At 66.3% G+C, this 57,671-nt stretch carries 43 protein-coding genes and 1 pseudogene (1 of these 44 running past the window's edge); 16 read left to right on the top strand and 28 right to left on the bottom strand.

The window, feature by feature from the left end:
* A protein-coding gene (locus EBN03_RS20815) for an AraC family transcriptional regulator (RefSeq protein ID WP_122189921.1) crosses the window boundary here: on the top strand, nt 1–436 show its end. Its footprint begins 536 nt before the window's first position; 436 of the gene's 972 nt are visible here — the last part of the coding sequence; its start codon lies beyond the left edge, outside the window; its stop codon occupies nt 434–436.
* 70 nt (nt 437–506) lie between these two features.
* On the opposite strand, the gene asnB is transcribed toward EBN03_RS20815, so the two are convergent.
* Together asnB and EBN03_RS20805 are read right to left on the bottom strand one after the other, a co-directional pair.
* On the bottom strand, nt 507–2,348 hold the full coding sequence (gene asnB, locus EBN03_RS20810) for an asparagine synthase (glutamine-hydrolyzing) (RefSeq protein ID WP_122189766.1): 1,842 nt from the start codon (nt 2,346–2,348) through the stop codon (nt 507–509).
* Between the two features lie 379 nt (nt 2,349–2,727).
* Nucleotides 2,728–3,726 (bottom strand): helix-turn-helix transcriptional regulator, encoded by a 999-nt coding sequence (locus EBN03_RS20805; protein ID WP_122189765.1) that lies wholly within the window; start codon nt 3,724–3,726, stop codon nt 2,728–2,730.
* Between the two features lie 110 nt (nt 3,727–3,836).
* Between EBN03_RS20805 and EBN03_RS20800 the strand changes: the two genes are divergently transcribed.
* Nucleotides 3,837–4,304, top strand: coding sequence for a VOC family protein (locus EBN03_RS20800; RefSeq protein WP_122189764.1), 468 nt, complete (start codon nt 3,837–3,839; stop codon nt 4,302–4,304).
* A gap of 159 nt (nt 4,305–4,463) precedes the next feature.
* Here EBN03_RS20800 and EBN03_RS20795 read toward each other — a convergent pair whose 3' ends face one another.
* Together EBN03_RS20795 and EBN03_RS20790 are read right to left on the bottom strand one after the other, a co-directional pair.
* Nucleotides 4,464–6,149, bottom strand: coding sequence for a GMC oxidoreductase (locus EBN03_RS20795; RefSeq protein ID WP_122189763.1), 1,686 nt, complete (start codon nt 6,147–6,149; stop codon nt 4,464–4,466).
* Nucleotides 6,150–6,290: 141 nt separating this feature from the next.
* Nucleotides 6,291–9,209: a beta strand repeat-containing protein gene (locus tag EBN03_RS20790; RefSeq protein WP_122189762.1), complete on the bottom strand. Its 2,919-nt coding sequence runs from the start codon at nt 9,207–9,209 to the stop codon at nt 6,291–6,293.
* Nucleotides 9,210–9,614: 405 nt separating this feature from the next.
* Here EBN03_RS20790 and EBN03_RS33800 point away from each other — a divergent pair, with 405 nt between their 5' ends.
* Nucleotides 9,615–9,845 carry a hypothetical protein gene (locus tag EBN03_RS33800; RefSeq protein WP_147471654.1) on the top strand — a complete coding sequence of 77 codons (231 nt, stop codon included), beginning with the start codon at nt 9,615–9,617 and terminating at the stop codon, nt 9,843–9,845.
* A gap of 41 nt (nt 9,846–9,886) precedes the next feature.
* Here EBN03_RS33800 and EBN03_RS20785 read toward each other — a convergent pair whose 3' ends face one another.
* Entirely contained in the window at nt 9,887–12,319 is a 2,433-nt protein-coding gene (locus EBN03_RS20785; protein WP_158675696.1) for an Ig-like domain-containing protein, read from the bottom strand.
* Nucleotides 12,320–13,025: 706 nt separating this feature from the next.
* On the opposite strand from EBN03_RS20785, the gene EBN03_RS20775 reads away from it, so the two are divergent.
* Nucleotides 13,026–16,955: an nSTAND1 domain-containing NTPase gene (locus tag EBN03_RS20775; RefSeq protein ID WP_147471653.1), complete on the top strand. Its 3,930-nt coding sequence runs from the start codon at nt 13,026–13,028 to the stop codon at nt 16,953–16,955.
* Between the two features lie 59 nt (nt 16,956–17,014).
* On the opposite strand, the gene EBN03_RS20770 is transcribed toward EBN03_RS20775, so the two are convergent.
* Nucleotides 17,015–17,683: a class I SAM-dependent methyltransferase gene (locus tag EBN03_RS20770; RefSeq protein WP_233608493.1), complete on the bottom strand. Its 669-nt coding sequence runs from the start codon at nt 17,681–17,683 to the stop codon at nt 17,015–17,017.
* A gap of 143 nt (nt 17,684–17,826) precedes the next feature.
* Between EBN03_RS20770 and EBN03_RS20765 the strand changes: the two genes are divergently transcribed.
* Nucleotides 17,827–18,681 carry a helical backbone metal receptor gene (locus EBN03_RS20765; protein WP_233608492.1) on the top strand — a complete coding sequence of 285 codons (855 nt, stop codon included), beginning with the start codon at nt 17,827–17,829 and terminating at the stop codon, nt 18,679–18,681.
* A gap of 271 nt (nt 18,682–18,952) precedes the next feature.
* The gene (locus EBN03_RS20755; protein ID WP_233608491.1) at nt 18,953–20,296 is read left to right on the top strand and encodes a cytochrome P450; all 1,344 of its coding nucleotides are present in this window, start codon (nt 18,953–18,955) and stop codon (nt 20,294–20,296) included.
* A gap of 50 nt (nt 20,297–20,346) precedes the next feature.
* Here the strand turns inward: EBN03_RS20755 and EBN03_RS20750 are convergent, their stop codons facing one another.
* Nucleotides 20,347–21,627: a hypothetical protein gene (locus tag EBN03_RS20750; RefSeq protein WP_122189758.1), complete on the bottom strand. Its 1,281-nt coding sequence runs from the start codon at nt 21,625–21,627 to the stop codon at nt 20,347–20,349.
* An 80-nt stretch (nt 21,628–21,707) separates the two neighbouring features.
* On the opposite strand from EBN03_RS20750, the gene EBN03_RS20745 reads away from it, so the two are divergent.
* Entirely contained in the window at nt 21,708–21,965 is a 258-nt protein-coding gene (locus tag EBN03_RS20745) for an acyl carrier protein (protein WP_147471652.1), read from the top strand.
* Nucleotides 21,966–22,290: 325 nt separating this feature from the next.
* On the opposite strand, the gene EBN03_RS20735 is transcribed toward EBN03_RS20745, so the two are convergent.
* From EBN03_RS20735 to EBN03_RS20665, 13 genes are all read right to left on the bottom strand, one after another.
* Nucleotides 22,291–22,863: a methyltransferase family protein gene (locus tag EBN03_RS20735; RefSeq protein WP_122189756.1), complete on the bottom strand. Its 573-nt coding sequence runs from the start codon at nt 22,861–22,863 to the stop codon at nt 22,291–22,293.
* Between the two features lie 404 nt (nt 22,864–23,267).
* On the bottom strand, nt 23,268–23,867 hold the full coding sequence (locus EBN03_RS20725) for a TetR/AcrR family transcriptional regulator (RefSeq protein WP_122189755.1): 600 nt from the start codon (nt 23,865–23,867) through the stop codon (nt 23,268–23,270).
* A 276-nt stretch (nt 23,868–24,143) separates the two neighbouring features.
* Nucleotides 24,144–25,145: an NADP-dependent oxidoreductase gene (locus tag EBN03_RS20720; protein WP_122189754.1), complete on the bottom strand. Its 1,002-nt coding sequence runs from the start codon at nt 25,143–25,145 to the stop codon at nt 24,144–24,146.
* A 22-nt stretch (nt 25,146–25,167) separates the two neighbouring features.
* Nucleotides 25,168–25,491, bottom strand: coding sequence for a putative quinol monooxygenase (locus EBN03_RS20715; protein WP_122189753.1), 324 nt, complete (start codon nt 25,489–25,491; stop codon nt 25,168–25,170).
* 56 nt (nt 25,492–25,547) lie between these two features.
* On the bottom strand, nt 25,548–26,771 hold the full coding sequence (locus EBN03_RS20710; RefSeq protein WP_122189752.1) for an acyl-CoA dehydrogenase family protein: 1,224 nt from the start codon (nt 26,769–26,771) through the stop codon (nt 25,548–25,550).
* 68 nt (nt 26,772–26,839) lie between these two features.
* A complete protein-coding gene (locus tag EBN03_RS20705; RefSeq protein WP_122189751.1) occupies nt 26,840–27,754 on the bottom strand; it encodes a phosphotransferase in 915 nt (304 codons plus the stop codon).
* Nucleotides 27,754–28,206, bottom strand: coding sequence for a MaoC family dehydratase (locus EBN03_RS20700; protein WP_122189750.1), 453 nt, complete (start codon nt 28,204–28,206; stop codon nt 27,754–27,756). The genes EBN03_RS20705 and EBN03_RS20700 overlap by 1 nt, the downstream gene beginning before the upstream one ends.
* Nucleotides 28,207–28,237: 31 nt before the next feature.
* Nucleotides 28,238–28,999 carry a 3-oxoacyl-ACP reductase FabG gene (fabG, locus tag EBN03_RS20695; RefSeq protein WP_122189749.1) on the bottom strand — a complete coding sequence of 254 codons (762 nt, stop codon included), beginning with the start codon at nt 28,997–28,999 and terminating at the stop codon, nt 28,238–28,240.
* A 24-nt stretch (nt 29,000–29,023) separates the two neighbouring features.
* Nucleotides 29,024–30,013, bottom strand: a complete 990-nt coding sequence (locus tag EBN03_RS20690; RefSeq protein ID WP_122189748.1) for an NADPH:quinone oxidoreductase family protein — start codon at nt 30,011–30,013, stop codon at nt 29,024–29,026.
* A gap of 10 nt (nt 30,014–30,023) precedes the next feature.
* Complete coding sequence (locus tag EBN03_RS20685) at nt 30,024–30,776, bottom strand: SDR family oxidoreductase (RefSeq protein ID WP_122189747.1); 753 nt, start codon at nt 30,774–30,776, stop codon at nt 30,024–30,026.
* A gap of 27 nt (nt 30,777–30,803) precedes the next feature.
* On the bottom strand, nt 30,804–32,021 hold the full coding sequence (locus EBN03_RS20680; protein ID WP_122189746.1) for an acetyl-CoA C-acetyltransferase: 1,218 nt from the start codon (nt 32,019–32,021) through the stop codon (nt 30,804–30,806).
* Nucleotides 32,022–32,560: 539 nt separating this feature from the next.
* On the bottom strand, nt 32,561–33,241 hold the full coding sequence (locus EBN03_RS20670; protein WP_122189744.1) for a TetR/AcrR family transcriptional regulator: 681 nt from the start codon (nt 33,239–33,241) through the stop codon (nt 32,561–32,563).
* Nucleotides 33,242–33,244: 3 nt separating this feature from the next.
* Complete coding sequence (locus EBN03_RS20665; protein ID WP_122189743.1) at nt 33,245–34,057, bottom strand: SDR family oxidoreductase; 813 nt, start codon at nt 34,055–34,057, stop codon at nt 33,245–33,247.
* Nucleotides 34,058–34,423: 366 nt separating this feature from the next.
* Here EBN03_RS20665 and EBN03_RS20660 point away from each other — a divergent pair, with 366 nt between their 5' ends.
* Both EBN03_RS20660 and EBN03_RS20655 read left to right on the top strand, forming a co-directional pair.
* Nucleotides 34,424–35,926 carry a long-chain-fatty-acid--CoA ligase gene (locus EBN03_RS20660; protein ID WP_122189742.1) on the top strand — a complete coding sequence of 501 codons (1,503 nt, stop codon included), beginning with the start codon at nt 34,424–34,426 and terminating at the stop codon, nt 35,924–35,926.
* Nucleotides 35,927–36,435: 509 nt separating this feature from the next.
* Complete coding sequence (locus EBN03_RS20655; RefSeq protein WP_122189741.1) at nt 36,436–38,247, top strand: MFS transporter; 1,812 nt, start codon at nt 36,436–36,438, stop codon at nt 38,245–38,247.
* A gap of 114 nt (nt 38,248–38,361) precedes the next feature.
* On the opposite strand, the gene EBN03_RS20650 is transcribed toward EBN03_RS20655, so the two are convergent.
* Nucleotides 38,362–38,997: a TetR/AcrR family transcriptional regulator gene (locus EBN03_RS20650; protein ID WP_122189740.1), complete on the bottom strand. Its 636-nt coding sequence runs from the start codon at nt 38,995–38,997 to the stop codon at nt 38,362–38,364.
* 228 nt (nt 38,998–39,225) lie between these two features.
* On the opposite strand from EBN03_RS20650, the gene EBN03_RS20645 reads away from it, so the two are divergent.
* The gene (locus EBN03_RS20645; RefSeq protein WP_122189739.1) at nt 39,226–40,920 is read left to right on the top strand and encodes an SMP-30/gluconolactonase/LRE family protein; all 1,695 of its coding nucleotides are present in this window, start codon (nt 39,226–39,228) and stop codon (nt 40,918–40,920) included.
* Between the two features lie 264 nt (nt 40,921–41,184).
* Here EBN03_RS20645 and EBN03_RS20640 read toward each other — a convergent pair.
* The 3 genes and pseudogenes from EBN03_RS20640 to EBN03_RS20630 all read right to left on the bottom strand — a co-directional run.
* Nucleotides 41,185–41,664: pseudogene (locus EBN03_RS20640) on the bottom strand (IS3-like element ISMysp3 family transposase); the annotation flags it as partial.
* A 164-nt stretch (nt 41,665–41,828) separates the two neighbouring features.
* Nucleotides 41,829–42,614, bottom strand: a complete 786-nt coding sequence (locus tag EBN03_RS20635) for a YdcF family protein (protein ID WP_233608490.1) — start codon at nt 42,612–42,614, stop codon at nt 41,829–41,831.
* Between the two features lie 836 nt (nt 42,615–43,450).
* Nucleotides 43,451–43,891 carry an MFS transporter gene (locus tag EBN03_RS20630; RefSeq protein WP_147471651.1) on the bottom strand — a complete coding sequence of 147 codons (441 nt, stop codon included), beginning with the start codon at nt 43,889–43,891 and terminating at the stop codon, nt 43,451–43,453.
* A 214-nt stretch (nt 43,892–44,105) separates the two neighbouring features.
* On the opposite strand from EBN03_RS20630, the gene EBN03_RS20625 reads away from it, so the two are divergent.
* From EBN03_RS20625 to EBN03_RS20610, 4 genes are all read left to right on the top strand, one after another.
* A complete protein-coding gene (locus EBN03_RS20625) occupies nt 44,106–46,451 on the top strand; it encodes an ATP-binding protein (RefSeq protein WP_122189736.1) in 2,346 nt (781 codons plus the stop codon).
* Nucleotides 46,452–47,891: 1,440 nt separating this feature from the next.
* A complete protein-coding gene (locus tag EBN03_RS20620) occupies nt 47,892–48,221 on the top strand; it encodes a hypothetical protein (RefSeq protein ID WP_122189735.1) in 330 nt (109 codons plus the stop codon).
* A gap of 37 nt (nt 48,222–48,258) precedes the next feature.
* Entirely contained in the window at nt 48,259–49,398 is a 1,140-nt protein-coding gene (locus EBN03_RS20615) for a GGDEF domain-containing protein (protein ID WP_122189917.1), read from the top strand.
* Between the two features lie 56 nt (nt 49,399–49,454).
* Nucleotides 49,455–50,405 carry a LysR family transcriptional regulator gene (locus EBN03_RS20610; RefSeq protein WP_158675694.1) on the top strand — a complete coding sequence of 317 codons (951 nt, stop codon included), beginning with the start codon at nt 49,455–49,457 and terminating at the stop codon, nt 50,403–50,405.
* A gap of 129 nt (nt 50,406–50,534) precedes the next feature.
* On the opposite strand, the gene EBN03_RS34260 is transcribed toward EBN03_RS20610, so the two are convergent.
* The 4 genes from EBN03_RS34260 to EBN03_RS20590 form a co-directional block, all read right to left on the bottom strand.
* On the bottom strand, nt 50,535–50,816 hold the full coding sequence (locus tag EBN03_RS34260; RefSeq protein ID WP_158675693.1) for a hypothetical protein: 282 nt from the start codon (nt 50,814–50,816) through the stop codon (nt 50,535–50,537).
* A 93-nt stretch (nt 50,817–50,909) separates the two neighbouring features.
* Entirely contained in the window at nt 50,910–52,238 is a 1,329-nt protein-coding gene (locus tag EBN03_RS20600) for an alpha/beta fold hydrolase (RefSeq protein ID WP_147471650.1), read from the bottom strand.
* Between the two features lie 429 nt (nt 52,239–52,667).
* Complete coding sequence (locus EBN03_RS20595; RefSeq protein ID WP_122189732.1) at nt 52,668–53,618, bottom strand: LysR family transcriptional regulator; 951 nt, start codon at nt 53,616–53,618, stop codon at nt 52,668–52,670.
* A 69-nt stretch (nt 53,619–53,687) separates the two neighbouring features.
* On the bottom strand, nt 53,688–54,611 hold the full coding sequence (locus EBN03_RS20590; protein WP_122189731.1) for a tyrosine-protein phosphatase: 924 nt from the start codon (nt 54,609–54,611) through the stop codon (nt 53,688–53,690).
* A gap of 268 nt (nt 54,612–54,879) precedes the next feature.
* Here EBN03_RS20590 and EBN03_RS20585 point away from each other — a divergent pair, with 268 nt between their 5' ends.
* Together EBN03_RS20585 and EBN03_RS20580 are read left to right on the top strand one after the other, a co-directional pair.
* Nucleotides 54,880–55,608, top strand: a complete 729-nt coding sequence (locus EBN03_RS20585) for a hypothetical protein (protein ID WP_122189730.1) — start codon at nt 54,880–54,882, stop codon at nt 55,606–55,608.
* Between the two features lie 350 nt (nt 55,609–55,958).
* Nucleotides 55,959–57,548: a glycoside hydrolase family 5 protein gene (locus tag EBN03_RS20580; protein WP_407671193.1), complete on the top strand. Its 1,590-nt coding sequence runs from the start codon at nt 55,959–55,961 to the stop codon at nt 57,546–57,548.
* The last annotated feature ends 123 nt before the right edge of the window (nt 57,549–57,671 follow it).

Here is a 57,671-nt window from a genome sequence, read left to right as displayed (position 1 = left end):
GGATCTGCTGCTCATCGCCGCGTTGCGGGCCTGGTTCGACCGAACCGACGCCCCCGCCTGGTACCACGCCTACAGCGACCCGCTGGTCGGCAAGGCGCTGCGCCTGCTCCAGCACAATCCCGCCCACGCGTGGACCGTGGCCGCACTGGCCGAGGCGGTCGGCATGTCCCGCGCCGCCCTGGCCCGCCGTTTCACCGACCTGGTCGGCGAAGCGCCGATGACCTTCCTGACCGACTGGCGGTTGTCGCTGGCCGCGGATCTGCTCGCCGAATCCGATGCCACCGTCGAATCCATCGCCCGCCGAGTCGGATACGGCACGGCCTTCGCCCTGAGTTCGGCCTTCAAACGCCACTTCGGCATCAGTCCACGCGACCACCGCCTCGGCATCAGCGTCTCCGATTCCGATGCCCGGCAAGTGGATTCGCTGCCGAGCTAGGATCTCGGCGTTCGGCCCGCCGGCGTTCCTCGAAGCCTCGGGTGGCAGTAGCCGCAGGGGCACCGAGCCCTCAGTCCAGCCGCAGTGACGGCGCGTACATCTCGACCCAGGTGTAGAGGTCGATGACGTGATCCAGTCCGGTGCGCACGGCCGGGTCCAGGCCCACGGGGTCGAGGGCGGCCGCCCGAGTCACCCAGTCCCGGTCCACCAGATCGAACACCAGTGAATTCCGTTGGTCCAGGATCTCTTTCGCCTGGCGTTGCAGGTTGGCGGCGTAGCCGGGGTCCTGGGTGGACGGGTAGGGGCTCTTGACCCGTTCCACCACCGAGCGCGGCAGCACGTGCGCGGTGGCGTGCCGCAGCAGACTCTTCTCCCGCCCGTCGAAGGTCTTCAGCGACCAGGGCGTGTTGTAGACGTATTCGACCAGCCGGTGATCACAGAACGGCACCCGCACCTCCAGGCCGACCGCCATCGACATACGGTCCTTGCGGTCCAACAACATTCGCACGAACCGGGTCAGATGCAGATGGCAGATCGTCCGCATCCGGTACTCCAGCTCGTCTTCACCGCCGAGATGTTCCACCTCACCGACCGCGGTCGCATACTGATCGGCCGCGTATTCGGGCAACCGAAGCCGCGGCAGCAGATCGGGATTCACGAAAGTGCGCTGGGCGTCGGACAACGGGTTGTCGAACGCCATCCAAGGGAAGGTGTCCGCCTTGCGGACCACGTCGTCGTGGAACCAGCTGTAACCACCGAACACCTCGTCCGCCGACTCCCCGGACAGCGCCACCGTCGATTCGGCCCGAATCGCGCTGAACAACAAGAACAGCGAGTTGTCCAGATCGCCCAGCCCGGCCGGAATGTCGCGCGCCCCGATCACCCGCCGCCGCACCTCGGGATCGGCCAAGTGCTCCGGATTCAGTATCACGTCCTGGTGTTTCGAGCCGACCAGCTGGGCCACCTCGCGGACGAACGGCGAATCAGGGGTTCCGCGGAAGTCGTCCGGGACGAAATTCCGCTCCTGATCGACGAAATCGACCGAGAAGGTGCGCACCCGCTCACCGTCCTGCTGCAGTCGCGCGGCCGCCAGACCCGTGATCGCGCTGGAATCCAGTCCGCCGGAGAGCAACACGCAGCGTGGCACATCGGCGACCAGCTGCCGGTCCACGATGTCGGTGAGCAGTTCGCGTACTCGCGCGACGGTGTCGTCCCGCCCGTCGGTGTGTTCCACGGCCCGTAGCCGCCAGTAGGTCCGTGATCGGATTCCGTTGCGGTCCACGGTCATCAGCGTCCCCGGCAATACCTCGGACATCCCCTGCCACAACGCCCAGCCGGGCGCCTTGGTGAAGCAGAACAGCTCGCGCAGCCCGTCCAGATCGACCGTGCGACTCGCGAGCGGGTTCGCCAGGATCGCCTTCGGTTCGGAGCCGAACAGCACCCCGTCCGGAGTCGGAAAGTAGTAGAAGGGCTTGATACCCATGCGATCCCGCACCATCAGCAGTTGCTCGGTGCGCTGATCCCAGATGGCGAAGGCGTACATGCCGTTGAGCCGGTCGACCAGCGCCTCACCCCACTCCAGATAGGCGCGCAGCACCACCTCGGTATCGCTGTCGGTCCGGAACCGATGCCCACGTCCGGCCAGTTCCGCGCGCAGTTCGGCGTAGTTGTAGGTCTCACCGGAATAGACGATGGTGATCGCACCGCCAGGCGTGTCCACGCTCATCGGCTGGCGCCCGCCGGGCAGGTCGATGATCGCCAGTCGCCGGTGCCCCAGCGCCGCATGCGGCCACAGCCGAACCCCGACGTCGTCGGGACCGCGGCACGACATCGTCTCCGTCATGGCGTCGACGACCTGTTGCCGCCCGGTCAGATCGGACTCGAAGGATACCCAGCCGGTGATACCGCACATCTCACAGCCTCCGAAAATGGTTAGCTACAGCAACTATGCGTAATTCCGTTGTAACACAGAGGAGTTGAGAGGTAAACAGGTGAAATCTATTGCGACACAAGCGAATACACTGCAATCACGCAGTAGAGCCGCTGACCACCGGTGCGAAGCGACAGACGCGGGCCGTACCGGATCGAAGCAAATACACCGAGGCGGCGACATCCCGCGAGGCTCGACGAATGGCCCGCAGGGACCATCGGCGCATCGAGCGGCCGAGCCGCACAGACAGCAGGCCGCACACCCCGGGCACACGATCCGGCAGCGCGCCGACGCTTTCTAGAAATCAGCGATGCGGCAATCGCATCGGCCGCCGGATGAGCAGTTCCGCTGCTGCCCGAATTCAGCTGAGTCCGGCGGCGCGGCCGGCGCGCCCCGACAAGCGGGCGAACGCGTCGCGCAGGGCCTGCGGGCCGACAACCTCGATCTCGGCGTCGAACCGCGCCAAGGTTGCGGCGAGGGCTGCCCAGGACCAAGAACCGGACGCGAGCCTGGTTCGGGTGGGGGCGAGTTCTTCGACGATTCCGTCGCCGGCGAACGGGATCACTTGTGCGACAGGGATATCCAGGATCACCTCACCGCGGCACGGCCAGACGTTCACCGTGTCCGAACCCTTGAACCGGGCCGAGAGGAAGGCGGCGACGTCCCCGCCCGGCACCGCCCGGGCCGTGAAGCGCGGTCCGTTGGGGACGCGGAGGATCATGCGATCGGCGCGGTAGATCCGCCAGTCCCCGCGCACGGGATCCCATCCGATCAGGTACCAGCTTCCGTTCCGGGCGACGAGGTGGTGAGGCTGCACCCGCCGTGGCGGCCGGAGACCGGCGTCGTCCGGCCGCATCGGGGACTCGTAATCGAATCGCACCTCCTCGCCGGCTCGGATGGCCGCGCTGAGAGCGACCAGCAGGTGGGTGTCGGCTTGGGGATCGGGGCCTCGCTCGGCGGATTCGACTGCACTGATCTCGAGGGAGTCGACGCGCTGCCGCAGCCGTGCGGGCAGGACCTGCCGGACCGTAGCGAGGGCCCGCGCGGCGGACTCTTCGATACCCGCACCCGCCCCGGCCGCGGTCCGCAACGCCACTGCCAGCGCGACCACCTGCTCGTCGTCGAACAGCAACGGCGGCAGTTCGCTGCCCGCCTCGAGTCGATAACCACCCTCCGGTCCCTTGACCGCCCGGACCGGGTACCCGAGCTCGCGGAGTCGATCGACGTCGCGGCGCACCGTGCGTTCACTGACACCGAGCCGCCGGGCGAGCAGAGCCCCCGACCAGTCGCGGCGGACCTGGAGCAGCGAGAGCAGCCGGAGCAGGCGGCGGGAGGTCACCGCCGAAGAAGCGGTCGGCATGTCGCCCACACTGCCACAAGAAGCGGACATTCCCTGACCGCTACCGCTGTCAGAGTCGCACTCGTCGCCGGAATCCTCCGGCGCGCACCATTCGAAGGGACCGGATCACCATGTCGGTAAACGCTGTTGCCCATCTGAACTTCCACGGCCAGGCCCGCGCGGCCCTGGAGTTCTACCGGTCGGTGTTCGGCGGCCGGATCACCCTCGCCACCTACCGCGACTTCGGGATGCCCGCCGGGTGGCCCGACGCCGCGAAAGTGGTGTTCGGACAGGTCATCGCGGACAACGGCTTCCGGGTCATGGCCTACGACGTGCCCGGTGCGGGCGCACCGGCCGCAGCGGCCGCTCCGACGACCCGCCGCGAGAACGGAGCCACCCTCACCGAAGAGCCGTTCTTCCTCTCGGTTCGCGGCGAGACCGTCGACGAGGTCGGCGCGCTGTGGGAGGGCCTCGCGGACGGTGCGACGGTCATCGAGGAACTCGGCCCGGCGCAGTGGGCGCCCGCGTTCGGGATGCTGTGCGATCGCTTCGGCATCACCTGGATCCTCGACGTCGCGGCCGAGTACACCCCGGCCTGAGCGTCCACGCCGCTGTAGGGGTACGACCGGATTCCGGTCGTACCCCTGTTCCCCGGCTGGTGCCAGGGCATCGACTCGATTCGCCGACCTCCTGGAAATCACCGTGAACGAGGCTTGTGACCAGTGGCTCACCGGTCGCCGGGGAATTCGGCTGCGCGGCTACTTCATGTCGTTGGCGATGATGTTCTCGATATTGCGCTCAGCCAGGGCGGTGATCGTGACGAACGGGTTCACCGTGGTACAGCCCGGGATCAGCGAACCGTCGATCACGTACAGACCCGGATACGACTGCAGGCGACCGTAATTGTCCGTGGACTGATTGAGCACGCAACCACCCAGCGGGTGGTACGCGAAGTCGTCACCCCAGGTCTTGAAGAAACCGAAGAGGTCGGTCCGGTAAATGGTGCCCTGCTTGACGTTGATCGGGTCGAAGATGCGGCTGGCCGCATCGATGCTCACCTGGTTCCACGCCTGCTGCCAGTTCAGGTCCACACCACCGGTGGACGAGTTGTAGGAGAAGGTCCCGCGGTTGGGGTTCTCGGTGATCGCCAGGTACAAGCTGGCGAAGGTCTCGATACCCGTCGGGAACGGCGAGATCTCGGCGAAAGCCCGGCCACCGACACTGGACCAGTTGTCGATCCCCATGACCGGAATGCAGGACTGCAGGCTGCCGGTGGGCAATGCGGGCTGGTTCGCCCGGGCCACCATCACGTTGCCGTTGTTGCCCCAGCCGGTGCCGATCGAGGTGGGCAGGTTCGGCAACGCGCCGGTTGCCTTCTGGGTGACCAGTAGCTTGCTGGTGCCGACACTGCCCGCCGCGAAGAAGACCTTCTGCGCCGTCACGGTTTTGGTGGCAATGGTGTTGCCGCTGGTGTCGATCTGGTTCATGGTCACCGCGTAGCCGGTGCCCGCCGCGGGGGTCACCTTGGTGACCACGTGTTGCGGGGTGATGCTGACCTTGCCGGTCGCGACCGCGGCCGCCAGATAAGTCTTGTCCAGCGACTGCTTACCGTAGTTGTTGCCGTAGATGACCTCGGAGTTCAGCGCGGAACGCGGCACCGCGCTGCCGCCGCCGATGCTGCCGAAACCGGGCGTCGTGATGTCTTCCTGCTTCATGTAATTGAAGTCGTACACGTTCGGCACGAACGGGGTGTTGAAGCCTGAGGCCTGGGCGGTCTCGCGACCGACCCGCGCGAACTGGTAGCAGTCCGCGGTCTCGAACCAGGCCTGGTCGATGTTGTTGACCTTCAAACCGGCATTGGCCCGTGGGTAATACGTGGCGTACATCTCGGCCGGGTCCACCGACGGCAGGATGCTCGGAAAGTATTGCTGCTGCGGGGTTACGGCCATGCCGCCGTTGACCAGCGAGCCACCACCGACACCACGCCCCTGGTAGACCCGGATCTGGCTGAACTGCTCGGCATCCAGCACACCGGTGTACTTGGGGATCGTCTTGTCGAACGCGGCGCCGAGGAAGTAGCTGACCGGCTGAGCGGTCTGGGTGCGCAACCAGTAGGAGCGGCCGTCCGGGCTCAGCATGTTGCAGAAGATTTTGCCGTCGGGAGCCGGCTGGCTCCACGACATGCCCATCTCGACGATGGCGACGCTCTGCCCGGCCTGCGCCAACCGCAGCGCGGCGACCGCGCCACCGTAGCCGGAGCCGATCACGAGGATCGGCAGCTGCGCACCGTCGGTGATCGTCCCGACCGGTAGCGCGTTGGCGGGCGACGCCTTCTTGGCCAGCACAGCCGACCCGAGAATGACACCTGTTGCAGCAAGGAATCCGCGGCGTCCGAAGGTGTTGATACCGCCGTTACCTGGGGTTTCAGCTTCTGTTCCACTCACTGAAAGCTCCTAATGAGTCATAGATTAGAACTTGTTATAGCTTGTTTGACGCGTCAGGTAAGACGCATTGGAAATATTGATGTTTCAGATTGATCCGCTGCCGTCCGTGAACGTTCGACCTCTCGATGCCGGATTCGACGATCAGCGTGGGCCGAATGCGGCCGACAGACCCGCCAGGATGTCGCTGTTGCTGCTGCCGAACCCGCCACTGGGGGCGGCGGTGGTGGTCGCCGGAACCGTGGTGGTGACCGGAACGGTCGTGGTCACCGGTGTCGTCGTGGTGGCTGCCGCGACGGTGACGGTGACGTTGGTGGTGGACGCGCTGACGGTGCCGTTCCCGGAGTAGTCGGCGGTGAGGGTGTGCGCGCCGGGGGTGGCGGGGGTCCACATGACGGTGGCGGTGCCGTCGGCGCCGACCTGGGCGGCGGTGCCGATGACGGTGCCACCGTCTTTGAAGGTGACGGTGCCGCCGGCCGCGGCGGGGTCGACCGTCACCGTCAGGGGGATCGCCGTACCGACGGCGGCTCCGGTGACCGGGTTGAGGGTGGTGGTGGAAGCGACATCGGCCGGCGCGACCGACACCTGTGCGGTGGTGTTGGACCCCGTGACGCCGTCCCGTCCGGAGAAGGTCGCGGTCAGCGTATGCGCGCCGGACGCCCCGGGGGTCCACTGGTAGGTGGCGGTACCCGTCGCATCGACCTGACCGGTCCCCAATACGGTTGTGCCGTCGGCGAACTCGACCGTGCCACCGGCTGCGGCGGGAGTGACCGTGGCGGTGAGGGTGGTCGCGGTGCCCACCTTCGCGCCCGTCACCGGGTTGAGGGTGGTGGTCGAGGCGACATCAGCCGCAGCGACCGACACCTGCCCGGTAGCATTGGATCCCGTGACACCGTCCCGTCCGGAGAAGGTCGCGGTCAGCGTGTGGGCCCCGGCAGCCGCGGGAGTCCACTGATAGGTGGCGGTACCCGTGGCATCGACCTGCCCGGTACCGAGAACGGTTGTGCCATCGGCGAACTGGACCGTGCCACCGGCAGCGGCAGGTGTGACCGTGGCCGTGAGGGTGGTGGCGGTGCCCACCTTCGCGCCGGTCACCGGGTTGAGGGTGGTGGTGGAGGCGACATCAGCCGCCGCGACCGATACCTGTGCGGTGGTGTTGGATCCGGTGACACCGTCACGCCCAGAGAACGTCGCGGTGAGCGCGTGCGCCCCGGCAGCGGCAGGAGTCCACTGGTAAGTCGCGGTGCCGGTCGTGTCGACCTGCCCGGTCCCCAGCACGGTAGCGCCGTCAGCGAACTCGACCGTGCCACCGGCCGCGGCAGGCGTGACCGTCGCGGTCAGAGTTGTCGCGGTGCCGACCTTCGCGCCCGTCACCGTGTTGAGGGTGATGGTGGAGGCGACATCAGCCGCCACGACCGACACCTGTGCGGTGGTGTTGGATCCCGTGACACCGTCACGCCCGGAGAACGTCGCGGTCAGCGTGTGCGCCCCGGACGCCGAGGGAGTCCACTGGTAGGTGGCAGTTCCTATCGCATCGACCTGCCCGGTACCGAGAACGGTTGTGCCGTCGGCGAACTGGACCGTGCCACCGGCCGCCGCGGGAGTGACCGTGGCCGTCAGCGTGGTTGCGGTGCCGACCTTCGCACCCGCCACCGGGTTGAGAGTGGTGGTCGAGGCGACATCAGCCGCGGCGACCGACACCTGCCCGGTGGTGTTGGACCCGGTGACACCGTCCCGCCCGGAGAACGTCGCGGTCACCGTGTGCGGGCCGGACGCTGCGGGAGTCCACTGATAGGTGGCAGTACCCGTCGCGTCGACCTGACCGGTACCGAGAACCGTAGCGCCGTCAGCGAACTGGACGGTACCGCCGGCGGCCGCCGGGGTCACCTTCGCGGTCAGGGTAGTCGCGGTGCCGACCTTCGCACCGGTCACGGGAGCGAGAGTGGTGGTCGAGGCCACATCAGCCGCGGCGACCGACACCTGCCCGGTGGTACTGGATCCCGTGACACCGTCACGGCCCGAGAACGTCGCGGTCAGCGTATGCGCCCCGGCAGCCGCGGGAGTCCACTGATAGGTGGCAGTACCCGTGGCATCGACCTGCCCGGTACCGAGAACGGTTGTGCCATCGGCGAACTGGACCGTGCCACCGGCCGCGGCGGGTGTCACCTTGGCTGTGAGCGTGGTCGCGGTGCCCACCTTCGCGCCCGTCACCGGGTTGAGAGCGATGGTGGAGGCGACATCAGCCGCGGCGACGTTCACGGTCTGCGGTGCGGACTGCGATGCGTTGGCGTACGCGGTGCCCGGATATTGCGCGGTCAGGGTGCGGTTGCCGCTCACCGTCGGCGTCCACTGGTAGGTCGCGGTACCGGTAGCGTCCAGGGTGCCGGTACCGATCTGGGTGCCACCGTCGTAGAAACCGATCGTGTCACCGGCCGAGCCACCGGTCACCGTGGCGGTCAACGTGACCGGCTGGCCCGCGCGGGCGCCCGAGACCGGGGCCAGGGTCGTGGTCGTGGCGTTCTTGCCCACCGTGATCGACGGGCCCTCAGTGTCGAACAACCCCGAGCCGAGCGACCCGCCGTAATCCATGCCGGTGGTCAGGGCGACGCCGCGGGCACAGCCGTGACCGACCTTGTACTGCACACTGAAGGTCGGGGAGCTGTGGGCGCCCAGCCGGTTCTGGACCGGCCAGGAGGTGGCGCCGAACGTCACTCGCACGTAGCCGCCGCCGTTGCCCTCGTCGGCGACTACTTCGGGATTCGACACCGCGCTGCCACCCATGGTGGCCGAACCGGGTACGTAGGTGATGCAGGCCGGATGCCGGTCCTTGATGTTGTAGATGTACTCGTCGACGATGCTGGTGCGGGCGAACTGGGTCGACACGGTGATCGTGTCGCCCTCGGCCGGGGACACGTTGCTGATGGTCCGGGTGTACTGCGAGGAGCCGGAGGACCACGTGATGCTCCCGGGGTTCGCGTCCGCGACGCCGGTGCCGAACAGCGCCAGAGCGCTCGCGGCCGTGGTGGTCGCGGCAAGGATGCGGGCGACATGTCGATTCGTCATTGTTTTTCCTGGAGAAGAGAATTCGGCGCTCGTTCGGAATTCGATCGCGGGCAGCGGGACGGAACGCACATCGCCCCACTCCCCCGCGGCGCCACCTATCCCGAGACAGCCTCACCGGTCACGAGCAACGCTGACGCCGCGAAACCGGCAACCATCGAGGATTGATGCATTTTTCCTTCTACTGATTTCTTCTGAGCGCTGCCATCCGGACGGGGAAATCCAGCGATCATCAACAACATTCGAACGCCGAATCACAGACGACGGCGATTGCGTGGAGCTCAGGGTTTCAGCGGAGGCTTCGACCGAGAGTTTCGGAAAATTTGCCCTAGGCATTTGTTCTGATGCGTACTGCTGCGGTCTCCCGTGATCTCGTCTGTGGCAAGCGCGCTCACCATAGGTGGACACATGTCAGAAGTGTCGTCGTTTCACAAAGTTACCGCCGAGTTCGACACCAATTTTGGACATCTGCCCAGTTCGGCCGAAGATAACGATCCGGGCACGTCGGCAAATCATCCGCTAGATTGCCCGGCAAAACAGCGGATGCGCCGTTCCTCCGACACTCTGCGGGTCCCACCGGTGGTCGTCCTGTGCGTGCCGACCGCACCCGCCGATGGGCCCGAGCCCCGGAACGACTGAAGCCCGTTGCGGACAACGGGCTTCAGCGGTTCAGCGTCGGGTCAGGAGCCGGTCACGATGGTGGCGGCCGGACCGCTGATCGGGTTCCACGGCGCGGGCGCGCTACCTCCGCCCCATGGCTGGCCGTTCCACTGCGACACCGTGCCGTCCGAGCCCACGCTGTAGATGCGGTACGGGTTACTGGTGTAGCTCGCCGCGACCGGTCCGATCGCGGTGGAACTGTTGTTGTTCTCGTTGAACAGGTACGCGGAATTCGACGTCGAGGTCGAATAGACGATCCCCCGCAAGCCGCCCCAGGCGTTCGTCGCGTTGGTGGCGACCACGGTCCAGTTCCCGCCGGTGCCGTTGTTCCACGGTTGGCCGGTCGACCACACCGCGAGATACCCGTTGGAGCCGACCTTGTAGATGTGGCTTTCATCGATCGCGAAAGCGACATTCTGGCCGGCGATCACCATCCAGGTGTTGTTACTGGCGTAGTAGACCGACAGGTAGCCGGTAACCGGGTCGACCGCGAACATGCCCGCGCCGCCGGCCATGATGTGTGCTGCCGGGCCGCCGATCCGGGTCCAGGTGGTGCCGGTGCCGCTCCACATCGACACCTGCTGTTTGTCGGCCGACAGTGCGTAGACGTGGGAGTCGGTGACGCCCAGTTCGGCGGAGTTACCGCCGATGTCGGTCCACGTGCCGGTCGACTTGTTGTAGGTGGACGCGGTGCCGTCGGTATTGAGCGCGACGAGACCGAAACCGCAGTCGTAGATCTGGGTCGCGGGTCCGCCGATCTTCGTCCATGCGGCGGGTCCGTTGCCGAGGCCGTTCCAGCGCATGATCGAGCTCTTATCGGTGGACAGCTCGTACACCGGTTTGTTGTAGACGGTGAAAGTTACCGGCGCGGACTCGTTTCCGGCCGCGTTGTAACCGTTCACGCCGATCGCGGTGACCGTGTGCTGCCCGTCGGCCAACGTCGTCGTGTCCAGGCTGTACGGGAAGCCCGACGCGGTGGAGGTGCCGACCTGGTTACCGTCGACCTTGTAGATGACGGTATGGGTGTTGGTGTCGGTGCCGGTGGCATTCAGCGTGACCGTTCCGGTGGCCGGTGTGGCAGACAGGGTTACGCCGGTCGGTGTGGCGGGTGCGGTGTTGATCGGGTCGGTGAACACGCAGGTGCCGTCATAGTTCGACCACAGTGCTTGTTCGGTGAAAGTGCCGGTGCCGAAGGTGATATCCCGAAGATATGGTCCCCGTGGCGTGTGGATGTCGGGGTAGCAGAGGTCGCCGTTCTCCCCGGTGTTCAGCGGATCGTTGCCGTGGTACCAGCCACCCTCCCAGGTGAGGACGACCGGCAGCTGGTTGGGGTACGGGTCGGTCATCGCCTCGGCCCATTCGTGGCCGAGTGCCGCCGAGAAACCGTCCAGGATGCCGGCGGGCTTGCCGTGCAGCGCGTAGATGGAACACCACGGACCGTTGTTCGGCCCGCTGGTGAAGTCGGCCATGTCCATCGTGTACGGCTGCAGGGCGTAGGCGACCGCGCCGATGCCGGTTTGCTGGGTAGGAAGCCACGTGTGCTCGGCGCACCCGCTGGGAGGATTGTTGGGGTCGTCGACCGGCGGGTTCTCCTTGTCCGGGTTGACACCGGTCGGTGTGAAGACCACGTAGTAGGAGTTCGCGTTCGAGGCGTCGGTCGTGTGTCCCCACGCCTGCTTGGCGGCCTTGGCCGCTTCCATGCCGACGTCCGTCAGCGTCGGTGTGAGTGGTGCGGGGCTCGCGGAGTCGTACCAGACCCCACCTGCGGCGAGGACACCGCCGGCGGGATAGGGGATGAACTGGTCCATCGCTGTCCCGAGAGGGCATTTGGTGTCCCCGGGGTGCAGGGTCGACGGCGAGCAGTACTGCGTCACCGATGCCGACCAGGTCTCACCGCCGGTACCCAGGCCTTTGAAGAACTGCTGCGCCAACCCGGCCGCGCCGTATTTGTCGCCGGAGAAGGCGACGTTTCCGTTGGCGTCGGTCGTCTGAGTGCCCCACTGACTGCCCCAGAACACCAAGTAGACCTTGGTGATCGGACCGTCGAGCGCCTGCCGGGGAACGGCCGGGCTGAGGTTCTGCCAGGCCATCTGACCATCCGCTGTCGACGGGTAGACCGCCGTTGCCGTGGTCGTGGCGGGTGCTGCCGTCGTCGGCGCCGCCGTGGTGGTGGCCGTAGCGGCAAGTGGCGCAACAGTTTGCGCCGCGGTCGTCGTCGGGACCGGTGTCGTGGTCTTCGCCGGTGCCGTGGTCTTGGGTGGTGCCGTGGTCGTCGGCGCCGGCGCGGTCGTCGTGCTGTGCGTTGGTGCCGTCGTTGTTGTGGTGGTGGTGGTCGTGGTGGTTGTGGTCGCCGGTGTCGCGCCCACCAGACTCGGCGACAACGCCGGTCCGGTCAGTGCGATGCCCAGCGCCACGGCCGCGGCGAAAACCCTTCGCCGTCGATGTGATGCCATTCTTCGAGCCCCTCTGATTTATATGAAGCAAGCCCTCCGCAAAGAAGGCCCGTGCGTAAGCTTCGCACGTAAACGATCTTTGTCAGAAAGTACGCGGAGGTAATTTCGGCACATTGCCCACTCATCGAGAAGCGGGCAGCACGAAGGGTATTCGGAGTTTTCCGGACCCGAATCTTCCAGCACCCGACACGCCCGGTATTCACGATTCGTAGCTCCCGAGTTTCGGGACCCGAAACTTCAGAAACGCCCCCCCACCAGGCGGTCTGCAGGCGGTGGCAGCGTCCCTCGTGACAGTCCGGCCGATCTCTGCGATAGTTGAGATCACTCCGCAAAGCACCGTGCCGACAGCGTCGAGAATTCTCATCGAGCACGAAGCAATTGCGTTTCCGGAATTTCCGTTGGTTTCGAGAGACCGGACAAGACTTGCCCGAGGTGAGATCGAACAGCGGCAAAATCGTGCCGGCGATCTTCATTATCGCTCAACCGAATACGATCTCGTCGGCAGATCACCGAACCCATAGTCTCAGCGCGACATCTGACGTCGACGCATCGGACCAGCGCAGCGATCGTGTGCGTAAGTCGGCCGAGGGCACCGATCGCAATCGTCAGCAGTGCACGAGGGCGGAGTGAACCCACGTGACCGTGCGCCGCGCAGCCCGGCGCCTACAGATTTGGGGAATCCCCGACATCCCGACATCATGATCACGTGTCGAGCAGTGTGGACGCGCCCGTGGTGCAGCGATCGAACCCGTCACCGCGACGAGTCTTCGCCGACCGATTGAATGCGCTGTTCGAGGCCGCCGGCAAACCCACCCTCGGTTCGATCGCGACCGCGGCGTCCGCGCGGTCATCGGCCGCGGGCGGCGGTCCGATCTCCCTGCAGCGCATCAGCGATTGGCGCAAAGCCAAGACGATGCCATCGAACTTCGAGGCGCTGGCGCCGGTGGTGATCGCATTGGTCGAGAAGGCCCAGCGCGCGAGCCGCCCGCTGGATCCCGAACTGGCGCAACTGACTGTGTGGCGGAAGATCTGGCAGACCGCGCACGACTGGGACCCCGAATCGGAGGCCACCTGCCCCTACCCCGGATTGGGTGCCTATCGGGACCGGGACAGCGAGTGGTTCTTCGGCCGGGCCCGGGCCACAACCGAATTGACGGCTTTGGTCCGTGGTGCCGCGACGGTCCAGGAGCCCGGCCTGATCGTCGTCATGGGCGCTTCGGGCGCCGGAAAGTCATCCCTGCTGCACGCCGGCCTGATCCCCGCACTGGGAGGCTGGACCGTTGCCACCATGACGCCCGGCGCGCGACCGGCCGAAACACTGTCCGAACTGATCGGATCCGGCGACGTGGCCGCACCGGAGCTGGTGGTGGTCGACCAATTCGAGGAAACGTTCACCCTCTGCGCCGGCGAACCCGAGCGGCGGAAGTTCCTGGACCACTTGCTCGAGCTCGCCGACCCGAACCGGACCACCCGCACTGTGGTCGTGGTCGCGGTGCGCGCCGACTTCATTCCACAGTGTCTCGGATACCCGACGCTCGCAGACGCCATCAACGCCCGCTGCTATGCCCTCGGCCCCATGCGCATCGAGGAACTCACCGAAGCCGTCACCGGCCCGGCCCGCGCGGTCGGACTGAATCTCGAAACCGGCCTGGCCGAACTCGTCATCACCGAACTGTGCGGCCTGGGCGGCGAGCACGAACGTTCCTACGACCCGGGCAGCCTTCCGCTGCTGTCGCACGTCATGGCCGCTACGTGGGCGTGCCGGGCGAATGCGCGGCTGACCGTGGCCGGCTACCGGAAGGTCGGCGGCGTAGCCGGATCGGTCACCACCACCGCGGAGCAGGCGTGGCAGGACCTGACCCCCGCCGAGCAGAATGCGGCCGAAGAAGTGCTCTTGGCACTGGTCGCCGTGGGATCGGACGGTCCGGACACCCGGCGGCGAGTGCCTCGCGCACAAGTGGTCGCCCGAGCCGCGGACCCCGGCGCCGCGCAGACCGCCCTGGCCCGCCTCATCGACGCCCGGCTGATCACCGCCGACTCCATCGAGGCCGAGAGTGGCGTGACCGGCGAAATCGTCTGGTTCACCCACGAAATCGTGTTGCAGGCGTGGCCGCGCCTGCGTGCGTGGATCGACGCGGGCCGAGTCGATCTGCTGGTACGCCAACGGGTCGCACTGGATGCAGCCGAATGGGTCGGGTCCGAACGGGATTCCGCGCTGCTGTACCGAGGAGCGCGACTCGAAGCAGCGAGGCGAGCGGGCGGTGCGACTGCCGGGGCTGTCGGCGAATTCCTCACGGCGGCACAGCACGCGCACCTGCGCCATCGACGACTGGTGCTCGCGACCCGGGCCGCCCTGGCCGTGCTCGGCGTGGTCGTGCTGGTCCTCGGCATCGCCGCCTACGCGCAGACCAGGATCTCCGAACAGGCCAACAACAACGCGGACCTGGTTCAGATCCTGGCCGAGGCCGACAGCATCCGCGGCGCCGATCCCTCCCTGTCCGCCCAGTTGGAGCTCGTCGCCGACCAGCTGCGACCAGGCGATCCCGATATTCGCTCCCGCTTGCTCCGCACCCAGAACCTGCCGTTGGGTGATCCGCTGACCGGACCTGCAGGTGCCGTGCATCAGGTGGCGTACCGACCGGACGGACAGCTTCTCGCGTCCGCAGGTGCCGACGGAACGATCCGGCTGTGGAATGTCAGCGGCACGCCCGGTCCGGCCGGGCCGCCCATTACCTGCGGAAAGCCGGTCACCGGAACGACTTTCAGCTCCGATGGCCGGTTGCTCGCGGCGGCCTGCGGGGACGGCGCCCGACTGTGGGACGTCACCGATCCCGCCGCGCCTGCATTACAGACGCACCTGAGCGACGCCGCTACCGGCGTCGTGTTCGGCCCCGGGCACACGCTGGCCACAACCGACAGCACGCGAGTGCAGGTGTGGCGCATCGACAATCCCGCCGCACCGGTAACAGGCGGCGAGCTGCGGCCCGGCACCGGCAGGGTCGTGTCGATCGCGTACACCCCGACCGGCAACCTGGTCGTCGCGGGCCCGCACTCGGTCGAGATCTGGACCACAGGCAGCGCACCCCACCGCACTGGGGCACCGATCACTGTGCCCGGCAACGGAATTCAATCGGCGGCACTCAGCCCAGACGGCACGACTCTCGCGCTCGGCAGCGGCGACGACGCCGACCAGGCGACCGGCGACGTCGACGCCACCGTCGGGCTGTGGAACATCGCCGACCCCGCCGGACCCCTACCGATCGGCCCGCCGCTGGTCGTCGCCGCCAAATCCGAGCTGCGTTCGCTCGCATTCGACGCCGACGGCACCGTGCTGGCGGCAGGTGACCGGAACAAGGTCACGCTGTGGTCCGTGCACGACCCTGCCCATCCGACCCGCATCGGGGAGCCGCTGACCGCGCCCTCGCCGTCCTGCCCGGAAACGAACCTGGGGCAGATCTGCGTCGACAGCCCGGTCACGCTCGCGTTCGGGTCCGGCGGGCACACCGTTGCCGTCGGTGGCGCCCTCGGCGGGCTTCGCCTGTGGTCACTGCCGCCGGCGATCGTCGGCGGCCGCATCGGCTGGTCCGCCGACCTGGCGGCACCCAGTTCGGCCGGCACCATGCTGACCAGCGTGCGGAACGGCCGGCTCGAACTCTGGGATATCCACGACCGGCGATCGGTCCGGCTGCTCGCCGATCTCGGCCCCGGGCCGATGCCGGGCGCCAAAACGAACTTTCCGGCGATCAGCTCCAGCGGACGCCTGGCGGTCGGCCCGGTCGGCCCGAACGGGGGGCTGAAGCTGCTCGATATCAGCGACCCGTCGCACGTTCGGCCGCTGTACGACTTCCCGGACGCCATAGCGGGCGGATTCGACGTCGAGAACCGGTTCCTGCTGGAATTTCTGCACGGATTCACGGTGCGGTTGTGGGATCTGTCGGACCCGGCGCACCCTGTCGCCACCGCGTCGGCCGTGTACGGCACCGAATCAGGCGATCGCGGACAACGGGTGGGTGGGATGGTCGGCCACACCATGGTGACGATCGGACTCGATGCGACGACCACGGGAGCGCCGCAGTCGGTGCTCCGGATCTGGGATGTCTCACGCCGCGGCGAAGCTCGCGAGGTCCAGCGCATCCCGAGCGAACCCGACCGACCGTATTCCTGGTTCGCGACTACCGCAGACGGTCACACGATGGCCATCCCGGCCGGGAACACGGTGCTCGTCTGGGATATCAGCCTGCTCGGACACGCCCGGCAGCTCGGCGATCCGATCACCGTCGGGCCCCTCAACGTGCAATCCGTCGACTTCAACGCCGACGGCACCCTCATGGCCACCTCCGACGCCGACTCCACCGTGCGGCTCTGGGACCTGCACGACCGCTCCCACCCGCGGCCCATCGGTCAAAGCATCACCATGCCCGGCACCTCCAGCTGGAACATAAGCTTCGACCCCTCGTCCAACCGGCTGATCGGCGTCAACAGCGGGACGATGAGTATCTGGGATCTCGACGACAACGAAGCACGACACCGCATCTGCGATGCTGCCCGGGGGGTACTCACGCCGGAAGTGTGGGCCGCGCACCTACCCCGCCTGCCGTATCACTCACCGTGCCAAGCGATTCCCACCGGTCGCTGACCGGTAATCCGGAGCTGCCGTTAGAGGCCGCTCGACGCGCACGTCGTCGATGGTGCGGATCAGATATCGCGCTTCACGGCCACGCCGGTGATCAGCGGTCGAACGATCGGGGGCATTCCACGCCACGACATTTCTTGCACGTCTTCGAGATTCAGCCCCGACGTCCGGATCAGCTCGAGGGTGTCGCGGTTGCAATGGCAGCCCTCCGCGAACCGGCGCCACGGTCCGGCGAGGCGATCTTGCCACCGGGAAAGTCGCGGCGACGCGGAGCGGACGTGTTCGAGAAACAGCAGCCGGCCGCCGGGACGCAATACGCGCCCGATCTCCCGCAACACCGGATCAGGGTCGTCGACAGTGCACAACACGAGCGTCGAGACGACCGTATCCACGGTTCCGTCCGCGAACGGCAATTGCTCCGCCGGTGCGTCGAGCACACGTGCGCGATGTCGGCTGCTACGTAGCCTTCGCGTCAACCGGGTACGCATCGCGGCCTCCGGTTCGGTCAAGATCAGCTCGTCGAGACCGTCCGGGTAATAACCCAGGTTGAGGCCGGTACCGCTGCCGAGTTCGACAGTCCGCCCCCGCGCCCGGCTGAGCAAATCTCGCCGACGAGCGCCCATACCCGCCTTCTCGCCCAGCCACAGCAGCGGGTCGTACAGCGCCGCGAAAGCCCGGGTCCACAGGCCCGAGCCCTCCACGCCGGCCGCCGGTGCGGCGCTACTGCTCACAAATTCGACGATACGCCCGGGAACGGGCGTCGCATATGCCCGGTTTTGTCGAGCGGGCGATCCGCTACTGGGTGTGTGCGTCCTGTCCGGGCTCTTGATGTCGTCGGCCCGGTGATCACATCCGGTCGATAACGTGTCCGGGTATGGACCTGCTCGACGACCTCGGCGCGACCGTCCCCCTCTCCGGTCCGGTACGCCGCGTGATCTCGCTGGTCCCATCGCTGACCGAAGCCATCGCGGTCACCCGCCCCGGCCTGCTGATCGCCGCGACCGACTGGTGCACCCATCCAGCCGAACTGGATGTCGAACGAGTCCGGGGCACCAAGAACCCGAACGTGCGCCGGATCGCCACGCTCGCACCGGATCTGGTGGTGTGCAACGAAGAGGAGAACCGCCGCATCGATGTGGAACGCCTACGGTCAGCCGGAATCCCGGTGTGGGTCACCAGGATTCGCACCCTCGACGAGGCGCTGGCCGCGATGGACCGGCTCTTCACCGTCCCGCTCGATGGTGAGACACCGGACTGGCTGGTCCGCGCCGCCCGCCAGTGGGCAGCACCCCCACCGGAAGTGACCCGCGCGGCGGTCGTACCGATCTGGCGTGATCCCTGGATGGTCGTCGGTCGGTCCACCTTCACCGGCGATATCGCCCGCCTGCTCGGACTGCGGCTGGTCCACGCCGACCGGCCGCAACGGTACCCGACGGTGTCACCGGACGAACTCACCACCGGAGTGGAACTCGCTGTGCTGCCGGACGAACCGTACCCGTTCACCGAGAACGACGGCCCCGAGATGTTCCCCCGGCATTCCCGTCGCCCTGGTCTCCGGGCGCAGCCTCACCTGGTACGGGCCGTCCCTTGTCGATGCCCGCCAGATCCTGACCCAGCGGCTGGCCGCCGCGGTCCCGCGCACGTAACCACACCATCGACTCGCTGTTCTGTCAGTCATCGGAGCCAGAGCACGATCGCGGCGATCGTTGTTCGGTTCGCGGCCAGGTAGGTATCGCGGGTGTGAGGACCAGTACGATCCGCGACCTGCGTGAGATCATCTCCCTGCCCGATCGATCTGATGCGGTCGAATCGGCTGGCACTGAAGGCGTCCGGACTGTTCGTGAACCGGCCCGCTGCTTGCACGTTACCGACTGGACTCCCCCGAGCGTTGCCGCCACCGTCGTCAGTCAAAATTTGACACCGCAAACGCCCCGTGACCACTGTTTTTTCAGGTGAGGGTCAATGTAACGATATTTGCACCGCCTGCCTTCACGGGTACAGTGGCTGAACGGCCCTTCATCGTCGACCGAGCCGCCCACCTGCGGGGCGGGGTGGGAGGTGAGACCATGGTGGAGGCGTGGATTCGGTGGCTGTTGTTACACGGCGTGGACAGGTTCTATCTGCGGTCGTTCGCGCGTCGAGGTCTGCTCACGCAGATCATCTTCGGCCAGGACGGCTCGCTCGGCGCGTCGTCGGCCATCGAGCAGGTCCGGCAGCGGGGCCGTCTGACCAAGCTGTCGGGAGTGTACGTCACCGCGGATCACGAACTGTGCCGTCGCATCCTGCGAGACAACCGCTTCGGCGCGGTCGCACCCAACCGCCCAGCCGTCCCGAAGCCGGTCCGCTGGGCGCTGGCCAAGACGGACCGCGAACTCCCGAACCTCACCGAACCGCCCTCCATGCTGGTGACGGATCCACCGGAACACGACCGGTACCGACGTCTGGTCGGGCACGCATTCAGCCCGAAGGCGATCACCAAATTGGAGAAGCGCGCCGTCGAAGTGACCGATGAACTCCTCGAATGCCTGGAATCGAAACCGCAACCGGATCTGATCGAGGACTTCGCCGCACAAGTACCCGTCGCGATCATCGCCGAGATTCTCGGGCTCCCCGCCGACATGCATTCGACCATGCTGAAGTGGGGGTACAACAGTGCGCCACTGGTCGACCGCGCCCTGACCTGGACCGCGTATCGCCATGCCATCGAAGAGCTGGCCGAGGTCAAGCAGTACTTCCACCAGCGAATCGACGAGATCACCGCCGAACCGGGCACTGACCTGCTGACCGTTCTGGTGACAAGTGGTGAGCTCAACCGCCGCGAGCAGATGGCCAACGCGGCACTGCTGCTGGACGCCGGGTTCTTGACAACGGTGAATCTGCTCGGCAACGGAATCGCCCTGCTGACCAGCCATCCAGACCAGCTGGAACTGCTGACGGCCCAACCCGAGCTGTGGCCGAGCGCGATCGAGGAAATCCTGCGCTACGACGGTCCCGTACGGACGACCTGCCGGGTAGCCAACTGTGACGTCGACGTAGGCGACCAGCGCATCAAGAGCGGTTCCCTGGTCCTTCTATCGCTGACCGGAGCAAACTACGACCCCGGTGTCTTCTCCGATCCCGAACGATTCGATGTGACCAGGTTCAACGCCGCCGATCACCTCGCGTTCAGCGGCGGGGTGCACGGCTGCCTGGGATATCGGCTGGCTCGTTTGGAAGGCGTCATCGCGCTGCGATCGCTCTTCGAGCGATACCCGGATCTGCGCTTGAACGGCCCGCCGACCCCGCGCCGCCTGGCGAATCTGCACGCCTACCGCACCATGCCCGCCACGCTCACCGGCGGCTAGGCCGACGCCGGCAGCAGCCGGAACCGGCCCCCCGGCTAGGCACCGCGTTCTTATCCAGCACTTTCGAGCCGCGCCACCGCATTGTCGGTGAGCCAGCGCACCTCGTCATCGCTCAGCGCGATCGCCGAGTACCCCACACTGAGGTCGAGGCCGCCGAGCCGCTCGTTGGCGATCACGAACAGGGACGGGCCGAACATGTCGAGCGAAACGGCCCGGGTGACGTCCTCGAGCGTGTAGGGGCCGTAGCTCGCCTGAAGACCGCACGCTCCTGCGGTGGTAACGGCAAGACCGTCGATGCGCCGGTTGTTCTGGATCATGGGCAGAACTTCGTGTCGATACATCTCCCGTTCGGGAAGCTTCATGATCGAGGCGGAATCCCGGTACTTGGCCAACGTGGCGATCAGCCGGAACGAGGCGTCACGGGCGGTTGACCAGAAGTCGTCGGTTACCGAGTGCTTGGTACGCAGAATGTCGACGTAGCAACCGAAGGTCTCGGGCGGCAGCGTGAGTTCACCGAGGCGACGAAGGTCGACCGTGTTCAACACGGTCAAGGTTTCGAGCCCGTACCGTTCTCGCATGGTCAGCAGGAAGGCTGCCGTTATCGCACCGTGCATCGTTGTTCTGTTGGCTTTGACGGCATCCTCGAGCGTTTCCCTGGTGAGGGGCCCGAGACGACGTTCCAGCACGCGCGACTCTTTCCTCCGGTCGGGTACTTTTTGCTTGGGTAGCCGAATGGCAGGCAGATAGGTGGTCGCCGTGTCACCGTCGGACTCGTCGGGCAGGCCGGCCTCGACCGACGGGGGCAGGGCGGTGTCGAGCGGCGGTTTCAGCTGGACCATGGTTGGGTCGGCAAGGAATTCGAGCAGCTGGCGAGCGAGCATATTGGCGGACTGGGCGTCGAGTGTCGAGTGATCCGCGCAGATGACGATGTGGTTCTGCTCGGCGTCGGGCAACTGCCGCACCAGTGTCACCCGCAGGCGCGGATGGTTGCCCTTCGGGATCGGCGTGCGGAGGCCGGCGGCGAGAACCTTGCGCCAAGCGTCGGGGTCGGTGTCGTCGAGCACCTCCAACGGGATCTCTGTGGTGCCCTCGGTGTCGAACCATGACTGGCGGTAGGCGAAAGGCGGTACGCGCCGCCAGACGAGCTTGCCGTAGCGGATATGAGTGCGAAGGATGGCGTGCCGGGACTGTAGCCAGGCGAGCGCGCTCTTCACCAGCGCCGGATCGAGGCGGCCGCGCACGTGCAGCACCTGACTCGCGATCAGCCCGCCACGAGCGTGCAGAAAGTTCAGCATTTGTTCCCGTTCGCCCAGTGGGCGGGTGTCACTCAAACCGTCCTCCCATGTTTTCGATTATCATTTCGTGTTTCGGTGAAGTGTCCGGAAGCCTTGCTGCGTAAGGGAGAACTCGAGTGAACGACGATATCGAACGACCGATAATCGAATATATCTCAGCAATGGTGGCCGAAACCGGAGGAGCGCCGGTCGATCGTGAGACACCGCTGCTCGTGGGCGGCCTGCTGGACTCGATAAGCCTGGCAAGACTGGTGCGATTCCTCGAGAAGCGATTCCAGATCAGCATCCCGGATACGGAGATTCGGGCGGAGCTGTTCGAATCGCCTGCGATCATTGGATCCTATGTTTCGCAGCAGGCGGCTCAGCGCGCCTGAAGCTCGTGCAGCCGCCCGCGGAGCACCAAACCGGCGCGGCGCGCGCAGCTCATTGAACTCGGCATCGATGACGGTGCGCGCGTGCGTGTTCCACCGAACTGGTCGCTCGATGACACCGATGCCGACAAGCTGCTGCGAGCGGCCGGCGATGCCGACCTGGAACGGATCATCAGCAAGCAGGCCGACTCGATCTACGAGATCCGAACGCGCACTCGCACTGAATCTCCGCTCGCTGGCCGCCGGGCCCAGAACCACTCGGACATTGCTGACGTCAGGTCGTGCACCACCTTGCCGGACGGCAACCACGCACCGTCGGATCGGCTGCTCACCAGACGCCAGGGATCAGGCGCTTGGTCGAATCCCGGTAGGTCTCGTAGGGCGAGCCGAGGGTATCGACGAGGGTTCGCTCTTCGAGAGCGATCCGACGCAGGAGGGCGTAGGTGGGGATGACCGTGGTCAGCAGGAGGGAGACGTAGTTGTCGGAAGCAAGGCCGAAACCGAAGGTGAGGCCGAGGAGTCCGGTGTAGGAGGGGTGGCGGATCCAGTGGTAGGGGCCGTGGTCGATGACGGGCTGCCCAGCGTCGACTTCCACGGTCGTGCGGAAGTGCTTGCCCAGGACGGTGATTGCCCAGACACGCACGACGAGGCCGAGCCACATCAGTGTGGTGCCGACGACCAGCCACGGGAGGCTCGTGCCGGGGAAACGGAGGGGGCTCTCGGCGGGGAGGAAGATGGCCGCGAGATTGGCGGTGGTCATCGCGACGGCCATCAGCAGCCCAATGGTCAGGCGGGTGCCGCCGTCGGCGGCGGTAGAGCCGGTACCGCGCAATCGATCCCGGACCCGCAGACCGATTTCGAGTGCCAACCACACCCAAGTGGTGACCACGGCGAGATTCATGGCGGGCTTCCTGTCGACGCGAACTATGCAAATTGCCTGAGGTTCTCATCCAAGACGGTCCGCGCATCCCGGATCAACCTCGAGGGGTCCGGAACCCCTTGACGATCAGCCAGGACGATCACGCGCCGCCACGCGATCCGCAGACACAGCGACAGACGGCGGCCGAGTTCGCCCAGCGCTACCCGCACATCCTCGAGATCGCGCAGGCCGCGACCCGCAGCGACCTCTCCCGTGTCGGCCAGGGCCTGCGACGAACAGTTCGAGTTCGAATTCGCCCCGGACCTGCTGCTCGACGGCGCCGAGCGGCTGCATCAGCACGGCTGGAGGTCCACCGACCGCTACATCGAACGATCACGAGACACATTCGGCGACTGAAGACTGTTCCGGGTCCGATCAGGCGGAACCTATGTGCGGGCGCCGACGATCCGCAATGCGAGATCCACGTAGTAGTCGCCGATCTCCTCCGGGGAGGCCGGACCGTCCTCGCGATACCAGCGCGCCAGGTCGATGCCCAGCGACAGCAACGCCACCGCCGCCAGGTGTGGATTCGGATTGTCGAAGACGCCCGCCGAGACACCGCGCTCGATCAGCTGCCGGATCTCGGCGTCGATGATGTGCCGGATCTCCTTGATCTCCCGCTGATGCTCGGGACTGAGCGCGTTGAGCTCGTAGTTGATGACCCGGGCGACGGTATGCGCGCGGGCGTGATGGATGACGAATTCCCGCACGACCGCCACCAATTGCTCGACCGGATCTTCCGAGGAACGCATGGCGTCTCGGATGCGCTCCAAGGTATTCAGGTGCCCGGTGTGCGAGACCTGGTAGAGCAGTTCCTCCTTGGAGCGGTGGTGCACATAGATGGCCGCGGTACTCAGCCCCGCGATCGAGGTGATGTCACGGGTCGTCGAACCGTGGAACCCACGCTCGGCGAAGGCGATGACGGCAGCCTCCAACAGCCGAGCCCGCGTCTCGTCCGCGCGCGAGCGATCCTCTGATTCGGTCACCCGGACAGTCTTGCATCCATCCGCCCGGCATCTGTCAGCGGCGCGGTCGCCGCTATCGAGCGGCAGAGAGAACCCCCCGCTCAAAGGCCCGAGCTGGCGCTGAAGTCGAACTCGGGTTCACATACTCTCGGGGCGAATCCGAGGCGGAGTTCGAACGCGGCTTCGCGGCCTGCCGGCGTTCGCACGGACCCATCTCGACCCGCGACCTGCCGCCGAACCGAAGGGACCCGCACTGTGAATGCGGGCCACTTCGTTGCTCAACGGACCTTCGGCGAATCAGAGTGCCAGCACCAGTTTTCCGGTGTTGCCACCACTGAACAGCATGTTCAAGGTTTCGCCGAACTGTGCGACGCCACCGGCAACGATGTGTTCGCGGCTCTTCAGCTTGCCTTCGGCGATCCAGCCCGCGATGGCCGCGACCGCTTCAGGGTAGCGGTCGGCGTAGTCGAAGACGACGAAGCCGGTCATGGACGCCCGGAAGACCAGCAGTGACATGTACCGCGACGGGCCGGGGCGTAGCTTCTCGTCGTTGTAGGCCGAGACCGCGCCGCACAGCACGATGCGGGCACCGCGCCGGAGGTTGGCGAGCGCGGCGTCGAGGATGTCGCCGCCGACATTGTCGAAGTAGATGTCGATACCTTCGGGTGCGAGCTCGCGCAGCCGGTGCAGCACGTCCTCGCCGCGGTAGTCGACGGCCGCGTCGAAACCCAGTTCCTCGGTGAGGATCCGACACTTCTCCGCCCCGCCGGCGATCCCGATCACGGTCGCGCCGTTGGCCTTGGCGATCTGCCCGACCACGCTGCCGACGGCACCCGCCGCGGCCGAGACCACCACGGTCTCACCAGCTTTCAGCTTGCCGACCTCGAGGATTCCGAAATACGCTGTCATGCCCGGCATTCCGAGCGCACCGAGCCAGGTGGGGCCGGGTGCGACGCCGAGGTCGATCTTCGTCACTCCCTTGCCATCGCTGACGGCGTATTCGGTGACGCCGAAGGTTCCACTGACCGCGTCGCCGACCGCGAAATCGGGATGCGTGGATTCGACGACGGTGGCGATGTCCAGCGAGCGCATAACCTCGCCCAGACCGACCGGCGGGAGGTAGGACCGGACATCGTTGAGCCAGCCGCGCATGGCCGGATCGAGGGAGATGTAATCGATCTTCACCAGGATCTCGCCTTCGCCGAGCGCGGGGAGATCCTCGGTCGTCACGTTCCAGGTGTCGGTGCCGGGAAGCCCGGACGGGCGGCGCGCCAGCCGCACCTGCTGCGTTTTCGTCATGCGTGCACTCGCTTCCCGGTGGTCACAGTGCGCCCTTGTCGGGATCGCCGGCGGGCAGCGGTTCGAAGACCCGCACCTCGGGCGCGGCCACCAGGGCATCGGCCAAGGCGACGCCGACCTCGCGCAGCGCCGTACCCTGACCGTGCTCGCGCAGCGCCTCCCTCGACGCCCACTTCTCGATCATGACGAACCGCCCGGGCTGCTTCAGCTCGCGGTGCAGCGCGTACTGCAGGCAGCCCGGTTCGGCATGCACGGCAGGCGCGGCCGCGCGCAGCGTCTTCTCGACCAGGTCTTCGCGACCCGGCTTCGCGATCATGGTCGCCACGACGACACAGGGTTCGGCCATTGTTTCCTCCTCGGGTGGGTGATGTCGAAAGTACTGTTCGGACTCGCATGTGCGGGTCAGGCGCGTTTGCCCCAGTTCGGGTCGCGGCGGCGCAGTTCCCACTGAGCGATCGAGCGCTTGTGCACTTCGTCCGGTCCGTCGGCCAGGCGCAGGGTGCGCAGGTGCGCGTACATACCGGCGAGCGGGAAGTCATCGGAGACACCGCCGCCGCCGTGTACCTGGATCGCCCGATCGACCACCTTCAGCGCCACATTCGGGGCGGCGACCTTGATCGCGGCGATCTCGGTGCGGGCGGCCTTGTTGCCGACGGTGTCCATCAGATGCGCGGCCTTCAATGTCAGCAGCCGCGCCATATCGATCTCGATGCGGGACTCGGCGATCCAATCCTGGATATTGGCCCGATTCGCCACCGGCTCACCGAAAGTCACCCGCGACTGCGCGCGGTCGATCATCAGGTCCAGGGCACGCTCGGCCATACCGATGGCACGCATGCAGTGGTGGATGCGGCCCGGGCCCAGGCGGGCCTGGCTGATCATGAACCCGTCGCCCTCACCCGCCAGCAGCGCGGTCGCGGGCACCCGCACATTGTCGAAACTCACCTCGGCATGGCCTTCGCGGTCCTGGTAGCCGAACACCGGCAGGTTGCGGAGCACTGTCACACCCGGGGTGTCGATCGGGACGACCATCATGGACTGCTGACGATGCGTCGGCGCGCTCGGATCGGTCTTGCCCATCACGATGAGCACCTTGCAGTTCTTGTGCAAAGCGTTGGAAGTCCACCACTTCCGGCCATTGAGCACATAGTCTTCGCCGTCACGCGTCATGCGCAGCTGGATGTTGGTGGCATCCGAGCTGGCGACCGCGGGCTCGGTCATGGCGAAGGCCGAACGGATCTCACCGTCGAGCAACGGCCGCAGCCACTGCTCCTTGTGCTCGGGCGTGCCGAACAGCGTCAGTACCTCCATGTTCCCGGTGTCGGGCGCGGCGCAGTTGGTGGCCTCGGGCGCGAGATGCGCACTGCGGCCCATGATCTCGGCCAGCGGCGCGTATTCGAGATTGGTCAGGCCCGGACCCCACTCGGGGTGCGGGTGGAACAGATTCCACAGCCCCCGTTGCTTGGCCTCGGTCTTGAGCTCCTCCACGATGGGTGGCTGGAAGTGCGGGTCGCCGGATTCGGCCATCTGCGCCTCGTACACCGCCTCGGCCGGGTAGATGTGCTCGTCCATGAAGGCGAGCAACTCATCGCGATATTGCTGCGCCCGCTCGGAAATCTCGAACATGGTCCTCCTCGTCCATTCCGACAGTGCCGGTGCACTACTTCGCACCGTACTTGACGTTGGATTCAAGTTCAACTTTGTGCGAAACGCTGTTCCACACCCAGGCGAATATCGACCAGCTCAGCCAGGACCGAGCGGTGGTAGCCGGGGCTGCCCAGACCGAGTTGATCGGCCTTGGCGCGCTTGAGGTACAGGTGCACCGGATATTCCCAGGTCATGCCGATGCCACCGTGCAGCTGGACGGCTTCCTCGGCGGCCTTGACGGCCACGTCCGCGCAATAGGCCGCGGCCACCGCGGTACCCACGGGAATGTCGGGGTCGCCCGTCGCGATAACGCCCGCGGCGTAGCGAGAGCCGGCCGCCGCCATCTCCATCTCGACGAACAGGTCGGCGAGGCGATGTTTGAGCGCCTGGAATCCGCCGACCACGCGGCCGAATTGGCGACGCACCTTCAAATGACGCACCTGACGTGCCAGGAATCCGTTCGGACGCCCGAAGTCCGCCAGGCCCACCGCCGCCGGATCGACGGAGTGCAGCACGGCGAGTGCGTCGATCATGCCGGCCGAAATCGCCTGCACCCGTTCCGGTCCCAGTGCCACGAGCTCGGATGCCGTCCGATAGGGCTTGCCCGCGACGTTTTCCATCAGATAGAAAGGCGCGCCGAGGATGCCGGCATCGGTACACAGCGCGTAGGTGCGTGGGACCGGGACATCGGTGTCGGCCAGTGCGCTCATCACGCGGAATTCGCGCCCCATGTCGTGGGCGGTCGCCAGCACGTGGCCGAGCGGCGGTCGACGCAGAATCCATTGCGAGGCACCGTCACTCACCGCATAGGTGAGGTTGGATCGGCCACCGGCGATCAGCCTGCCGGTGAGCGGGGCGGCGCTCAGGTCGGGCCGGTCGGCGGCCAGCCAGCTCGCCAGTCGCTCCAAGTCCAGCCCGGGCAGCTTCGCGGCTACTTCCCCGGTGGCGTCGCGGCCGCCCATCAGGGCACCAGTAGAGCGACGGACTCGGCCACGCAGGCCGGTTTGGCCGCGCCCTCGATCTCGACCGTGACTCGGCTGACCGCCTGGTAGCCCAGGGCCGCGGGTGTCAGCGACACCAGTTCCACGCCCGCCCTGAGGCGGGAGCCGACGGGCACCGGGGCGGGGAAGCGAACCTTGTTGGCCCCGTAGTTGACTCCCATCGACAGCCCCTCGACCGTGTACACGCTCGCGGTGAGCATCGGCAGCAGCGACAGGGTGAGGAAGCCGTGGGCCACCGTCGCGCCGAACGGACCGGCGGCGGCCCGCTCCGGGTCCACGTGGATCCACTGGTGATCACCGGTGGCATCGGCGAACCGGTTGATCTGTTCCTGGGTCACGGTGTGCCAGTCGCTGTAGCCGAGGTGGGTGCCGACGGCCTTCTCCAGTTCGGGCAAGCCTTGGAATACCTGCATGGGTTGCGATCCTCTCGATTGCGTTGTCGGCCTAGTTCGTCGGTCCGCCGGCCACGTAGACGACCTGACCCGACACGAATCCCGCGCCCTCGCTCACCAGGAACGAGACGGTGTGTGCCACGTCCTCGGGCTTTCCCGCACGCGCCACCGGGATCTGGGAAATGAGGGCCTTCTTGAAGTCCTCGAAGTCGACCCCCATCCGCGCCGCGGTGGCCTGGGTCATCTCGGTCTCGATGAAGCCCGGTGCGACGGCGTTGGCGGTGATGCCGAATTTGCCGAGTTCGAAGGCGAGCGTCTTGGTGAAGCCCTGCAGCCCGGCCTTGGCCGCCGAGTAGTTGGCCTGGCCGCGGTTGCCCAGCGCCGAGGTACTCGAAAGGCTCACGATGCGACCGAAACCCGCGTCGACCATGTGGCGCTGCACCGCTTTCGAGCACAGGAAGGCGCCGCGCAGGTGCACGCCCATGACGGCGTCCCAATCCCCGACGGTCATTTTGAACAGTAGGTTGTCACGCAGAATGCCGGCATTGTTGACCAGCACGGTCGGCGGGCCGAGTTCGGCGGCCACCCGTTCCACGGCCTGGTCGACCGCGCTCTCGTCGGACACGTCCGCGCCGACGGCCAGCGCCCGGCCACCGGCCGCCACGATCTCCTCGACGACGGGTTTGCAGGCCGCCTCGTCCAAATCCAGGACGGCCACGGCCATTCCGTCGGCCGCGAGCCGACGCGCGACGGCGGCGCCGATTCCGCGCGCTGCTCCGGTGACCAGTGCTACCGGCTGTGTTTCGTTGCTCATGATGTTCTCCTGGGGCGAGTCGGATCAGGCCGACGGGGTGTAGACCACGCGTCCGACGGTCTTGCCGTCGGCGAGGCGCTGAACGCCATCGGCGATATCTGCCAATGCCAGTCGTTCGGTGACCAGCGGACGGATGGAACCCGCGACGGCGAGCTCGGTCAGCTCCCGATGGCACTGCGCGACCGCGGCCGGGTCATAGGCGTTATAGAGACCCCAATGCAGGCCGACGATCGAATAGTTTTTGATCAGGGCGTGATTGAGTGCGGCGCTTTGGATTTCGCCGCCCGCGAAGCCGACGACCAGGATCCGGCCCTCGAAGGCGGTGCATTTCGTCGAGCGGGCGTAGGTCTCGCCCCCGACCGGGTCGTAGACGACGTCCGCACCCCGATTGTCCGTGACCTGTTCGACGACCTCGACGAAGTCCTCGCTCCATCGGTCCACGACCACATCGGCACCGAGCTCTCTTGCGTACTCGGCCTTTTCGGGACCGCCGACGACGCCGATCACCCGCGCCCCAGCCGCCTTGCCGAGCTGGATCGCGGCACTGCCCACGCCACCGGCAGCGGCATGCACCAGCAGGGTCTCCCCCGCCCGCAACGCGGCGCGGCGATGCAGCCCGAACCAGCCCGTCTGGTAGCCGATGAACAGCGCGGACGCTTCCGCATCGTCCAACTCCGCCGGCGCGGGAAAGGTCTGAGCCGCTTCCATCAGCGCGTACTCGGCGAATCCGCCGTAGGGCAGCGAGCTGCCGCCCAGGACGCGGTCGCCGACGGCGAATCCGGTGACCTCGGTGCCCACGGCCACCACCTCACCGCACAGCTCGACGCCGGGTGTGAACGGGAGCGGCGGCTTTACCTGATAGAGGCCACGGCACATGAGCACATCGGGGAAGTTCGCCGCCGCACCGACGACCCGGACGACCAGCTGGCGTGGGCCCGGTTCCGGCCGGTCGACGGTGTCCAGGCGCAATACTTTTCCGGGCTCGCCGAGTTCGTGGACGCGCCACGCCCGCATTCGCGCCAACTCAGACACCGCCGGTGAGGGTGATGCCGCCGTCGACCACGAGCAGCTGGCCGGTGAGCCAGGCCGCGTCCGCGGAGAGCAGGAAGGCGACCACGCTGCCGATGTCCTCCGGCACGCCCAGCCGTTTCAGCGGGTAGGTGGCCGCGAGCTTCTCCTCCCGACCTTCATAGAGGGCGCTGGCGAACTGGGTCTTCACGACCGCTGGGGCGACAGCGTTCACGCGGATGTCCGGTCCGAGTTCGGCGGCCAGCTCCTGGGTGATGTGGGTCAGCATTGCCTTGCTGGAACCGTAGAAGCCGATGCCGGGCGCGGGCTTCAGGCCGGCGACCGAGGAGACGTTCACGACCGAGCCGCCGTTGTCCTTCATCCAGCCCTGATAGGTCTGCTGCACCCACGACAGCGCGGCAAGGCAGTTGACCTCCACGATCTTTCGGGCGGCGTCGAGCGACAGCTCCACCATCGGACCGAAGACCGGGTTGATGCCGGTGTTGTTCACCAGCAGGTCGGCGCTGCCGAAGGTTTCGACGGCCCGCTCGACAGTCTCGGCCTGGTGCGCGGCATCGTCGGCACGACCGGCCACAGCCAGCGCCCTCGACGGCCCGCCCAGCGCGGCGACCGCTTCGTCGAGCGCGTCCTGCTTGCGGGCGGTGATCACAACCTTCGCGCCCTCGTCCACCAGGCGCTGCGCGATGCCGAGGCCGATGCCCCGGCTGGCGCCGGTGACAATGGCGGTCTTTCCTTCGAATCTGTTCACGGACAGGACCTTTCGTTGTTCAGAGGGTTACGACAGGCGTTCGAGCACCATGGCCATGCCCTGGCCGCCACCGACACACATGGTTTCCAGGCCGAACTGTTTGTCGTGGAATTGCAGGGAGTTGACGAGGGTGCTGGTGATCCGCGCGCCGGTCATGCCGAACGGATGCCCGACGGCGATGGCGCCACCATTGATGTTGAGCTTGTCGAGGTCGACACCGAGTTGACGCGCTGATGGAATCACTTGTGCCGCAAAGGCTTCGTTGATCTCGACGAGGTCGATGTCGCCGATCGTCATGCCCGCGTGAGCCAATGCCTGCCGCGACGCCTCGACCGGGCCCAGGCCCATGATCTCGGGCGACAAGCCGCTCACGCCGGTGGAGACGATGCGGGCCAACGGAGTCAGACCGAGCTCGGCGGCCCTGGTGTCGGACATGATGACCACCGCCGCGGCACCGTCGTTGAGCGGGCAGCAGTTGCCCGCGGTGACGGTCCCGTCGGGCCGGAACACCGGCTTCAATGCGGCCACCGCGTCCAGAGTGACGCCGGAGCGCGGGCCGTCGTCCGCGGACACCACGGAGCCGTCCGGGAGACTGATCGGTGTGATGTCACGCTGCCAGAAGCCGTTGGCGAGCGCGATCTCGGCCAGGTTCTGGCTGCGGACACCGAAAGCGTCCTGCTCTGCGCGGCTGACGCCCTCGAGCTGAGCCACATTCTCGGCCGTCTGCCCCATCGCGATGTAGATGTCGGGCACGAGACCGCCTTGCCGCGGATCTACCCAGACCTGCCCTCCCGCCGCGAATTTCGCGGTGCGCTCGACCGCGTCGTCGAACACCGGATTCTGCGTGCCGGGCAGCCCGTCGGCGCTACCCCGGTCGTAGCGGCTCACGGTCTCGACTCCGGCCGAAACGAAAACCTCACCCTCCTCCGCGCGGATCGCGTGCAACGCCATGCGAGTCGTTTGGAGGCTCGACGAGCAATAGCGGTTGACCGTGGTGCCGGGGACACGATCGAGTCCGGCCAGCACGGCCACTACCCGTCCCAGATTGAATCCCGATTCTCCGGCAGGCTGACCGACTCCGAGCATGAGGTCGTCGATGGTGTTCGGGTCGAGCGCGGGCACCTTGTCCAGCGCGGCGCGCACGATCTGCGCAGCCAGGTCGTCGGGCCGCATTTCCTTGAGCGAACCCTTGCCGGCGCGACCGATCGGTGAGCGGGCGACAGAAACGATGACAGCTTCGGGCATGAACCGAATCCTCTCCGAGGAACTTACTAAGCGCTTATTTTCCTCCGCCACCATGCTTGACGCACACGTTCCGGTCAAGACCGCCAACTCATGATGAGTCATGTGATCTTCCACACAATTTTCGCGAATGAAGTGGTCAGGCCCTATAAATCCACGCGAAATTGAAGTCGAGTTCAGATTGCGCAACCCGCCGTGACTGCCATCGGTCCGCCGTCATGGGCGTCGTTCCGACCGCGTTCGCCGAGGGCATCGCGAGCAGCACAATCATCGACCGAAAGCACGGAACGCGGTGGACGCCCGTCGTCGCCCGAACGCCGGCGGCCGCCATCGACGAGCTGGAACGCAGATCCGAGTCGGCCGTCGAGACGCTCACGGACGCGGCGGACATTCAGCGCGGGCATAGATCTCGAGGCCTTCGCCGCAAACGAGTTTGCCGGTGGTGGCCGGGCGCGGATCCGGTGACCTCAGCGAAAGGCACAGCTGCTGTCACAGTGATTCGGTACAGACGCGCCCGCCAGTTCGGCGTGTCTGAATATGGTTCAGCCGCCGACGGATTCGATTCGCGCGGCATTGACCCAGAGCCGGGTGGCCGTCCGCACCAGCTCGTCGACCGAGCGCTCCTCACCGAGCACGTAGGTGTAGTACGCCATCCGGCCCACCATGCCCGACAGCGCCCGAGCAGCCTGCTGCGGATCCAGTTGCGGGTCGGCCAGGCCACGCTCCTGGAGATGCGCGAGCGAGCGTGCGTTCCGATCGCAGAACGCGCGGCTGCGGCGACGGCGCAGCTCACGGAACTTGGGGTCGATGGCGGCGACCTGCTCGAGGATCGCCATCAGCTTCGCATTGCGTTTGTACGCCTCGAAATACGCCCGATTGCTGGCTTCGATGACCGCTGCGGCCGAGGCTTCGTCGCCACGCAGCCGCGGCATGCCCGGATGCAGCAGTTCGCTCTGCGCCTGATCCAGGACCGCGTGCAGGATCTCCTCCTTGCTCGCGAAATAGGTGTAGAACGAGCCGGTGGACAGCCCGGCCTCCGACGCGACGTCGGCCAGACGCGCCTCCAGGTAGCCGTCGCGCTCGAAGACCGTCCGCGCCGCGACCACCAGGGCGGTGCGGGTGCGCACCCCGCGGGGCGTGCTGGGCGGCTCCCTCAGGATCGAAGTGTCGGCCAGCGGCGGAATCTCCTCCGCCGCTACACCATCACCGGCCGTCGTGGTCATGGCCTAGTCGGCCAGCAGGCCGGCTTGGTACCGCCGCATGCCGCTCAGCCACTTCTCGTAATCAGCGCCCTTGCGGCGGTACATCTCCAGCACCTCGGGATGGGGCAGGATCAAGAAACGCTCGTCGTCCACCGCTTCCAACACGAGGTCCGCGACCACCTCCGGCGCGAGGACGGCACCGGCGGAGGTCACCGCCCTCGTGGCCGCCTCGCCGAGCCGATCTCCCGAGTTCTCCCCCGCGCGCAGCAGTTTCGTCTCGACGCCCATCGGACAGAGGCAGCTCACCCGGATTCCTTTGTCGCCGTATGTGACCGACATCCATTCGGCAAATCCCACCGCGGCGTGCTTGGTGACCGAATAGGCGGCCGAGCCGATCTGAGTCAGCAGACCCGCCGCCGACGCCGTGCTGACGAAATAGCCCGCACCCCGTTCCAGCCAGCCCGGCACCAGCAGCCGGGCGGCCCGCACATGAGCGTTGACATTGACATCGATCGTGGTCGCCCAGGACGGCTCGTCGCCGAGGCCGACCGGTCCACCGACGCCCGCGTTCGCGAAATACAGGTCTACCGGCCCGAACTCGGCCTCGGTGCGCTCGATGAGCCCGCGGACCTGCTCCTCGTCCGACACGTCAGCTCCGACGGCCACCGCCGCGCCACGGAGGTTCTCCGGAATCACACCGACAACTGCCTCAGCCGCCGCGCGGTCCAGATCGGCCACCACCACGCGTGCGTCGGCCTCCACCAAGCGCAGCGCGATCGCAGCGCCGATACCGCCGCCACCTCCGGTGACCACCGCAGTCTTGCCCGCGACCTTCACGAATCGTCTCCTTCCGAGCCTTCCCCCGCATGAAACTTGAATCCTACGTCAATTTCAAGTTTCGGCAAGAACAGGCCCGGTGGGTCCGAAGACGTCCCGCGCCGCGGTGACCCGATGATGCGGGCCGAAGTAGACAGCAGGCGTCGGCGGGAGCGGGCATCTGCGCTCGGATATGAAGGTTCGGACCAGCAACAAGCCAGGCCGGTGGCGACTGCCGTGCCGCTCCACGGACCGGTCGTGGCGGTTACCAGCACGTTCCCCCCATTTCCTTGAACTTGACATCGCATTCACATACGATGCGCACAGGTAGTGACGCCAATCACATGACCCTGTCCATTCTCCGGTTTCTACATATCTGGATGTTCCATGACTAATGTCGCCGACCGCATCTGGCAGCACGCATCCGAACGCCCCGACGCCATCGCGCTGCGTCTCGGGGACGAACAAATCACCTACGGTGATCTTGTCCGCCGCAGCGCTGTTTTCGGTGGTTATCTTGCCGAATCCGGTGTGGCGGTGGGTGATCGCGTGGTGCTGGTCGCGCCCACGGTTCCCGAATTCGTCATCGCATATCTGGGCGCACATGTGATCGGTGCCGTCGCGATTCCGGTGAACACCATGGCGACTGCTCCGGAAATCGGATACGTGCTCGACGATTCCGGCGCTCGCTACGCCATCGCATGGCATCTGGCGCGCGCGGGAGCCGAGCAGGCCGCCGTGCAGCGAGGTATCCCGCTGCTGGTCCTCGAACCCGGCGCGCCCACCGATCCCGCCGCACCGGTGAACGAGCCGATGCCCCGCGATCCGGACGATACCGCGATCATGCTCTACACCTCGGGCACCACCGGAAAGCCGAAGGGAGTGGAGCTCACAGTCTCCAACCTCAACGAGACCGCACGCATATTCATCGATCAGCTACAGCTCACGCCCGAAGAACGGTTCGGCACGGGTCTGCCGCTGTTCCATGTGTACGGCCAGGCGGTCTGCCTGATCACCACGCTGCACGCCGGAAGTTCGTTCTCGATGGTGTCGCCTTTCGAACCGGCCGCGATGATCGAAACGATCCGTGACCACCGGCTCACCGTCGTGTCCGGGGTGCCGACCATGTGGAATGCCATGCTGCACGCCGCCGGTGACTACGGACCGGAGGACTTCACGAGCCTGCGGCTGGCCGCCTCGGGCGGCGCGTCACTGCCCGCGGAGGTCGTTCGCGCCTTCTCGCAGCGATTCGGCTGCACGATCCTCGAGGGCTACGGGCTCACCGAATCCAGTGGGGCCGCGACCTACAACCCACTGGATCGCGAGCAGCGGATCGGGTCGGTGGGTACCGCCCTGCCCGGGACATCTATAGCGGCAAGGGATCCGAACGGCGAGGCACTGCCCACCGACACCGTGGGTGAGCTGTACATACGCGGTCCCAGCATCATGAAGGGCTACTGGAACCGACCCGAGGCCACCGCCGCCGACCTGGCCGACGGCTGGCTACGCACCGGGGATCTGGGCAAGGTCGATGCCGACGGTTACGTCTACATCGTCGACCGCGTCAAGGATCTCATCATTCGCGGCGGCTACAACATCTACCCCCGCGAGGTCGAAGAAGTGCTCTACGAGCATCCCGACATCGTCGAGGTGGCGGTGATCGGCATTCCCGACGACCACTACGGGGAGGAAGTCGGTGCGGTGGTGGCCACAGCACCTGGAGCGAACCTCGACCCGGCGGAGCTGCGCGCCTGGGCCAAGGCGCGGCTTTCCGCTTACAAGGTCCCCCACCGCTTCGCGTTCACCGATCAACTGCCCAAGGGTGCGACCGGCAAGGTCCTCAAACGCTCTCTCCATTTGAACCTGTTCACAGACAAGGCATCCCGATGACGGCAGGACGAGTACGTCCCGCAGCATCGCAGGCCCTCGCTGCCGTTCGACGTGGTGGCCACCTGCGCGGTCGGCGATAGCCGAAATCTCCTTCTCGCAGCTGATTTCGTCCAGCATGGCATCGACCAGCTCACCGAAGTCCTCGACCACTTCCACGTGCCCTCGGTGAACCGACGCTCCAGAGACCCCGCCGGCTCAGGCGACCACGGCACGGCCCACATTCGGCCGCCCAGGTCGGGGCCGCGAGTAGCGCCGCTCCGGGGGCTTCAGCGTGGTTACAACCGTGTTCACCCAATGCCGTTGCCGACGACGGTCGGTTTCCGGTGTCGAGACGGCCGTACGCGGGAGAGCCGGCGATCACCGAACCCGACATCTATTTCAGAAACAAACTTGACGCCGGATTCATGTCCGTGCCAGCATCATGTGTCCCAGTTCACATGATGCGCGGATGCGTCATGACGAACTGTTTCGGATCGACCCCGGCCACAGTCCGGTTCAGGGAGGTACCCATGACCCGAAGTACGATCGAGTCCGCCACGCGTACGGCGGAGGGTAGCGGCGCACTCGACTGGATCTGGCGCCGACAACTGCACCGCTACCCCGACACCATCCCACGGTACGGCTACCTGCTGGTGACTGTGCTGGCCACCATCGTCTTGTATTACGAGCTGTACGTACAGGGAGCGGTCGTAACCAAGATCGTGACCGACTTCGGATTCACTTTCACCCAGTTCGTCTGGATCTCCGTACTGGGAAATCTGGTGGGCGCCTTCGGTTCCCTGGCGGCTGGGCTGGCAGACCGCTGGGGGCGGGCGAATCTGGTGGTCGCCGGCCTGTTCGTTACCGGCGTGATCGTCTTCGCCGGTCTGCCGAATTCCTCCGGCGGACCGGCGTGGATCGTCCTGTTCAGCGTGCTCAGCGTGACAGAGGGGATCATGCTGGTAGCCACGCCCGCGCTCATCCGGGACTTCTCACCCCAGCTCGGCCGGGCATCAGCCATGGGCTTCTGGACGATGGGCCCGGTGCTGGGCAGCCTGATCGTGACCGCCGTGTCCAGCCGCACCCTCGACAGCCACCCGGACTGGCGGTACCAGTTCCATATCTGCGGTGCGATCGGACTGGTAGTCGCGGTGATCGCCCTGTTCGGCCTGCGCGAGCTCACTCCCCGACTGCGAGACCAACTGATGGTGAGCCTGCGCGATCGACAGCTGATCGAAGCACGAGCCGCGGGAATCGATCCGGAGAAGGCGCTGCACGGCGGAGTGCGGCAGTTCCTGAAGCTCGAGGTAGTCGGCTCGGCCTTCGCCATCAGCATGTTCCTGCTGTTCTACTACATCGCCGCAGGCCTGTTCGTGGTGTATTTCGTGACCGCCTTCGGCTACACCGAGGCCCGCGCCAACGCACTCGCCAACTGGTATTGGGGTGCGGACGCCCTCATCCTGATCACCGTCGGGATGCTGTCGGATCGCTTGCGCGTGCGCAAGCCGTTCATGGTTATCGGTGCGATCGTCAGCTTCTGCGCGACAGCGGTTTTCGCCACATTGGCCACCCGTCCGGACACCGGTTATTACACACTCGCCGCCGTCATGACGATCGGCGCCGCGGGTTCGGCGTGCGCCTACTGCGCGTGGATGGCCGCCTACACCGAGACGGTCGAGGCCCGCAATCCTGCCGCGACCGCCACCGGCCTGGCCATCTTCGGCTGGACCGTACGGATGATCATCACGGCCTCGCTGGCAGCGTTCACCCTGGTCGTCACCGCACCGTCCACACTTGTGGACCACGGTCCCCGCGTCGGAGCGATCGCGGCTACCTACCCGCAGCAGATCGCGACGCTGTCGGCATTGTCACCGGAGGTGAGAGCCGGCCTGAGCGCCACTCCCCCGAGTGAGGCCGTATTCGGCGAAGCCGTGGAGGAGCTCATTACCGCCAAGCTGGCGACAGACCCCCTGTCTGCGGCCGCCCGGCTGCAGCAACTGGCCACGCAGCCGGTGCCACCTTCCGATCTGGCCTACCTGAGCGCACATTCGGCCGACGTGGTCAAGGCACAGAAGGACAACCCGAAGCAATGGCAGTCGTGGTGGTGGGTCTGTTGCCTCGCCCAATTGCTGTTCATCCCGTTCATTTTCGTCATGCGTGGCCGATGGAGCCCCAGCAAGGCCCGCCAGGATGCCGAACGCCACGAAGCCATGGTGCTGGCGGGCCTGGCCGAGCTGAATCGAGTCGGGAGCGCCCGGAACGCTCACAGCAGCTATGACACCTCGAGCCTGTTCAGCATCACGGCATCGACCCCGATTGCCGATGGCGGCGACAGGCGGTAGCGGCATCGACACCACCCCGATGCCTACCCTTCATCGGGCGTGACGCTACGGCGGCGATGGCTTGTCTCATCGCCGCCGTAGCCCAGTTCCACCCGCCCCCGCGATCCGGCCGGGCTACTCCGAGGTCAACTGCAGGGCGTTGACCCACAGCTGGGTCAGCGTGGTGACCAGCTTTTCGAAGGCGATGCGCTGGTTTTGCACGAACACGACGTAGGCCATGCGGCTGACCATGACCGAGAGTGCCTGAGCGGTGATTGCCGGATCGAGATCCGCACTCGCGCGGCCCGATTCCTGTAGTTCGCGAATCATCTTGGCGTTGCGCTGGATGAACGCCTTGTTCCGCTCGAGCCGGAGCTTACGGAAGCTCTCGTTGATCTGGGCAACTTCCTCGAACACACCCATCAGGCGCGCATTTCGCTTGTACGACAACAGATAGTCGCGATTGGCGGCCTCGATCAGCGCCCTGGGATCGGTTACACCGGTGCGCGCCTGGACATGCGGGTGCAGCATCTCCTCCTGCAGCTGGTCGACAACCGCAGCGAAGATCTCTTCCTTGCCGTCGAAGTAGGTATAGAACGAGCCGGCGGCAGCGCCTGCGGCCCTGGAGATATCAGCGATCTTGGCATCCAGATAGCCGTCGCGCTCGAACACCTCACGCGCCGCACTGATCAGCGCTGCGCGCGTGCGCTCACCGCGCTTGGTGCGGGGTAGAGCGCGACGGGACTCGGCCGCAACAGGTTCGGAAACCAACGCTGATCACTCGCTTGGTCGCAGGGATGGACATCCCACCGTATCACCGTGTCCCACCTATCGACCCACACCACGCCGACGACCGGCGCCGGCACTTCCGCGCGAGGATCGGAGGTCTGTTGAAATCGACACCAACTTCGTATACCGTCTCCAGTCCAGCGTGACCGCGATCACACGGCTACTCGGCACCTCCGGTCAGCACAAAGGCACAAGTGCGGAGGGGATGCAATGACCGCGACACCGGGCCCGGCTCGGTCCAGCGAGCGCACAACCGCGGCAACAGCGCTGTTGTGGCTGCGCCCGGATCTGCCACGCGCGCAGGTCAGGGCCCACTGGAGCGGGATGTACGGTCGGCTACTCGGGCACACGCCGGGAGTCCGCGAATATCGCCAACACCATTTCCCCGCCGACGTGACAGGCCTGTGGCCGGCACTGGACGGGGTGGAGACCGAGATTCCTGCGCACCGGCAATTGGACGGCACTGCGGAAATCGTGTTCGAAACCGCGACATCCGGAATGAAGTCGATGCGGTACAACAAGTTGGTCGCCGCAAACGAGGCCGACCTCTTCACGCGCAGCGTACTGAACAACTCCCGCGCCCACGATGGCCGGATATTCGGGACCGGCGACGATCCCACCGGGTCACGGGCGTTGATCTTGTTGCGCCGCCGTGAGGACAGCCACCCGACGGCACTCCAGTACCTTGTCCACGATCTGCTGGGTGCGTCGTTCGCGGGCATCCCCGGGATCACCGAGGTGCGAACCCAGGTATTCGGGCCGTTTCGGAAGCGGTTGGGGGACTCCCCCAATGTGGCTCACGACTATCCACCGGAGCATCGCTTCCATGGCGCCATCGTGCTGGGCGCCCGGAACCGGACCAGTCTGCGGGCCGCGCTGGACAGTCCAGTCACTGCGGCCCCCTTGTTGGTCGAGGTAATCGCAGCCATCCACGCGTACCCGGTGGAGGCGACCTACACCTACGGGTCCGACCGAGACCACACCCCGCCGCTCGAACTTCACCGGCCGCTACCCGCAGCGGCACCGCACCGATCGCGGGCTCCGATGCCCGGCGCGTCGGCAGCGCCGCTACCGGCAGCCCGGTCGATCCCGTTGCCGGGTATGGGCCAAGAGGATGTGATCGCCGACCACCGTGGCCACCTCCTCTGCGGACTGGCCAGCGGCCACATCGTCCGCCACGACCCTGACACCGGCGAGACCCGGATGGTCGCGCATACAGGCGGCCGCCCCGCAGGACTGCGACTCCTGCCCGCCGGCACCCTGCTGGTCTGCGACTCACACCGCGGCCTATTGCGCGTCGACCCGACATCCGGCGAGATCGAGGTACTCAGCCGACCCGCCGACGGCCCGGCAACGCGATTCCGTTCAGCCGCCATGACCTCGGACGGCACCATCTGGCTCACCGAGTCCGCCATCGCTTCCGACTTCGGGCAGGGCACCCACGCCGCACCGAAGGGCCTGCGCGGACGACTTCTTCGCCGAGATCTCAACGGCCGCATCGACATCGTCCTCGACGATCTGCACCACGCCGGTGGAGTCTCCATCACCCCGGACCGGTCAGCTCTCCTGTACGTCGAGACCGGTAGCCGGCGCCTGAGCCGACTCGTCCTGGCCGGACCGAACCAAGGACAGACCGAACCGGTATTGGAAGACCTCCCCGGTTTCCCGGACAACCTCTCGGACTTCGTCGATGGGCGTGCCTGGCTGGCGATCGTCGGCTCCCACGGCACAATCCGAGCCATTGCCATCGACCCCCAAGGCCGCGTCGTCGACGAGATCCACGGCACTCACCCGCAGTTCCACTCCGCCACCAGTGCGGCCGAGAGCCTCGACCGACTCTATTTGGCGGGGCCTCGCCACAGCGGACTACTCGAACTCGACCTGCGAAGTCGGAGCCACGAATGAGCGACCGGGAGGCCGCCGCAGACTTCACGCGGCGTTTCGCCGGAAGGCGATATCGAACTTCCTCGGCAGCGAATGGCAAGGAACAGCCGCGACTTCCCACGAAGACCCATAGGCTGAATGGGCCGACGGCGCACGCCGAATCGTCGGATCCTTCTACCCGGCGCGATGCCGGACCTGGGGATCGCCGTAGCGCGCCCCACCGACAGAGACCCCGATCATTGACGATCCGGGCGCTGTCTGAATCGCCCCGGGTCTGGTGCGCACTGGTCTTCCGACTCCGGCGGGTTGCTGGGTCAGGTCGGCATAGTAGTCGGCTTCGAACTCGACCGGCGGTTTGCTGCCCAGGCGGTGCATCAGCCGGGTGTTGTTGAACCAGCCGACCCAGTCGGCGGTCAGGAGTTCGACATCGGCCAAACGGTGTAGCGGGCCGCGCCGGAACGGTGAGTCGTCACGGACCGCTTCGGTCTTGTAGAGCCCGATTGTGGTCTCCGCCAAAGCATTATCGTATGCGCCGCCCACCGATCCGATCGACGGGACCATGCCCGACAGCATGAGCGTGTCCCCGAGCCGCCACGCTGTGTATTGAGACCCGGCATCGGAATGATGAATGGTGTTGCCCACCAACGGATGTCCTTCACGTGCGCGGATCACGGCGGCCTGGCGGATCGCGGACTCGACGAAGGCGGTGGTTTTGCTGGTCGAGCATTCCCAGCCCAGGATCCGGCCGGCGTAGGCGTCGATCACGGCGTCGGTGCAATCTCGATGGTTCCGCCTGCGCCGCACTGTTCTGGACCCAGCACCATGCAGCGATCTGGTCGGGGACGCCGTGGTTGTCCGGGACGCCGACGATGTGAGCGAACCTGGCGCCGCCGCTGAGCACCGCCATCACGCGATATCGGTTCACCCCGCTACAGCAGCGGCACCAAGTGCGGGGGTGCCTGCCATTCTGGGCCCGACATGTGGTCGCCCACATAGCGCGGACGGGACGGCACCGGGTCGGACACGTCCTCGGAAGCGACGGTGCCGACGACCCGGACCCCAGCGTCGGCGAAGTCCCGCTGCGCCCGGGGCAGATGGTCGGCGGACGTGATCAGGACCGCGTTCTTCGCCCCGATGTCGTCCATCATCTGCGCCGAGTACTTCGCGTTCTCGATGGTGTTGTCCGCCCGGGTCTCCGAATGGATCCGGGTGGCATCGATGCCGTGCCCGATCAGCCAGTCCCGCATCGCGTCGGCCTCGGTGATCCCGTTCTCCGGATTGCCGCCGGTGACGATCACCGGGGCCAGCGGTGTCAGCACGGCCTGGGCATACGCGGCGAAGAGCCGGTCCAGCAGCTGCGGGCGCATCTGCCCGTCGTCCTGCAGGCCGTAGCCGAGCACGACGATCGCGGTGTCGGGGCCGTAGGCGTCGCTGAGGCCGGGCAGCTTGCTGGCCGCGTCCATGGCCGCAGCTTCCGAGTCGGCGGGATCCGGGGCCGTGGCCGGTGCGGCGGAGCCTGGTATCGCTAAGGCCGAACCTGTTCCGGCCGAGCCGGACGCCGGTGCGGCGGAACTGCCCGCCGAACCGGTGGCGGGCAGGCTGTGCGCGAGGGGAGTCGAGATCCCGGTGCCCAGGCAGACTCCGAGCGCCATGAAAGCCACGGCGGCGGAATTGACGACGATCCGGGTGTGTGCGTGTCGTGACAGGCTGATCATCGATCCTTCTCCGAGGGCGCTGCCCGGACTTCGGACCGCCAGATAATGATTTCAGAACAGACTTATCGATAGAAACATTCGTTTCTTGACGGCCCGCAACATTCTGTTGTCAGTGCCCGGGATCCTCGTTCGAAGTCGCCAAGTACATGGACATATAGCGTTCACACCGGCGGTTACCTCTCCCCCGGCGCGAGGCGCGCGCAGATTCCCGGGTCACATCGCCCGGAATGAAACAATCGGAATCAAAAATTTTGTTGTCGAAATGACACAGGTAATTGTCCATTCGGCGCAATATAGTGCTCGATGAACATCACGCCCCGGTGGACGTGCAGAGGATCGCGCCTGTCACGTCCGCGCGCCACCCCAATGCTGCTCACGATGTGCACGTCAGGGCGATGTTGCCATTGCGCCAGGCGCCGACCGGGGACATCGCCCATTTACCGTGGCGGCACGCAACTTTTATCGAAAACACACCGGCACACACAGAGGGATGGAACCGGTGCATGGCGCCACCCCTCAGCTCACATCAGGGAACTACCTAGTTCTTCACGCCGGAACCGGTAATCGCAGAGTTGATCGCGTGCGTCAGTTGGCTGACGATCGCCTGCGCCAGAGTATTGGCCACAGAACCCATATGCATTCTCCTTCATTCGAACCGATATTCGACTCGTCTCACCACGCAGGATGAGGGACACGGCGCGAGACGAGCCTGGCAGCGAGGAGCGCTGCTCACGATGGAACAATATCCACGAAAATCAGACAAGGGAAACCACTGCTCGCGGATAAACGACCACGAATCGTTGTGGATTCCGATCAGAGATCAGCGGACACAGTGGTCAAGAGCCGCCGACGATGTAGTCGAGGGTTCCCCCCAATGTCACCAGCCCCGCACCACAGGCCCAGGCCTTGTTCCGTTCCTTCGGGTCGGTGAACAGCAGCGCGATCATCCCAAGTGACGCGGGGGCAACCGCCTCTGCGCCCCGCTGACCGAACCGGCCCGCGACCATCATCGCCGGGCGACGGCCGCACCGCACGGCCGAGGACACCGCGAGCAAGAAGATACCGATCAACAGCAGCCGCCAGCGACCGAACGTGTCATCCAGTGGATCCAGATCGATCAGCCCAGACTCGCGGATCCTCGGGGTCCAGCCCAGCGTCAACCAGGGCTTGCTTTCGATCCAATCAATGTCATCAACGGCCACAGCCAATGACGATGCCGACACCCTTCCGGTTCCCCCGTCGGAAACCAACCGCTCGCCGTCGGTGGGTCGCTCCATCCATAGCCGAGATCGTCCCGCGACCTCTCGGTACCACTGTTCATCGTCCTGATCGGCGACGCAGCGGGCGACTGTGATCCGCGCTCTGCTGCGGTGCACCAGTGATTCCCCACCGCGTCTCACCTCGGGCAACGACATGGCGACTATCGGCTGGTCGGAAGCCTGTCAGGGGTAGCGTTCGAACCAGATTGGCGGTGACAGGAGGGCTTGCTCGATGGAGACGTCGGTAAACGCAGCGCCCGGGAATCTGCCGCTGGAGTTGACGAGTTTCGTCGGTCGGCGCCGGGAGGTGGCCGAGGCGCGGCGGTTGCTGGCGACCTCGCCGTTGGTGACGTTGACTGGCACCGGTGGCGTGGGAAAGACCCGGTTGGCGATGCGGGTCGCGGCGGACTCCCGGCGGTCGTTCGCCGACGGGGTGTGGTTCGTTCCACTCGGTGAACTGAACGATCCCGCTCTAGTGGCCGAGACCGTGACCGCCGCGCTCGGACTGCCGGATCAACCCGGTCGGTCTTTGTCCCAACTGCTGATCGATCACTTCTCGCCCGGGCAGGCGCTGTTGGTCCTGGACAACTGCGAGCACCTGCTGGGTGCTGTCGCGGAGTTAGTGAAGACGCTGCTTCGGGCGTGTTCCGGGGTGCGGATTCTGGCGACGAGCCGGGAGCTGCTCGGGGTGGAAGGGGAGCGTATGTTGCGGGTTCCACCGTTGTCGGTTCCGGACGCCCAGTGGTCTCCGCTGCTCGAGTCGATGCCCCAGTACGAGGCGGTGGCACTGTTCGCCTCCCGGGCGGCCGCGTCGGTGCCCGACTTCGCCCTCAGTGCGGCCAATTGTGCTGAGGTGGTGGGGATCTGCAAGAGGCTGGAAGGGCTTCCGTTGGCGATCGAGTTGGCGGCGGCGCGGATCCGGGTGATGTCCGCCGGCCAGATCCTGCAACGGTTGACCGACCGGTACCAGTTGCTCACCCGCGGTTCCAGGCTCGCGCCCACCCGGCAGCAGACGATGCGGTCGTGCGTGGACTGGAGCTACGAACTGTGCACCGAACAAGAACAGAAGCTGTGGGCCTGGTTGTCGGTGTTCGTGGGCGGATTCGAGCTCGACGCGGCCGAGGGCGTCTGTCCCGAGGAGGTGTTCGGAGACGACCTCCTGGACACGGTGGCATCGCTTGTGGACAAGTCGATCCTGGGCCGTGAGCAGGTCGGCGATGTCGTTCGCCTGGTCATGGCCGAGACGATCCGCGACTACGGCAGGGAGAAACTGCGCGAATCCGGCGACCTGTCCAGGGTGCGGCGGCGGCACCTCTCGTGGTACGAGCGGTTGGTGAAGCGGGTCGAGATCGACTGGATCGGCCCCGACCAGGCGGGTTGGGTCGAGCGGTTCGATCGGGAGCAGCCGAACCTGCGAGAGGCTCTGACGTTCAGTATGACCGAATCGGTCGTCGCCACCGACCCGGATGTCACCGCGCGCATGGTGAACGCCTTGTGGCTGTTCTGGCAGTGCCGGGGTCTGTTGGCGGAAGGCCGGCACTGGATGGGCCGCTGCCTCAACGGCTCCGACACCGCGGGGGCCGAGGAACGCGTCAAGACCTTGTACGGTGACTCTTTGTTCGCGGGGATGCAGTTTCAACTCGATGAGGCCGCGGCTCGGGCGGTGGAATGCTGTTCGCTCGCAGAGCAATTGGGGCGCGCGGAGTCTATCGAGATCGCGAACTACGCTCGAGGATATCTGGCGATGTTCACCGGAGACCTCGCGGCGGCGGTCGAGCGGTTCCGGTCGGCCCTCGCCGGCGCACCCGCCGCTGGCTCCCACCCGACTGGGACTGGGCTCCAGATCGCACGATCGATAGGCGGGATTCTCGGCCTGGCGATCGCGAGCGGACTGTCCGGGGACGATGAGACCGCGGTCGCCTGTCATGAGCAGGTGCTTGCGATCACCGCACCGCGCGGTGAGTCCATCTACCGTGCGTACTCGTCATGGGCTCTCGCGCTGACAGCACTGCAGGCGGGAGACACCGATCGGGCAACAGCCCTCGTGAAATCGGCGTTGCGGCTCCTCCGGCAGGTCAAGGACCCGGTCGTGACGGGCTGGTGCCTCGAGTCGTTGGCCTGGGCCGCGATACGTGAGGACCAGCCGACCCGGGCCGCCGTCCTGATGGGCGCCGCGGTGACGCTCGCACGGACGGTCGGAAGGATCTCGGTGACCCTCCCGAACCTGCTCGACAACCACGACGAGTGCGAGCAGCTCACCCGCGAGGCACTCGGGAGCCGAGCCTACCAAGTCGCGTTTCGCGCCGGAACCGCCATGAGTTTCGACGAATCCATCGCGTACGGGCTCGGCGAGGGCCCTGCCGACGAGCCCCCGGCGACCCCGGACGCACAGGTGTTGACCCGCCGCGAGGCCGAGGTCGCCGACCTTGTCATGAAGGGATTGACCAACAGGGAGATCGCCTCCACCTTGGTGATCTCGTTCCGCACAGCCCAGGGCCACGTCGAGCACATCCTGGCCAAGCTCGGGTTCACATCGAGAAGCCAGATCGCGGCCTGGGTTGCCGAGAAGCGGAAGTGATCGACTGCGACATCGGTCCGACAAGTGAGCGAGCCTACGCTCATGGGCCAACCGGTCAACCCCAACGCCAAGACCCGATCACGTTCAGCGGCGGCGTCGTCTGCCGCCCATCGGGTTCCACGAGCACCAGTCACCGTCCGGATGTCGCTGCTACGAGGCGCCGGCCGGGGATCCGGTCGCACCGGCGGGCGCCTGTGCTTGCCGGACCAGCCGCACCCGCGCCCCTCGACGTAGTCCAGGACGCCCAGCAACGCAGGACGCGGTAGCCAATATCGATGACCGTGGGAGCTCGGTCGATCGGGCGCGGGTAGCGGTAGTCGGTCAGCGCCAATCGAGCTGGTGCTCAGGGACTCCGACCGCTCGAGCGTGGTCGGCGGCAAGTGCCCGGGCACAGGCACCACCGGCGCTGTAGCAGAACGTTCGCCCCGAGAAGACGACATGCGTCTACGTGCCGCGGAAATCTATGTGATCCGCGATCGATCGGTGAATATCAACGTCATTGCCTCGCGGCGGTGGCTGCCACATGGGCGGTGCGACCGAGGCGGTAGGAGTCGGTTCCGGCTTCGACGATGCGGCCGGGGTGACAGGTACCCAGGTACGGCTGGAGGGCGGGCGCGGAACGGTACGCCCGCCCCGTCGGATCAGGCGATCACACCTGAGAGGCTGCCGGAGCAGCATCCTCTGCAGCTGGCCCGACAGTCCCTGCGCGATGAGCTGTTCCGCGGAACCCATGAGCTTTCTCCTACTTTCCGCCGCCATCGGAGCGCCTCGTATCGAGCAAATTTCGATATGAAGCACACCGGCGTGAGCTACATCGCTCCGGACGAGACCTTGAACCGAGAAGAGGAAGAACAGAAACCATTCTTAGTGGTAATTCGACAACAAGAAGTTGTTTGATTACGTTGATGCACTCGCAGCCTGGCACCGCGGCAGGACAATAACGACAAGAAGTTATCGTTGAAGACCCCCAACACTCGAATACCGTCGAGTGCGCCATTCAGATACAGGTAGAGCACAGAAATTGATCTACACGAAATTCGCCCGGAGAGATCAGGGCACACGCCCGCCGCCGGCCGCGGCAAAACACGCATCACAACCGCGTCGGCTCGTCATCGGGACCCGGCCTGTGCCGAGCCGCGCCACCGAGAACGGTTCGGCTCCGACGCCACCCCTCCCAGCGGTCCCGACTGTCCGTGGACGATGTCGCGTACGCGAGAAAATAGGTATGCCCCCGGTCGTTCGACCGTGGTGCGCGCACTCCCCACCGGCGATGCTGAAGCAGTTCACCAGCACGTCAACGGAGACCTGAATGTTCCCATCCACTGCCCAGCGCTCGATGGGTGCCGACGTCGACAGCACCCGTCGTCCAGACGACACGTTCCTGATCCGGCGTTGCCGTGCGGTTGCCCGCGCGACCCGTGGCGAGAGCGGGATGCGCTCATGAACCACCAGCTCTGCAGTCCACTCGCCTACGGATACCTGCGCATGGATCTGATCTCGCCCCAGTCGCTCGCGGGAACCGTCGCACGATTGACCGCGGCGGCCGCGGAGCACGGTCACGAGCTCGCAACCGTCTTCTACGAGGACGCACCGCAGAGCGCGACCCTGCCCGAAGCCTTCGCGGAGCTCGCCATGGAGTGCCGCCGCTCCGGCGCACACACCGTGTTCACCCTGCCGGGGCATCTCGGCGGCATGGCGATCCCCCGGATCTGCCTGCTCGACTTCCTGGCCGCCCGCGGTAGCGCCCATGTCTGGGAACTGGCGGCTTGAGGTTCGGTGGCGCTCGTTCGGAGGGAATCACATGCCGATGTCCGTGGATGGTCAGGAACTGTCTGGCCGCCCGTCGATCGCTCCGCCGGAGCGATCGACGGTGTCGAAGGTCGCGGGCGGCGCATCGACGGCCGGGGGCTGGGGTGCTGTCGGCGCCTGGTGGCGCGACCGCCTCGACTACCGATGGCTGATCCGCACCTTGGAGACTCACGGTGCGCTGCGCATGATGAAGGGCATCGTCGCGATCACCGGCGCGGCGCTGGCCCTGATCACCGGACTGAATCTGGTCTCCTGTGCCGGTCCGCATGCCTCGGCCAGGCAGATCACGGCCTTCAATACCGTCATGGCCGTGGCCTGGGCGGTGAGCTGGGCCCTCGGACCGTGGCCGAGCGAGCGCCGTTCGCTGCTGCTGATGGCCGGCTCGGACGTGATGATCACCGCCGGCTGCCTGGCGGAAAGCTGCCGGCTGTTCGGGGCGCTCAGCCTGATGCAGCTAGTCGTCACCGGCGGCTACCTGGCCATGTTCCACGGGCCGCGGGTGCTGGCACTGCATGCGGGATGGTCGCTGCTGTCGGTGCTGGCACTGACCGGGCTGCTGCTCCACGAGCACAACGGTGACACCGCCGAGGCCGCGTCGGTGGTGCTGATCATGGCCGCGGTAACGGTCATGCTGATGCCGGCGCTGCATTTCTGCTACTGGGTGCTGCGCATGGACTCCCTGACCGATCCGCTGACCGGCCTGCTCAACCGGCGCGGCCTGGACTACTACGCGTCGTCCTGGTTCGGGCCCGGTATGCGCGGGCCGATCTGCCTGATGACCATCGATCTGGACCGATTCAAGTGCGTGAACGACACTTTCGGTCACACCGCCGGCGACCGCGTGCTGGTTCGGGTCGCGGGCTGCCTGCGGGCGACCGTTCCGCCGGGTGCGGTGGTCGCCCGCAACGGTGGAGAGGAGTTCATCGTCCTCGCCCGCCTGGCCGAGCCGGCCGCCGCGGCCGAAGCCAGGCGCCTGTGCCATGCGCTCGAGGCCGACGGCGGACGGGTGACGGCCAGCATCGGTGTGGCCGTGACCGGCACCGGGTCGGCCGCCCTCGAGGACCTGGTCCGCAAGTCCGATACCGCCATGTACCGCGCGAAACGCGCAGGTGGAAACCAGGTCTCGATATGGACATGAGCGAGCCGGTTCCACAGATCACGAACGCCCCTTCGATCACCTCAGGTTGCCCGCACATGGAAATTCACACTCGCCAGCTGCACTACTTCATCGCGGTCGCCGAGGAGCGCAGTTTCACCCGAGCAGCCCGGCGGCTGCACATATCGCAGCAGGGGCTCAGCGCCCAGATCAAGCAGCTCGAACAAGGAATGAAGGTCGTGCTGTTCTCCCGCACGACCCGTAGCGTCGATCTGACCGCTGCCGGTGCGGTATTCCTGCAGGATCTGCGCGGCATGCTGACCGGACTGAACACCGCAGTCGACCGGGCGCGGTCGGCACACCGTAGCGACCAGGATCGGCTGGTCCTGGGTGCGCTGGAGGGGGCGGCACTCACCTTGACCGAGCCCATTGTGGCAGCCTTCCGGAAACGGCATCCCGGAATCACGCTGGAATGGCGGCAGTTCACCTACCACGACCCGTCAGCGGGCCTGACTCGCGGCCTGGTGGATGTCGCCTTCACCCGACGGCCGTTCACCGACGACGGGATCCGGTTCGAGACGTTGTTCACCGAACCACTGATGGTCATGGTCCCCGCCGACCATCGTCTGGCCGACCGCACCGAAGTGTTCGCACACGAACTGCTCGACGAACCGCTGTTGGGCGCGGCGACGACCGATCCGGTCTGGAACGCCTTCTGGGAGCTGGACGCGCACCGCGACGAGCACCGCACCGGGATCGTGACCCGATCGAACGCCCTACTCGCCGAATTGCACAAGGTCGCCACCGGGGCCGGGGTGGTGATCACGGTGGCCTGCGCCCGCTGGATCCCGTTCCCCGGCATCAGCCTGATACCGATCGCCGACACCCCACCGAACGAGGTCGCTGTCGCGTGGCGCGAGGACCACGAGACCCCGTTGGTCCGCTCGTTCGTCGACATCGCCCGCACGATCCGCGATTCCCATCCCGAACTGGTCATACAACTCCAGAAACCCGATTTCGGCGACCGCACAGTACCGCTGCGGCTGTGACCGGAATTTACAACGATTCACGGTCGTTAATCCACGAACAGTGGTTTCCCTTGTCCGAATTCCGCCGATACTGTTTTCGAAGTGAGCTCGATTGCTCGCGAACAGGCTCGTCTCGCGCCGCATTCCTCATCACGCTAAGCGAGACGAGCTGAATTTCGTCCCGAATGAAGGAGAATTGATATGGGTTCCGTCGCCAACGCGCTGGCGCAGATGATCGTGAGCCAGCTGCAGCACGCGATCCAGTCCGCACTTTCTGGTGTGAAGTAGCAGGTCGGCATCGAGTGAACCGAGGGGTGACACCGCAACACCGGCGTCACCCTTCTGCGTTCTCCGATAAACCATCGCAAAGGCATGACCGACAAGCAGATCGCCGACGAGCTGGTGATTTCCCAGCGCACCGCCCAGGGACATGTATCCTCACCGAACTCGGATTCACCTCGCGCGCACAGATCGCGGACGGCATGGGCGGTACGAATCCATGATCGGCCGACGTTCGGCGCACGATCAGCGGGTCCAGCGTCCCGGCGGTGGGTCCTGAGCGGTGTAGGCCGGCAGGGGTAGCGGCCGATCGCCGAGGAAGCTTTCGAGCAGACGTGTATAGATCTCGGGCTGGTCCGCCGACACCCCGTGGCCGGCACCGTGGATGTCGACCAGCATGGCGTCCGGGAAGACATCGCGGTACTCACGCGTGACCGGCCAACGCAGGAAGTCGCACTGGGCTGCCATGACCAGCACCGGCACCCGCGCGGTCGCCAGCGTGGGTCTGGGATCCGGGACGGAATCGAAATCGGCGGTCGTCATCTGGTTGACGTAGAAGCCCTGCGGATTGTTGTGCGGTGGTGTGGTCACCTGGTGTGAGCACGAGGTCCCGTCGCGTCCGGTGAGGGCGACCTCGTGCATCCACGAGTCGGCTTCGGCGTCGGGGACGAACGCGTGCGCGGCATTGGGGTTGAGGCCCATCAGCAGGGATTGGACGAGAACGCGCGGGCTGTCCATCAATTCGTCGTAGCGCGCCTGCTGAGCGGGATCCATGTCGTGCCACGGCTCGCCGACACCAGCGGGAAATGCCTTCGGCCAGATCGCGCCCGGCGCGACGAAGACAGCCTTCGCGACGCGGTCGGGGTGTGCGGCGATGTACTGCGCCGTGAGCGACCCGCCCCAGGAACGCCCGACCAGGACGAGCTGCTCGGCTCCGAGTTGTTGCCGGATCGCGTCGAGATCGGCCACCTGACGCCCCACGGTGTACTCGGTCACATCACCGAGCCGGGTCGATCGGCCCGCCCCCACCTGGTCGTAGGCGTACACGTCGAATCCCTGCGCGGCGAGTTCGCCGCCGCCGACCGGTATGCCCTCGCCGGGGGTTCCCGGCCCGCCGTGCACGAAGACGACCGGCGGATTCGGGGGGTGGCCAGCGGCGGCCGGGGTATGGACGTAGGCGATTCGCGACCCGGTCGGCAGGTCCCAGTACTGGACGGACGCGGGTACCGCGGATTCCGGCTGGGCGGGGAACGGACGCAGTATCGTCGCCGCCGCCAAGGCCGTTATCGCCACCGCGATCACCGAACTCGATACGACCGCACCGGACTTCGCGCGATGTAATCCCGCCAGTCGAAATCCCCACCAGCTCAGCAAAAAACAGAGCGCAACCGCGACCGCCAGTCCGGTACCGAGAAAGAGCGCAGGAGTGTCCACCACGAGCGCGGTCATGCCTACCGCCAAGGCCCCGGCGACGATGGCCATGACGATTCCGCAGCCGACGGTCGCCAGTCCCAGGGCGATCCGCCACCGGCTGCGAACCCGCCTGCGCGGCTCCGATTCTCGTGGCTCGCTCACTGCAGGTCTTCTCCTGTCACAGCCGGTTGGTCGCGAGGCTCTGGACAGTTGTTACAGATTCAGGCAGCCCGGTTGTCATGCGGTACCGGGCCGTACCCGCCGCACAGGTACCGGGTCCGGCAGAGGGCGAGCGCGGGCCAGGGACGCGCCCACCCTCCGTCGAGGTCAGGCGATCAGACCCGAGAGGCCGGCGAGCAGCATCTTCTGCAGCTGGCCGAGCAGTGCCTGCACGATGAATTGTTCCGCGGAACCCATGAATTACTCCCTCTTCCATAGAGATCGGCACACGCCGTATCGAGCATGGGATTGCGATACGACGCATGCCGGGCGGGAGCACCGTTGCTCCCGAGAGAGACGTTAGGCCGGGGTAATTGCGAAGAGAAACCGTTCTTCGTGGTCCATTGACAACGAAATGTTGTCGAACACCGGTTACAGATGCGCCGGCACTGTGCAGTCCGAGAAGTCCGGCTGCTCGAGCGCTTCCACCAACTCCGGATGGGAATCGCGAATTGTCCGCGCGATATCGACGAACGAGCGGACCAGGGCCGTCTCGCGGCCGCTACACCAGCCGACCACGACCTCGTTGGGCGGAACATCGACGATCGGCACCAGCCGCACGCCGGGGAACGGAATCCAGCGAGCGCACGCCACCGTGAGTACCACCCCGACCCCGGTGGCCACCTTGTGCAGCTCCTCCAGCAGCGAATTGGAGCGCGACACCACCGGTGCCGGGCAACCGTTCCGATGAGCCTCCAACTCCCAGAACGCATTCCATATCGGGTCGGCCGTGGTCGCGCCGAGCAGCGGCTCGCCGAGAATGTCCGATGCGTGCACCGAAGACCGCTCGGCCAGCCGGTGGCCGGTCGGCACCATCACCACGACGGGCTCGGCGAACAGGGATTCGAACCTGACCCCGTCCTCGACGAACGGCCGGCGCGCAAAAGCCACGTCCACCGCTCCACTGACCAGGCCGGCGGACGGGTCCTGGTAGGTGAACTGTTTCATCTCCACCGTCACACCGGGGTGCCGATTCCGGAAGGCCGACAGGATCGGTTCGGTCAGAGTCAGCGCCGCGCCTTCGAGCGCGCCGAGCACCAGCCGATCCCGCTCACCGCGATGCACCGACCGCGCGTGTTCGACCGCCGCGCCCAAGCTGCTCAGGGCGCCTCGAATATCCTGCAGGAAAACCGAACCGGCGGCGGTCAATTCGACATATCTGGTGGTGCGCGAGAACAAGACGACACCCATCAAGTTCTCCAGCTGCTTGATCTGAGCGCTGAGGCCCTGCTGCGAAACCCGCAACCGCTGCGACGCCCGGGTGAAGCTCAGCTCCTCCGCCACCGCGATAAAGTATTCCAACTGCCTGGTGTGGACCTCCATGCCGCCAGTCTATGGCGAATTTCCGGCCGATTTCGGCGTTTTCAGAAGACGGAATTCTGCGACAAACGATCAGTTCAGCAGTTCGGCGCGAAGTGTGTCGACGGTGGCCTGACTCAGGCCGAGGCCGTCGTGTACGTAGGCGTCGAAGCTGCCGTACAGCCGGTCGACTTCGTTGAAAGCCGCTTCGAGCCAAGACAATTGGACGGCGGTGGGATTTCCCAGTTCGGCGTTGCTGGCCAGATAATCGGCGTTCACCACGTCGCGCGGCACCCCCAGGATGGTGAGGAGCACCGCGGTCGCCCAGCCGGTGCGGTCCTTGCCGTAGGTGCAGTGGTAGATCGTCGCGCCGCCGGTGTTCTGTGCTATGGCGGTGAGCAGCGAGCCGAAGGCTACGTCGCCACCGTGGTAGTCGATCATGAACGGGTAGAAGACCGACTGACCCAGGTCGGTGCTGCCGTTGAGCAGGCCGTCGACCACCGCGACGCCGAGGGTGACGGCCGGGAAGTCGTGGAAGGACACCCCGCCGTCGGCGCTCTCCACGTCTGCGACCTGGTACCGAGCCCCGGCCGGGACCCGGTCGGGCGCCGCCGCGCGCTCGGAGGTGTTGCGCAGGTCGACGTCCAGGTTCACGTTCGCGGCGGCCAGTGTGGCCAGGTCGGCGTCGGTGAGCCCGCCGAGCTTGTTGGACCGGAACACCTTTCCGGTACGTACTGTGTGGCCGTCCGCGGTGCGGTAACCGCCGATGTCGCGGAAGTTCGGGGCGCCCGCGAGCCGGATCGCGGTCGTCGCGGGGGCCGGCAGCGTGGACACCGGATCCGGTGCCGCGAAGGAGCCGCCCGAGCCCGAGGTCGAACCGGTTCCGGGTGCACCCGAAGGCGATCCGGCTATGTCCGTGGGCTGTGCCTGCGCGGCTCCCGAGTCGCCGAGCAGTATGCCGAGTGCGATCAGGCCGGTGAGCGCGACGCCGGGGCGACGGGTCGGGAGGTGCGACATCTGTACCTGCTTGCTGTGCGTGGGAGCCTGTGGTCGAGCCGATCCGGATGGAAACCGAGCGGCGTAAGGGACTGTAGAGTTGCGCAGGGCACTACCGGAAACAGTTGTTGCCGGGCAGTTCACAATTTCCTGTTGTCAGTCATCCACGAAATACGGTTTCAGTTCCTTTCCGGCATGTTCTACCGTTTCCCGGCGTGAGCTTCGGCTCCCGTTTCCTCGCTCGAGCGGTAATTCGGCTCCGACATTCCCGGGGCCGGCGGAAGGAATCATGTTCAAATATTCGAAAGCGGCAGCCGAACTGGCCGTCACGAGTCTCGTACTGGCCGGTGTCGCCGCCGCGGGCACCGGAGCCGCGACCGCCGACACCGGGACGGGCTGCAGCCAGACCGCGAACGCCACCCGCAACGCCGGCTGGTCGGGAGCCTGGATCAACCACACCTACGCCAAGTCCGTGTCGGCCGCGACGTTCGCCGCCGGCACCATCGTGACCTACACCGACGTCGTCGGTACCACCAGCATCGGAAACCCGTACGTGAACGGGATCTACGACTATCCGCCCACAGGTTTCGGCACGCCGGTCAAGGCCACCGTCACCGCCTACCACCTCGGGCAAGGCCAAGTCGCCGAGGACGTCACGCCGTCACCGAACACGTCCACCAGCTCGGGGCAGGTCGGCTGGGGTGTCCACAGCACCGGGTGGTTCGTCAATTCCGGAAACCCGGTGACCCTGACCATCTCCTACAAGATCCCCACCACGGTCCAGGACGGACAGCAGATCACCAGCGGCGGCATGGGAGCCGACGGCACCGTCGGTGTCGGCAACGACATCCCCGAAGTCGGCGTCTGCTTCACCTCCCGGGCACAGAACCCCGGTGAAGCACTGCTGGGCAGTGCCGACGCCAACGGCGTCGGATCCGCGGCCAACCAGCTCAGCTCCACCGGCTCGGTCACCGACGGCATCACCCAGATCATCAAGAACCTGCTCCCCGGCAGCTGAACCACGACAGTGCTGTAGCCGGGCCGGCCACAGCCCGTACCCCACCGAGCTGAAAACATCGAGCAGGGCCACCACCGTACGCGGCGACAACGGTGGTGGCCTTCCTCTGTTGTGGGGCCACACGCGTCCGTGGGAACTGTGGATGGAGCCCAGGGTGGCCCGGTCTGCAACCGAAACGACCATGCGCGGGGATCGATTGCCGCACAGCGCAGGAGATCGACGATCTACAACCCGAGATAGTAAATCGAAGGCCCACAGTTGTTTCCGGACGCTCCGCCTCGGCAGTACCGTGACCTACCGTACATCTCCGCCGGCGGTTGTCCGAGAGCGGAGCAACCGAGAGGTGAGCTTTGAAACTGCGCGGTAAAGTCCTCGCTCCGGCCGCTGCGGCGGCAATGCTGTGCACGGGAACGGTATTGCATGCCGCGCCGGCGACCGCGGACGAGTCGAACGGCTGGACGCTTCCGCAGCTCACCGTCACCAACGGCACGCTCACCGATGTCACCGGCCGTACGGTCCTGTTGCGCGGGATGAATGTCAACCAACTCAACGACTATGCGCGCAACGATCCGAATCTGCCCACCGTGGCACCCCTCGACGACACCGATTTCGCACAAATGGCGGCACTCGGGGTCGATGTGGTGCGGCTCAATATCGCCTGGTCCGCGCTGGAACCGACACCGGGCGCGTTCGACGAGGGCTACGTGGCCCGCATCCGCAGCGCGGTGAATCAGGCGAAGGCGCACGGGATCTACACCGTGCTGGACATGCACCAGGACGCCTGGGGCAAGACCGTGGGCACACCCGCCGGGGCGACCTGCCCGTCGTTCATGAGCCGCGGATACGGCTGGGACGGCGCACCCGGCTGGGCGACCATCACCGACGGCAACACCACCTGCAATATCGGCCACCTCCGCGAGGCCTCGCCCGCGGTGGCCGACGCGTTCCAGCACTTCTACGACAACACCGACGGCATCCAGGATCACCTGGTCGCCACCTGGGCCCGGCTGGCCGCCGAGTTCAAGGACGAACCGGCGGTCGCCGGCTACGACCTGATGAACGAGCCCAATCCCGGTCTGCGCGACCCGTTCACGGCCGCCGCGCAGCTCGGCCGCTACTACCAGCGCGCGATCGCGGCCATCCGCCAAGGCGAACGCGGCGGCATGGCGCATCTGGCGATGTTCGAGCCGAGCGCGATCTGGTCGGCCCTCGGGCTGGACGCGACCCCGCCCACCCAGGACATCACCGACCCGCTGGCAGTGTTCGCACCGCATCTCTACAGCGAGTCCATCAACGTCGACAACTCGTTCCCCACGATCGAGCAGGGCTTCGATCTGGCCGAGGCCGCGGCGGCCCGCTACCGGGTGCCGCTGTGGACCGGAGAATGGGGCTGGTTCGGCGACCCGGCCGCCGACGAGTCGAAGGTGAACCGCTTCGTCGACCAGGAGAACGCGCATCGCATGGGGGGTGCGTGGTGGTCCTGGAAGCAGACCTGCGGTGACCCGCACGTCGTGGCGGGTGGCAACACCGACAAGCCGACCGGCAACATCAATCCCGTCTCCTGCCCGTCGGGAACGCCGCTGGGGCAGCCGGCCGCCTACGCGGCTCCGCTGGCGCGCGCCTACCCGCGTGCCGCGCCGGGCACGCTGACCTCGCTCGCCGCAGACGGTTTCGCCGGTGAGGGCCGCGGCCGTCTGGAGGCCTGGTATCCGGGCGGGCAGCGACCGGATCCGCAAGCCACCGGTGTCACCGGGCTCGTCGTGACTCAGGTCGCCGGTGGCTGGCAGGTGACCGGAACCACCAACGGCCGGTATTCGCTGGGCAAGCCCGGTACCGCCGGCGGGACGGGTTCGGCCTCGTCCGGATCTGCCGGTTCCGCAACGGGTTCCGCGGGTTCGTCCGAATCCGCCGGCTCCGGCACCGGCTCGTCGGGCTCCTAGGTGTACTGACCACAGACGTTGGTGACGGCGTGGCGAGGTGACATGACGAAGACCTCCGAGTGAAGTGCGAGCTGTCTAGGAACACACCCACTTCCGGAGGTCTTCGTGTCCCACCGTAACGCC

This window comes from Nocardia stercoris (genome assembly GCF_003696265.1).
Taxonomy (GTDB): domain Bacteria; phylum Actinomycetota; class Actinomycetes; order Mycobacteriales; family Mycobacteriaceae; genus Nocardia; species Nocardia stercoris.
Note: the sequence above shows the minus strand (reverse complement) of the source record. Positions and strands in the feature narration are given on the sequence as shown.

What these genes read in the sequence shown, in the direction of transcription:
- EBN03_RS20645 (WP_122189739.1), top strand. Translation starts at nt 39,226, where the DNA reads ATGACCGCGACACCGGGCCCGGCTCGGTCCAGCGAGCGCACAACCGCG.
- EBN03_RS20785 (WP_158675696.1), bottom strand. Translation starts at nt 12,319, where the DNA reads ATGGCATCACATCGACGGCGAAGGGTTTTCGCCGCGGCCGTGGCGCTG.
- EBN03_RS20680 (WP_122189746.1), bottom strand. Translation starts at nt 32,021, where the DNA reads ATGCCCGAAGCTGTCATCGTTTCTGTCGCCCGCTCACCGATCGGTCGC.
- EBN03_RS20735 (WP_122189756.1), bottom strand. Translation starts at nt 22,863, where the DNA reads ATGAATCTCGCCGTGGTCACCACTTGGGTGTGGTTGGCACTCGAAATC.
- EBN03_RS20625 (WP_122189736.1), top strand. Translation starts at nt 44,106, where the DNA reads ATGGAGACGTCGGTAAACGCAGCGCCCGGGAATCTGCCGCTGGAGTTG.
- EBN03_RS20610 (WP_158675694.1), top strand. Translation starts at nt 49,455, where the DNA reads ATGGAAATTCACACTCGCCAGCTGCACTACTTCATCGCGGTCGCCGAG.
- EBN03_RS20595 (WP_122189732.1), bottom strand. Translation starts at nt 53,618, where the DNA reads ATGGAGGTCCACACCAGGCAGTTGGAATACTTTATCGCGGTGGCGGAG.
- EBN03_RS20705 (WP_122189751.1), bottom strand. Translation starts at nt 27,754, where the DNA reads ATGGGCGGCCGCGACGCCACCGGGGAAGTAGCCGCGAAGCTGCCCGGG.
- EBN03_RS20715 (WP_122189753.1), bottom strand. Translation starts at nt 25,491, where the DNA reads ATGGCCGAACCCTGTGTCGTCGTGGCGACCATGATCGCGAAGCCGGGT.
- EBN03_RS20720 (WP_122189754.1), bottom strand. Translation starts at nt 25,145, where the DNA reads ATGACGAAAACGCAGCAGGTGCGGCTGGCGCGCCGCCCGTCCGGGCTT.
- EBN03_RS20585 (WP_122189730.1), top strand. Translation starts at nt 54,880, where the DNA reads ATGTTCAAATATTCGAAAGCGGCAGCCGAACTGGCCGTCACGAGTCTC.
- EBN03_RS34260 (WP_158675693.1), bottom strand. Translation starts at nt 50,816, where the DNA reads ATGTCCCTGGGCGGTGCGCTGGGAAATCACCAGCTCGTCGGCGATCTG.
- EBN03_RS20655 (WP_122189741.1), top strand. Translation starts at nt 36,436, where the DNA reads ATGACCCGAAGTACGATCGAGTCCGCCACGCGTACGGCGGAGGGTAGC.
- EBN03_RS20805 (WP_122189765.1), bottom strand. Translation starts at nt 3,726, where the DNA reads ATGCCGACCGCTTCTTCGGCGGTGACCTCCCGCCGCCTGCTCCGGCTG.
- EBN03_RS20590 (WP_122189731.1), bottom strand. Translation starts at nt 54,611, where the DNA reads ATGTCGCACCTCCCGACCCGTCGCCCCGGCGTCGCGCTCACCGGCCTG.
- EBN03_RS20615 (WP_122189917.1), top strand. Translation starts at nt 48,259, where the DNA reads ATGTCCGTGGATGGTCAGGAACTGTCTGGCCGCCCGTCGATCGCTCCG.
- asnB (WP_122189766.1), bottom strand. Translation starts at nt 2,348, where the DNA reads ATGTGCGGTATCACCGGCTGGGTATCCTTCGAGTCCGATCTGACCGGG.
- EBN03_RS20690 (WP_122189748.1), bottom strand. Translation starts at nt 30,013, where the DNA reads ATGCGGGCGTGGCGCGTCCACGAACTCGGCGAGCCCGGAAAAGTATTG.
- EBN03_RS20710 (WP_122189752.1), bottom strand. Translation starts at nt 26,771, where the DNA reads ATGTTCGAGATTTCCGAGCGGGCGCAGCAATATCGCGATGAGTTGCTC.
- EBN03_RS20790 (WP_122189762.1), bottom strand. Translation starts at nt 9,209, where the DNA reads ATGACGAATCGACATGTCGCCCGCATCCTTGCCGCGACCACCACGGCC.
- EBN03_RS33800 (WP_147471654.1), top strand. Translation starts at nt 9,615, where the DNA reads ATGTCAGAAGTGTCGTCGTTTCACAAAGTTACCGCCGAGTTCGACACC.
- EBN03_RS20630 (WP_147471651.1), bottom strand. Translation starts at nt 43,891, where the DNA reads ATGGAGCGACCCACCGACGGCGAGCGGTTGGTTTCCGACGGGGGAACC.
- EBN03_RS20635 (WP_233608490.1), bottom strand. Translation starts at nt 42,614, where the DNA reads ATGATCAGCCTGTCACGACACGCACACACCCGGATCGTCGTCAATTCC.
- EBN03_RS20660 (WP_122189742.1), top strand. Translation starts at nt 34,424, where the DNA reads ATGACTAATGTCGCCGACCGCATCTGGCAGCACGCATCCGAACGCCCC.
- EBN03_RS20670 (WP_122189744.1), bottom strand. Translation starts at nt 33,241, where the DNA reads ATGACCACGACGGCCGGTGATGGTGTAGCGGCGGAGGAGATTCCGCCG.
- EBN03_RS20765 (WP_233608492.1), top strand. Translation starts at nt 17,827, where the DNA reads ATGGACCTGCTCGACGACCTCGGCGCGACCGTCCCCCTCTCCGGTCCG.
- EBN03_RS20700 (WP_122189750.1), bottom strand. Translation starts at nt 28,206, where the DNA reads ATGCAGGTATTCCAAGGCTTGCCCGAACTGGAGAAGGCCGTCGGCACC.
- EBN03_RS20800 (WP_122189764.1), top strand. Translation starts at nt 3,837, where the DNA reads ATGTCGGTAAACGCTGTTGCCCATCTGAACTTCCACGGCCAGGCCCGC.
- fabG (WP_122189749.1), bottom strand. Translation starts at nt 28,999, where the DNA reads ATGAGCAACGAAACACAGCCGGTAGCACTGGTCACCGGAGCAGCGCGC.
- EBN03_RS20620 (WP_122189735.1), top strand. Translation starts at nt 47,892, where the DNA reads ATGAACCACCAGCTCTGCAGTCCACTCGCCTACGGATACCTGCGCATG.